This window comes from Algicella marina (assembly GCF_009931615.1).
Lineage (GTDB): Bacteria > Pseudomonadota > Alphaproteobacteria > Rhodobacterales > Rhodobacteraceae > Algicella > Algicella marina.
In genome coordinates, this window is the sequence record NZ_CP046620.1 from 3,902,627 (window position 1) to 3,958,587 (window position 55,961).

General features: G+C 62.6%; 57 protein-coding genes (1 of these 57 cut by a window edge). 28 read left to right on the top strand and 29 right to left on the bottom strand.

Annotated elements, in window-relative coordinates; translation table 11 throughout:
• The 3 genes in view from GO499_RS19145 to GO499_RS19155 are tightly spaced (at most 15 nt apart) and all read right to left on the bottom strand, a layout consistent with a single transcriptional unit that may run on beyond the window.
• Window positions 1–300, bottom strand: the 5' portion of a protein-coding gene (locus GO499_RS19145; RefSeq protein ID WP_284154822.1) for an alpha-D-ribose 1-methylphosphonate 5-triphosphate diphosphatase. It extends 849 nt beyond the left edge of the window; the window shows 300 of its 1,149 coding nt (coding positions 1–300); it begins with the start codon at window positions 298–300; its stop codon lies off the left edge, out of view.
• Window positions 301–310: 10 nt separating this feature from the next.
• Window positions 311–607 (bottom strand): DUF1244 domain-containing protein, encoded by a 297-nt coding sequence (locus tag GO499_RS19150; RefSeq protein ID WP_161863692.1) that lies wholly within the window; start codon window positions 605–607, stop codon window positions 311–313.
• 15 nt (window positions 608–622) lie between these two features.
• The gene (locus GO499_RS19155; RefSeq protein ID WP_431309877.1) at window positions 623–1,414 is read right to left on the bottom strand and encodes an N-formylglutamate amidohydrolase; all 792 of its coding nucleotides are present in this window, start codon (window positions 1,412–1,414) and stop codon (window positions 623–625) included.
• Between the two features lie 144 nt (window positions 1,415–1,558).
• Here GO499_RS19155 and pyk point away from each other — a divergent pair, with 144 nt between their 5' ends.
• A complete protein-coding gene (gene pyk / locus GO499_RS19160; protein WP_161863693.1) occupies window positions 1,559–3,007 on the top strand; it encodes a pyruvate kinase in 1,449 nt (482 codons plus the stop codon).
• A 124-nt stretch (window positions 3,008–3,131) separates the two neighbouring features.
• Here pyk and GO499_RS19165 read toward each other — a convergent pair whose 3' ends face one another.
• Window positions 3,132–3,554 carry an Lrp/AsnC family transcriptional regulator gene (locus tag GO499_RS19165; RefSeq protein ID WP_284155004.1) on the bottom strand — a complete coding sequence of 141 codons (423 nt, stop codon included), beginning with the start codon at window positions 3,552–3,554 and terminating at the stop codon, window positions 3,132–3,134.
• A gap of 128 nt (window positions 3,555–3,682) precedes the next feature.
• Here GO499_RS19165 and GO499_RS19170 point away from each other — a divergent pair, with 128 nt between their 5' ends.
• The 7 genes from GO499_RS19170 (at window position 3,683) to GO499_RS19200 (ending at window position 10,290) form a co-directional block, all read left to right on the top strand.
• Window positions 3,683–4,657 (top strand): EamA family transporter, encoded by a 975-nt coding sequence (locus tag GO499_RS19170; protein ID WP_161863695.1) that lies wholly within the window; start codon window positions 3,683–3,685, stop codon window positions 4,655–4,657.
• 123 nt (window positions 4,658–4,780) lie between these two features.
• Window positions 4,781–4,981 (top strand): 50S ribosomal protein L35, encoded by a 201-nt coding sequence (rpmI, locus tag GO499_RS19175; protein ID WP_161863696.1) that lies wholly within the window; start codon window positions 4,781–4,783, stop codon window positions 4,979–4,981.
• Between the two features lie 12 nt (window positions 4,982–4,993).
• A complete protein-coding gene (rplT, locus tag GO499_RS19180) occupies window positions 4,994–5,356 on the top strand; it encodes a 50S ribosomal protein L20 (protein WP_161863697.1) in 363 nt (120 codons plus the stop codon).
• A gap of 213 nt (window positions 5,357–5,569) precedes the next feature.
• A complete protein-coding gene (locus tag GO499_RS19185) occupies window positions 5,570–6,190 on the top strand; it encodes a serine O-acetyltransferase (protein WP_284154823.1) in 621 nt (206 codons plus the stop codon).
• A gap of 122 nt (window positions 6,191–6,312) precedes the next feature.
• Entirely contained in the window at window positions 6,313–7,683 is a 1,371-nt protein-coding gene (locus GO499_RS19190) for a glutamate--cysteine ligase (RefSeq protein WP_161863699.1), read from the top strand.
• Between the two features lie 119 nt (window positions 7,684–7,802).
• Complete coding sequence (locus GO499_RS19195; protein ID WP_161863700.1) at window positions 7,803–9,260, top strand: MBOAT family O-acyltransferase; 1,458 nt, start codon at window positions 7,803–7,805, stop codon at window positions 9,258–9,260.
• A gap of 13 nt (window positions 9,261–9,273) precedes the next feature.
• Window positions 9,274–10,290, top strand: a complete 1,017-nt coding sequence (locus tag GO499_RS19200) for an SGNH/GDSL hydrolase family protein (RefSeq protein WP_161863701.1) — start codon at window positions 9,274–9,276, stop codon at window positions 10,288–10,290.
• Window positions 10,291–10,354: 64 nt separating this feature from the next.
• Here GO499_RS19200 and GO499_RS19205 read toward each other — a convergent pair whose 3' ends face one another.
• The 7 genes from GO499_RS19205 to pyrC form a co-directional block, all read right to left on the bottom strand.
• Window positions 10,355–10,750 (bottom strand): hypothetical protein, encoded by a 396-nt coding sequence (locus GO499_RS19205; protein WP_161863702.1) that lies wholly within the window; start codon window positions 10,748–10,750, stop codon window positions 10,355–10,357.
• On the bottom strand, window positions 10,747–11,205 hold the full coding sequence (locus tag GO499_RS19210; RefSeq protein WP_161863703.1) for a hypothetical protein: 459 nt from the start codon (window positions 11,203–11,205) through the stop codon (window positions 10,747–10,749). The genes GO499_RS19205 and GO499_RS19210 overlap by 4 nt, the downstream gene beginning before the upstream one ends.
• Before the next feature lie 26 nt (window positions 11,206–11,231).
• The gene (locus GO499_RS19215) at window positions 11,232–11,759 is read right to left on the bottom strand and encodes a GbsR/MarR family transcriptional regulator (protein ID WP_161863704.1); all 528 of its coding nucleotides are present in this window, start codon (window positions 11,757–11,759) and stop codon (window positions 11,232–11,234) included.
• Window positions 11,760–11,835: 76 nt separating this feature from the next.
• A complete protein-coding gene (locus GO499_RS19220) occupies window positions 11,836–12,336 on the bottom strand; it encodes a DUF805 domain-containing protein (RefSeq protein ID WP_161863705.1) in 501 nt (166 codons plus the stop codon).
• Between the two features lie 117 nt (window positions 12,337–12,453).
• Entirely contained in the window at window positions 12,454–12,966 is a 513-nt protein-coding gene (locus tag GO499_RS19225) for a DUF805 domain-containing protein (protein WP_161863706.1), read from the bottom strand.
• Window positions 12,967–13,125: 159 nt separating this feature from the next.
• Window positions 13,126–13,731: a glycerol-3-phosphate 1-O-acyltransferase PlsY gene (gene plsY, locus GO499_RS19230; protein ID WP_161863707.1), complete on the bottom strand. Its 606-nt coding sequence runs from the start codon at window positions 13,729–13,731 to the stop codon at window positions 13,126–13,128.
• Window positions 13,728–14,984: a dihydroorotase gene (gene pyrC / locus GO499_RS19235; RefSeq protein WP_161863708.1), complete on the bottom strand. Its 1,257-nt coding sequence runs from the start codon at window positions 14,982–14,984 to the stop codon at window positions 13,728–13,730. The genes plsY and pyrC overlap by 4 nt, the downstream gene beginning before the upstream one ends.
• A gap of 29 nt (window positions 14,985–15,013) precedes the next feature.
• Between pyrC and GO499_RS19240 the strand changes: the two genes are divergently transcribed.
• Window positions 15,014–15,526, top strand: coding sequence for a GNAT family N-acetyltransferase (locus GO499_RS19240; protein ID WP_161863709.1), 513 nt, complete (start codon window positions 15,014–15,016; stop codon window positions 15,524–15,526).
• A gap of 302 nt (window positions 15,527–15,828) precedes the next feature.
• On the opposite strand, the gene GO499_RS19245 is transcribed toward GO499_RS19240, so the two are convergent.
• Window positions 15,829–16,773 (bottom strand): aspartate carbamoyltransferase catalytic subunit, encoded by a 945-nt coding sequence (locus GO499_RS19245; protein ID WP_161863710.1) that lies wholly within the window; start codon window positions 16,771–16,773, stop codon window positions 15,829–15,831.
• 9 nt (window positions 16,774–16,782) lie between these two features.
• Window positions 16,783–17,244 carry a hypothetical protein gene (locus tag GO499_RS19250; protein ID WP_161863711.1) on the bottom strand — a complete coding sequence of 154 codons (462 nt, stop codon included), beginning with the start codon at window positions 17,242–17,244 and terminating at the stop codon, window positions 16,783–16,785.
• A gap of 156 nt (window positions 17,245–17,400) precedes the next feature.
• Between GO499_RS19250 and GO499_RS19255 the strand changes: the two genes are divergently transcribed.
• The 9 genes from GO499_RS19255 to GO499_RS19295 all read left to right on the top strand — a co-directional run bounded on the left by GO499_RS19255 (window position 17,401) and on the right by GO499_RS19295 (window position 27,617).
• Entirely contained in the window at window positions 17,401–18,228 is an 828-nt protein-coding gene (locus GO499_RS19255; protein ID WP_284154824.1) for a uracil-DNA glycosylase, read from the top strand.
• A 136-nt stretch (window positions 18,229–18,364) separates the two neighbouring features.
• Window positions 18,365–19,075, top strand: a complete 711-nt coding sequence (locus GO499_RS19260; RefSeq protein ID WP_161863712.1) for a peptidoglycan recognition protein family protein — start codon at window positions 18,365–18,367, stop codon at window positions 19,073–19,075.
• A gap of 31 nt (window positions 19,076–19,106) precedes the next feature.
• A complete protein-coding gene (locus tag GO499_RS19265) occupies window positions 19,107–19,769 on the top strand; it encodes a DUF2259 domain-containing protein (RefSeq protein WP_161863713.1) in 663 nt (220 codons plus the stop codon).
• Between the two features lie 64 nt (window positions 19,770–19,833).
• Window positions 19,834–20,868: an SGNH/GDSL hydrolase family protein gene (locus GO499_RS19270; RefSeq protein ID WP_161863714.1), complete on the top strand. Its 1,035-nt coding sequence runs from the start codon at window positions 19,834–19,836 to the stop codon at window positions 20,866–20,868.
• 9 nt (window positions 20,869–20,877) lie between these two features.
• Window positions 20,878–21,477 carry a metallophosphoesterase family protein gene (locus GO499_RS19275; RefSeq protein WP_161863715.1) on the top strand — a complete coding sequence of 200 codons (600 nt, stop codon included), beginning with the start codon at window positions 20,878–20,880 and terminating at the stop codon, window positions 21,475–21,477.
• 6 nt (window positions 21,478–21,483) lie between these two features.
• The gene (gene moaB / locus GO499_RS19280; RefSeq protein ID WP_161863716.1) at window positions 21,484–22,014 is read left to right on the top strand and encodes a molybdenum cofactor biosynthesis protein B; all 531 of its coding nucleotides are present in this window, start codon (window positions 21,484–21,486) and stop codon (window positions 22,012–22,014) included.
• Window positions 22,011–22,478, top strand: a complete 468-nt coding sequence (locus GO499_RS19285; RefSeq protein ID WP_161863717.1) for an NUDIX domain-containing protein — start codon at window positions 22,011–22,013, stop codon at window positions 22,476–22,478. Before moaB ends, GO499_RS19285 begins: the two co-directional genes overlap by 4 nt.
• 86 nt (window positions 22,479–22,564) lie before the next feature.
• Window positions 22,565–24,208: an efflux RND transporter periplasmic adaptor subunit gene (locus tag GO499_RS19290; protein ID WP_161863718.1), complete on the top strand. Its 1,644-nt coding sequence runs from the start codon at window positions 22,565–22,567 to the stop codon at window positions 24,206–24,208.
• Window positions 24,209–24,212: 4 nt separating this feature from the next.
• A complete protein-coding gene (locus tag GO499_RS19295) occupies window positions 24,213–27,617 on the top strand; it encodes an efflux RND transporter permease subunit (protein WP_161863719.1) in 3,405 nt (1,134 codons plus the stop codon).
• An 8-nt stretch (window positions 27,618–27,625) separates the two neighbouring features.
• Here the strand turns inward: GO499_RS19295 and GO499_RS19300 are convergent, their stop codons facing one another.
• On the bottom strand, window positions 27,626–28,252 hold the full coding sequence (locus GO499_RS19300; protein ID WP_161863720.1) for a 5-formyltetrahydrofolate cyclo-ligase: 627 nt from the start codon (window positions 28,250–28,252) through the stop codon (window positions 27,626–27,628).
• Between the two features lie 187 nt (window positions 28,253–28,439).
• A complete protein-coding gene (locus GO499_RS19305; protein WP_161863721.1) occupies window positions 28,440–29,225 on the bottom strand; it encodes a protein-disulfide reductase DsbD domain-containing protein in 786 nt (261 codons plus the stop codon).
• Window positions 29,226–29,286: 61 nt separating this feature from the next.
• Here GO499_RS19305 and GO499_RS19310 point away from each other — a divergent pair, with 61 nt between their 5' ends.
• Complete coding sequence (locus GO499_RS19310) at window positions 29,287–29,895, top strand: YqgE/AlgH family protein (RefSeq protein WP_348520793.1); 609 nt, start codon at window positions 29,287–29,289, stop codon at window positions 29,893–29,895.
• A 6-nt stretch (window positions 29,896–29,901) separates the two neighbouring features.
• Here GO499_RS19310 and GO499_RS19315 read toward each other — a convergent pair whose 3' ends face one another.
• The 3 genes from GO499_RS19315 to GO499_RS19325 are packed head-to-tail and all read right to left on the bottom strand — an operon-like array spanning window position 29,902 to window position 34,841.
• Window positions 29,902–30,588, bottom strand: a complete 687-nt coding sequence (locus GO499_RS19315) for a Crp/Fnr family transcriptional regulator (RefSeq protein ID WP_161863722.1) — start codon at window positions 30,586–30,588, stop codon at window positions 29,902–29,904.
• Between the two features lie 22 nt (window positions 30,589–30,610).
• The gene (locus GO499_RS19320) at window positions 30,611–33,526 is read right to left on the bottom strand and encodes an AAA family ATPase (RefSeq protein ID WP_161863723.1); all 2,916 of its coding nucleotides are present in this window, start codon (window positions 33,524–33,526) and stop codon (window positions 30,611–30,613) included.
• Window positions 33,527–33,545: 19 nt separating this feature from the next.
• Window positions 33,546–34,841, bottom strand: a complete 1,296-nt coding sequence (locus GO499_RS19325; RefSeq protein ID WP_161863724.1) for a hypothetical protein — start codon at window positions 34,839–34,841, stop codon at window positions 33,546–33,548.
• A 266-nt stretch (window positions 34,842–35,107) separates the two neighbouring features.
• Between GO499_RS19325 and GO499_RS19330 the strand changes: the two genes are divergently transcribed.
• Window positions 35,108–35,641: a Hint domain-containing protein gene (locus GO499_RS19330; protein WP_161863725.1), complete on the top strand. Its 534-nt coding sequence runs from the start codon at window positions 35,108–35,110 to the stop codon at window positions 35,639–35,641.
• Window positions 35,642–35,645: 4 nt separating this feature from the next.
• Here GO499_RS19330 and GO499_RS19335 read toward each other — a convergent pair whose 3' ends face one another.
• Both GO499_RS19335 and GO499_RS19340 read right to left on the bottom strand, forming a co-directional pair.
• Window positions 35,646–36,347 (bottom strand): orotate phosphoribosyltransferase, encoded by a 702-nt coding sequence (locus GO499_RS19335; RefSeq protein ID WP_161863726.1) that lies wholly within the window; start codon window positions 36,345–36,347, stop codon window positions 35,646–35,648.
• 43 nt (window positions 36,348–36,390) lie between these two features.
• Window positions 36,391–37,182 carry a hydroxypyruvate isomerase family protein gene (locus GO499_RS19340; RefSeq protein WP_161863727.1) on the bottom strand — a complete coding sequence of 264 codons (792 nt, stop codon included), beginning with the start codon at window positions 37,180–37,182 and terminating at the stop codon, window positions 36,391–36,393.
• Between the two features lie 196 nt (window positions 37,183–37,378).
• On the opposite strand from GO499_RS19340, the gene GO499_RS19345 reads away from it, so the two are divergent.
• The gene (locus GO499_RS19345; RefSeq protein WP_161863728.1) at window positions 37,379–38,362 is read left to right on the top strand and encodes a Gfo/Idh/MocA family protein; all 984 of its coding nucleotides are present in this window, start codon (window positions 37,379–37,381) and stop codon (window positions 38,360–38,362) included.
• A 107-nt stretch (window positions 38,363–38,469) separates the two neighbouring features.
• On the opposite strand, the gene GO499_RS19350 is transcribed toward GO499_RS19345, so the two are convergent.
• From GO499_RS19350 to GO499_RS19385, 8 genes are all read right to left on the bottom strand, one after another.
• Window positions 38,470–39,312: a universal stress protein gene (locus GO499_RS19350; protein WP_161863729.1), complete on the bottom strand. Its 843-nt coding sequence runs from the start codon at window positions 39,310–39,312 to the stop codon at window positions 38,470–38,472.
• A 95-nt stretch (window positions 39,313–39,407) separates the two neighbouring features.
• A complete protein-coding gene (locus GO499_RS19355; protein ID WP_161863730.1) occupies window positions 39,408–40,364 on the bottom strand; it encodes a 2-hydroxyacid dehydrogenase in 957 nt (318 codons plus the stop codon).
• Entirely contained in the window at window positions 40,361–40,558 is a 198-nt protein-coding gene (locus GO499_RS19360; protein ID WP_161863731.1) for a hypothetical protein, read from the bottom strand. The genes GO499_RS19355 and GO499_RS19360 overlap by 4 nt, the downstream gene beginning before the upstream one ends.
• Before the next feature lie 3 nt (window positions 40,559–40,561).
• The gene (locus GO499_RS19365) at window positions 40,562–41,899 is read right to left on the bottom strand and encodes an amidase (protein WP_161863732.1); all 1,338 of its coding nucleotides are present in this window, start codon (window positions 41,897–41,899) and stop codon (window positions 40,562–40,564) included.
• On the bottom strand, window positions 41,896–43,257 hold the full coding sequence (locus GO499_RS19370; RefSeq protein ID WP_161863733.1) for a TRAP transporter large permease: 1,362 nt from the start codon (window positions 43,255–43,257) through the stop codon (window positions 41,896–41,898). Before GO499_RS19370 ends, GO499_RS19365 begins: the two co-directional genes overlap by 4 nt.
• 27 nt (window positions 43,258–43,284) lie before the next feature.
• A complete protein-coding gene (locus GO499_RS19375) occupies window positions 43,285–43,866 on the bottom strand; it encodes a TRAP transporter small permease subunit (RefSeq protein ID WP_161863734.1) in 582 nt (193 codons plus the stop codon).
• Between the two features lie 91 nt (window positions 43,867–43,957).
• On the bottom strand, window positions 43,958–45,052 hold the full coding sequence (locus GO499_RS19380) for a TRAP transporter substrate-binding protein (protein WP_161863735.1): 1,095 nt from the start codon (window positions 45,050–45,052) through the stop codon (window positions 43,958–43,960).
• Between the two features lie 220 nt (window positions 45,053–45,272).
• The gene (locus GO499_RS19385) at window positions 45,273–45,509 is read right to left on the bottom strand and encodes an Lrp/AsnC ligand binding domain-containing protein (protein WP_161863736.1); all 237 of its coding nucleotides are present in this window, start codon (window positions 45,507–45,509) and stop codon (window positions 45,273–45,275) included.
• A gap of 249 nt (window positions 45,510–45,758) precedes the next feature.
• Between GO499_RS19385 and GO499_RS19390 the strand changes: the two genes are divergently transcribed.
• From GO499_RS19390 to rpsD, 4 genes are all read left to right on the top strand, one after another.
• Window positions 45,759–46,706, top strand: coding sequence for a lipid A-modifier LpxR family protein (locus GO499_RS19390; protein WP_161863737.1), 948 nt, complete (start codon window positions 45,759–45,761; stop codon window positions 46,704–46,706).
• Between the two features lie 133 nt (window positions 46,707–46,839).
• Window positions 46,840–47,811 (top strand): lipid A-modifier LpxR family protein, encoded by a 972-nt coding sequence (locus GO499_RS19395; protein WP_161863738.1) that lies wholly within the window; start codon window positions 46,840–46,842, stop codon window positions 47,809–47,811.
• A gap of 166 nt (window positions 47,812–47,977) precedes the next feature.
• A complete protein-coding gene (locus GO499_RS19400) occupies window positions 47,978–49,177 on the top strand; it encodes a GAF domain-containing sensor histidine kinase (RefSeq protein ID WP_161863739.1) in 1,200 nt (399 codons plus the stop codon).
• A 180-nt stretch (window positions 49,178–49,357) separates the two neighbouring features.
• Window positions 49,358–49,978: a 30S ribosomal protein S4 gene (gene rpsD, locus GO499_RS19405; protein ID WP_161863740.1), complete on the top strand. Its 621-nt coding sequence runs from the start codon at window positions 49,358–49,360 to the stop codon at window positions 49,976–49,978.
• Window positions 49,979–50,049: 71 nt separating this feature from the next.
• Here rpsD and GO499_RS19410 read toward each other — a convergent pair whose 3' ends face one another.
• Window positions 50,050–52,431, bottom strand: a complete 2,382-nt coding sequence (locus tag GO499_RS19410) for an EAL domain-containing protein (RefSeq protein WP_161863741.1) — start codon at window positions 52,429–52,431, stop codon at window positions 50,050–50,052.
• A gap of 228 nt (window positions 52,432–52,659) precedes the next feature.
• Between GO499_RS19410 and GO499_RS19415 the strand changes: the two genes are divergently transcribed.
• Genes GO499_RS19415 through msrA form a run of 3 tightly spaced genes read left to right on the top strand, consistent with a single transcriptional unit; the run spans window position 52,660 to window position 55,929 of the window.
• Window positions 52,660–53,904 (top strand): MFS transporter, encoded by a 1,245-nt coding sequence (locus GO499_RS19415; protein WP_161863742.1) that lies wholly within the window; start codon window positions 52,660–52,662, stop codon window positions 53,902–53,904.
• The gene (locus GO499_RS19420) at window positions 53,901–55,256 is read left to right on the top strand and encodes an MATE family efflux transporter (protein ID WP_161863743.1); all 1,356 of its coding nucleotides are present in this window, start codon (window positions 53,901–53,903) and stop codon (window positions 55,254–55,256) included. Before GO499_RS19415 ends, GO499_RS19420 begins: the two co-directional genes overlap by 4 nt.
• 10 nt (window positions 55,257–55,266) lie before the next feature.
• Complete coding sequence (gene msrA, locus GO499_RS19425; RefSeq protein ID WP_161863744.1) at window positions 55,267–55,929, top strand: peptide-methionine (S)-S-oxide reductase MsrA; 663 nt, start codon at window positions 55,267–55,269, stop codon at window positions 55,927–55,929.
• The last annotated feature ends 32 nt before the right edge of the window (window positions 55,930–55,961 follow it).

Sequence of the window (55,961 nt, forward strand, 5' to 3'; positions counted from 1 at the left end):
CGACCAGAACTGCGCCAGCCACGAGGTGGTGATGCCGCAGGCCGCGATTTCGGCCTCGACCCAGCGCAGCGCGCGGCGAAAGTCGGTGACGACACCGCGACGGGGGGCTAGGTGGCGTTCAAAGCCGTCGCCGTGCAGGTCGACGATGCCGGGCAGGATCATCAGGCCGGTGGCGTCGATCACCCTGTCGCCGGAATGCACCCTGTCGCACAGGCGACCGTCGCGAAAGGCGATGTCACCCGTGGCAAAGCCATCAGGGGCGAGAATTTCGGCGCCGGCGAGGCGCAAGTCGGCGGGCACGGGCGGTGGCTCAGCTATCCTTGTGGGAGACTTCGAAGGCAGCCTTCTGCGCGTCGGTGGCATCGGATTGGTACTTCTCCTTCCACTCGGCGAAGGGCATGCCGTAGAAGGCTTCGCGGCCCTCTTCCTTCGACATGTCGATGCCACGCTCATTCGCGGCCTCCTGGTACCAGCGGCTGAGGCAGTTGCGGCAGAAGCCGGCGAGATTCATCATGTCGATGTTCTGCACATCCGTGCGCTCCTGAAGGTGCTGCCGGAGGCGGCGGAAAGCTGCGGCTTCGAGTTCCAGCTGTGTCTGGGCGTCCATGGGATGTCCTTTTCTTCAGGTAGGCAGCAGGGGTGCCAGCAGGCGGGTGAGGCGGGCCGCCCATTCCTGCTGGCCGGTTTCCCCTGATATGAGGTCGTTTCGGATTTCGATCAAGACATGGGGCAGGCCGCGCATCGTGCCGTGGCGGTGCATGCAGTCGCCCTCCAACCGGCCGGTATAGGGCTCGTTGTCGCCGGTGACGATGTCGGGCTCGTCACGCAGTGCTTCCAGCAGGGGGGTGACGAGGCGGGTGTCGCTGTCCCAGAGGATGCCGACATGCCACGGACGCGGCGGGCGGGCGCGGAGTTGCGGGGTGAAGGAATGGATGGAGAGGATGTGTGGCGTCTGGCCCCGGGCCTCCATCGCATCGAGACGTGCGGTGATGGCATCGTGGTAGGGGGTGTGGCAGAGCGCCTTGCGCCGCTCCAACTCCGCAGCGTCGGCGTGGCGGTTGGCGGGGATAATGGAGCCATCGTAGAGTTTCATCAGGAGTGTGGGATCATCCGGGCCGCGGTTCGGGTCGATAACCAGCCGAGAAAAATTCGAGAGGATGGCGGCGGCGCCCAGTTGCGCGGAAAGAAGGCGGGTGAGAGCGGCTGCGCCGACATCCCAGGCGATGTGGCGGGCCATATCCTCCGCCGAGAGGCCGAGATCGCCGCCCGAGACTGTGGGTGGCACGAAGTTGCTGGCGTGATCGCAGAGCAGCAGCACGGGTGAGGACGACAATTCGTTCACTACCTCGAATGCCCGATACTCTGCCATGACGCCGCCCTTCATGTTCAATCCGGCGGCATTGTTAGTGGTCATATCCGCCGTTCACCACCGGAAAGCAGTGGTTGGGCGCTTTTCGAGGCCAAAAAGAAAGGAAATAACCGTCTTTTTGCCGGACAATAGCGATTCGCTCGTCTATAGACGGGCGCGAGGCCCAAATTCGAGCAGGTGAGACGTATTATGGCGAAGCGCAATCGGAACGTGAAAGTCGTGGCAACCCTAGGTCCGGCTTCCAGTACATACGAGCAGATCAAGGCGCTGTACCTCGCCGGGGCGGATGTCTTCCGGCTGAATATGAGCCACGGCACCCACGACGACATCCGGCAACGGCACGCGATTATCCGCGACCTGGAAATGGAACTGGAGCGGCCGATCTGCATTCTGGCTGACCTGCAGGGACCGAAGCTGCGGGTGGCGACGTTCAAGAACGGCTCCGAGATGCTGGAAGAGGGTGCAAGCTTCACCTTTGATCTGAAGGATGAAGAAGGCGATGCGACGCGGGTGCGGCTGCCGCACACTGAAATTCTGGAGGCGCTTGAAGTCGGCTCCACCCTTCTGGTCAATGACGGCAAGATCCGGATGCGGGTTCAGGAACGCTCCGATGAGCATGCGACCTGCCTCGTCGAGGTCGGCGGCGAAATTTCCAACCGCAAGGGCGTGAACGTGCCGGACGTGATCCTGCCACTGGCGGCGCTGACGGAGAAGGACAGGATCGACCTCGAATTTGCCTGCGACCTCGGCGTCGACTGGTTGGCGCTGAGCTTCGTTCAGCGGCCGGCGGACGTGGAAGAGGCGCGCGAACTGGTGAAGGGCCGGGCCTCGGTGATGGTCAAGGTGGAGAAGCCGGCGGCGGTGAAGGCCTTCGACAGCATCCTTGCGGCCTGTGACGGGATCATGGTCGCGCGTGGCGATCTCGGCGTGGAACTGCCGATCCACCAGTTGCCGCCGTTGCAGAAGCGGATGGTGCGCGGTTGCCGGGCCGTCGGCAAGCCGGTGATCGTGGCAACGCAGATGATGGAAAGCATGATTTCCAGCCCTGTGCCGACACGGGCCGAGGTTTCCGACGTGGCGCAGGCGATCTACGAAGGGGCGGACGCGGTGATGCTGTCAGCGGAATCGGCGGCGGGCGACTATCCGGTTGAGGCCGTGGCGATGATGAACAGCGTTGCCGAAAGCGTGGAAGCGGATTCGATCTACGGCCAGGTAATCGAGGCATCGCGGACCCCGTCCAAGGCCAGCGTCTCGGACGCAATCACGGCGGCGGCGCGCGAAGTGGCGGAAACGACGGACGTGAAGGCGATCTGCTGCTTCACGCACTCCGGCACGACGGCGCAACTGATGAGCCGCGAGAAACCGCGGGTGCCGATCATCGCCCTGACGCCGAAACCGGCGACGGCACGACGGCTGACGCTGACATGGGGCCTGCACTGCGTGGTGACCGCTGAAGTGGAACGCTTCAAGATGGCAGTCGTATCGGCGGCGAGAACGGCTCGGGCGGACGGGTTCGGCAATGAGAACGATTTCATCATCGTGACCGCCGGCGTGCCCTTCAACACGCCCGGCACGACGAACATTCTGCGCGTTGCCCCGCTTGACGAGAAGAAGATCTTCGAGGGCGGGCCGGAATAGGCCCGCGCCGCGACCTTTCCTGACACAGCGCCCATCCAACGGGCGATCCTGCACTTTCGTCAGCGCACGCGGCTTCGGTTGCGTGTGCAGCGCGAGCGCCTTCGCGCGGCAGCACAATGCTCTTTCAGAGCGGAACCAGCCGGTCCGGCACGGGTGACGACTGGACGATGGAGGAGTTCGTCGCGCCGAAGGGGATGATCCTGTCGATCACGGCTTCCATTTCCGCGACATCGCGAACATGCGCGCGGGCGACGAAACAATCTTCACCGGAAACACGCTCGCAGGTCACGATCTGAGGGGTCGCGCGGATCGCCTCGACCATGTTCGCCATCTCGCCGGGAAGCGGCCGGGCGCGGATCAGAACGGTGAGAGCGTAGCCGAGCCGGGCCGGGTCTATGTGCGCGCCGTAACCGGCGATGATGCCGACATCTTCAAGACGACGTACCCGATCGGCCACGCTGGGTGCGGACAGCCCGACGCGGCGGGCAAGCTCGGCGCGTGGAAGCCGGGCATCCGACGCCAGTTCGCGCAGGATGGCGGCATCCATTGCGTCCAAGAGGCTTTTCTCAGATCGAAAGCTGCGGCGCTGATTTGCCTTCGATACCACATGAGATTCAGGTGTTTTGATCATGAATGGCCATATCGGTTTGCGTTTACACCTTGCATCTTTGCACCATGACAGATCAAGCCCCCCTCTCCCCCGCGCCCGGCCCGGCCCAAGGCTCCATGTCGCGCATGTCGGAGGCCGTGCCGCCGCACGCCTGGTTCGGCGTCTCCGCCATCTTTCACTATCTCGGGCCGGCCTTCGCGGTGTTGCTCTTTCCGGCTGTCGGCGTGCTCGGGGTCGCGTGGTTTCGTATCGCGACGGCGGCATTGGTGTTCGCACCCGTCACGCGGCCCTGGCGCACCTTCGTGGCTGCCAGCGGGCACGAGCGAGTGCTTCTGCTGATGCTCGGGGCCTGCCTGGCGGTAATGAACACTTCGTTCTATCTCGCGCTCGACCGGTTGCCGATCGCGCTGGTGGCGGCGATCGAATTTGTCGGGACTATCGGCATCGCGGTCTGGGGGCTGGGTACCGGGCGCAACTATGCGGCGCTGCTTCTGGCCATCATCGGGGTGGCGCTTCTGATCGATGTGCCGTCGCTGGTAGCGGCGGAGAGCGGGGCTTTGACATCCGATCTGCTGGGGCTGGTCTGGGCCGTGGTGAATGGCGCGCTCTTTGTTGTGTATATCGTTCTGGGGCACCGGTTTTCGCAGGGTGGGGCATCGGGCGGCGTGGAGCGGCTGGGGGCGGCGATGGCGGTGGCCTTCGTGTGCGTGATTCCAATCGGATTCGTGCAGGCGATGGAGGCGTTCGGTGCGCCGATACTGGTGCTTGCGGGTGTCGGCGTCGGACTTTGCTCGTCAGTCATCCCGTATGTGTGCGATCAGCTTGCCATGGCGCGACTGCCGCGCGCGAGTTTCGCGCTGCTGCTTGCGTTGCTGCCGGCCACGGCCGCGATCATCGGTGTGATCGTGCTACGGCAGGTTCCCGGACGGTTGGAGAGCATCGGTGTGATGCTCGTGATGGTCGGTGTGGCGATTCACAGGCCCGCACAGGCCGAAATGGGCGCGGCCCGGTCACGACGCCGGGCCGCGACGGCGGAGTGAGCGCCGCTACAAAACACCGTTGCAAATCTCGCCCGGTTCTGTAGAAGGGCGGCTCGATTGATGCGTCCGGCCGGTAGGGCTGCCGAGTCGTGTCTGACTGCAACGTTCTTCGAGGAGACGAAAATGCCCAAGATGAAGACCAAGTCGAGCGCCAAGAAGCGCTTCAAGGTGACGGCCACGGGCCGTGTGCTGGCGGCCCAGGCGGGCAAGCGGCACGGAATGATCAAACGTTCGAACAAGTTCATCCGCAGCGCGCGCGGCACGACTACCCTTTCCGCCGCTGATGAAAAGATCGTCAAGGGCTACATGCCCTACGACCGCTGAGGAGGATCCGACATGTCTCGAGTTAAGGGCGGCGCCGCCGCACACGCAAAACACCGCAAGGTCGTCAAGGCAGCCAAAGGCTACTACGGCGCGCGCAAATCCAACTTCCGCACCGCGACGCAGGCCGTCGACAAGGCGATGCAGTATGCCACGCGCGACCGCGCGGCCAAAAAGCGCAACTTCCGCGCCCTTTGGATCCAGCGCATCAACGCCGGTGTCCGGGCACATGACGAGAGCCTGAACTATTCCAAGTTCATCAACGGCCTCAGCCTTGCCGGTATCGAAGTGGACCGCAAGGTTCTCGCCGATCTGGCCGTGCATGAGCCGGAAGCTTTCGCCGCTATCGTGGATCAGGCAAAGCAGGCGCTCGCCTGACCTGACGCGTTCAGCAAACACGAGGCCAGCCCGTCTTGCGCGGCTGGCCTTTTCTTTGCCAATTTTCACGAGTAGATGACCAAAACGTAAGCGTAATGATGCACTGCGGCGTGTTTTTGCTGCGCTGCGAATTTTGTGGTGTTGCCGGGCGATGGATCTGCATTACGTTGGCGTAAGAGGACCAGTCAGGTTTGGTCAGTGTGGGTTTCAGATTTGGATACGACTATTAACGACGCGGCGGTCGTCAACATCGGTGCCGAGAACGGCAATCCGTCTTCCATCAGTTTTTGGAAGCTGGTGGCCGAGGACTTCCGGACGAATGACAGCGACTTCTTCAGCCAGGGTTTCTGGGCCCTGTTCTGGCACCGGTATGGCAACTGGCGCATGAGCGTGCGACCGAAGCTGCTACGGGCGCCTTTCTCCCTGATCTACAAGATCATGTTCAAGGTGACCGAGTGGATGTGCGGTATTCACCTTCCCTATACGGTCGCCGTGGGCCGGAGGGTGCGGCTTGATCATTTTGGCGGCATGATACTTATGGCGCGGTCGATCGGTGATGACGTGCTGATCCGCCAGAACACGACAATGGGCATTCGTGACATGGATGACCTGCTGGCCAACCCGGTGATCGGCAATGGCGTGGAGATTGGCGCCGGTGCGGCCATCCTTGGCCGGGTTGTGGTGGGTGACAGGGCGCGGATCGGCGCCAATGCCGTCGTCGTGCGGGATGTCATGCCTGGCCGGACTGTGGGCGGCGTGCCGGCGCGGGTGATCGGCCGTGCCGAAGGCGCGTTCGGACCTGACGAAGACCATCGACCGGTTCAGCGGCACTGAGCCCGCGTGGCCGGTACGCAAACATCATCCGAAAGTGTTGATCGGGTGCCGCGTCTTGCTCTTGCCACACACATCCCCCTCCAGTACGGCTTGAAGCCCAGACGGGCCTCAGGAGTGTTACGATGTCTATTCCTCAATCGGGTGGCGGGCCCATCGAATCATTTTCCGACCTCGCGGGAATGCTGGAACGCGGTTGCAAGCCGGTGGCGGATTTTCGCATCGGAACCGAACACGAGAAATTCGGCTACTGTCTAGAGACGCATGGGCCGCTGCCTTATGAGGGCGACTGCTCCATCCTCGCGGTACTGGAGGGCCTGCGCGACAGGTTCGGATGGGCAGCGCTGGAGGAAGCCGGCAAGCTGATCGGGCTGAAGAAGGCTGGCGCGAACATCTCTCTGGAACCGGGCGGGCAGCTGGAGCTGTCGGGCGCGCCTTTGGAGACGATCCATGAAACTTGCGACGAGGTGAACCAGCATCTGCGCGAAGTGCAGGAGATAGCCGACCAGATCGGCGCGGGGTTCATCGGCCTGGGAGCGGCACCGGAGTGGCTGCACGAAGATATGCCGCTGATGCCGAAGGGCCGCTACAAGCTCATGGATGCCTACATGGAGAAGGTCGGCACCATGGGGCGGGTGATGATGCGGCGGACCTGCACGGTGCAGGTGAACCTCGATTTCGGCTCCGAGGCCGATATGGTCAGGAAATTCCGCGTGGCGCTGGCCCTGCAGCCGGTGGCGGTGGCGCTGTTTGCCAATTCGCCGTTCTTCGAGGGCAAGGTGAATGGCCACAAGAGCTGGCGCAGCCGCGTGTGGCGGGCGCTGGACGACAGCCGGACGGGCATGTTGCCCTTCGTGTTCGAAGACGGGATGGGCTTCGAGCGTTACGTGGACTACGCTCTCGACGTGCCGATGTACTTTGTCTATCGCGATGGGAAATACATCGACGCGCTGGGCCAGAGTTTCCGTGATTTCCTGAACGGAGAATTGCCGGCACTGCCGGGCGAGAAGCCGCTGATGAGCGACTGGGCCGACCATCTGACGACGATCTTTCCCGAAGCGCGGATCAAGCAGTTCATGGAGATGCGCGGTGCTGACGGCGGACCCTGGCGTCGCCTGTGCGCGTTGCCGGCCTTCTGGGTGGGCCTGATGTACGACGACACGGCGCTCGATGCGGCGTGGCAGGTCTGCAAGGACTGGGATGCCGAGGCGCGGGACAAGCTGCGCGTCGATGCCTCCGTGCTGGGGTTGCAGGCAGAGATCGCCGGACGCAGCCTGCTGGACGTGGCGCGGGACGTGGTGGCGATATCGGCAGCTGGCCTGAAAGCGCGGGCGCGGCCGGGCGCGGGAGGGCTGATCCCCGACGAGACGCATTTCCTGAACGCGTTGCAGGAGAGTGTTGAGACGGGCATGGTGCCGGCGGACGAGTTGCTGGCGCGGTACAACGGGGCGTGGGGCGGCGATCTTTCACAGATATATGGTGAGTTCTCTTATTGAGGTCGTCGGTTCGGGCCCGGGGAACGATCATGTGTTTCCTTGTGGTCGCTGCCGTGTGGAAACGCGAAAAACTCTCTCAATTGCCCAAAAGAAAACTCAAACTGCAGTAGAGTAGCGCGATGCTGTTTTTCGAGCTTCAGTTCTATCTGCTGTTTGCGATCTTCTACCCGGTCTATTTCCGTTGCCCAGTCCGGTACCAGCGGCACGTTATACTGGTGGCGAGCTATGTTTTCTACGCCGCGTGGGATGCGCGATTCCTGAGCCTGCTGGTCGCGTCGACGTTGGTGGATTTCGTGGCAGGGCGGAAGATTCATGCCGGGCAGAGGCGACGGTTCTGGCTCGGCGTGAGCCTGTGCTTCAACCTCGGGATGCTCGGGGTTTTCAAGTATTTCGATTTCTTTTCGGTGACTTTCGCCGATGCGTTCGGCGTGTCGCCCGACAACCGCATCCTGCTCGACGTGGTGCTGCCGGCGGGGATTTCGTTCTACACGTTCCAGACGCTGAGCTACACGCTGGACATTTATCGCGGCGAACAAAAACCGACCGACAGTTTCGTCGATTTCGCTGCTTTCGTGGCATTCTTTCCGCAACTGATCGCCGGGCCGATCGAGAGGGCGGGACATCTGCTGCCGCAGATCGCGGCGGAGCACCGGGAGAGCCTCGCCAACCTGCGGGCCGGGGCGCGGCTGTTCCTTTTCGGGCTGTTCAAGAAGCTGGTGATTGCTGACAACATGGGCCGTTTCGTGGACCCGGTGTTTGCCGACCCGGGGGCGTTTCCGCCACAAACGCTGCTGCTTGCGGCCTATTTCTTCGCCTTCCAAATCTACTGCGACTTTTCCGGCTATACCGACATGGCGCGGGGGATCGCACGGAGCCTTGGCATCGAGCTGTCGCTCAATTTCCGGCGGCCTTACCTGGCGACGAGCCTGAGGGATTTCTGGCAGCGTTGGCATATCACGTTGTATAGCTGGCTGCGCGACTACGTTTACAAGCCGCTCGGCGGTAGCCGCCATGGCGATGTGCGCACGGCGCGGAACATCCTTGTGGTGTTCACGCTGTCCGGGCTGTGGCACGGGGCAGGGTGGAATTTTATCCTGTGGGGTGCGTTCCACGGCGTGTGGCTATGCCTTGAGCGCTGGGTGGGCTCGACTGGTCTTGGCCGGACCCTGGGGCGCTTGCCGGCGGCGGTGAAGGCGGTGCTGATCTTTCACCTTGTGACTGCGGCATGGATCCTGTTCCGGGCGCCGGACATGGCGACCGTCTCGGCCTATTTCCGGGGGCTGGCGCAATTGCGCCCTGCCGATCTGCTGCCGGGCGTGGAGCGTTTCGCAGCGGAGTATGGCAGCTTTGATCTGCCGGTGCTGGGCGGTAGCCCGGAGGCATTCGGAATGGCTGTGTTCGGGCTGGCACTGTGCGGACCGCTGATGCTGCTGCAGGTGTATCGGACGCGGAAGGGCGAGATCTTCGAAGCGCACTGGTCGCGGAGCCAACAGGTGGTTTTCTATGGACTGCTGTGTTTGACGGTGTTCTGGCTGGCGCCCGACGTTCAGAAACAGTTCATCTATTTCCAGTTCTGAAGGAGGAGAGGCGATGCGATATCTGATCGGCTTGTGCGTCCTTCTCGGGGTGCTGGTCACCGTCAACGCCATCAGCGTCTTCGTTTTTGAGCCGATCGATACAAATACAGAGATCGGGCGGTCAATTTCCTCGCGGATGGACCGGCTGGGCATGGAAAACGATGTGGTGTTCTTCGGCGACAGCCGTTCGCACCAGGGACTCGACCCGCGGGTGATACGGCGGGAGTATCAGGACCTGACGGGCGAGAGCATGATGTCCCTGAACCTCGCGCGCCCCGGCCAGCAGGTGCCTGTCAGCTATTACGCGCTGGAGAACTATATGGCGCGGGCGGATGTAGCGCCGAAGCATATCGTCGTGAACTTTTCACATCACATCATGTACGGGCGGGAGTGGTTCCAGGCCTATTACCTGCACGGCTTCCGCCCGACGGCGGCGCAGGCTGTCGATGCGGAGCGGAGCGGGTTAGTCTCATTGCCCGGAGCGGTGGAATGGTATCTGCGGACGCGCCTGCCGGCCTGGCATGGCAAGAAGACGTTCCACAACAACCTGATTCCGGCGCTGACGGAAGGCGATGGTGGGCTCGTGGCAGCGCTCGACAACCAGCGAAAGCTGGAGGCCACACTGTATGATCCGGAAATCCGGGGTTTCTACCCGCGTGGCTTGGCGTATATTGCCGCCGATGAGCGCAACGTGACTGTGCCATATGAGCCCGCACGCGATGATGCTGTGCTGTTGTCCTATGTTCCGCGGATGGCCCGATTGGCCGCGGATCATGGTGCCGAGCTTGTCATCTTCGAGTTTCCGTGGCCGGAAATCTATCGTGACAGCGCAGTGGACAAGTATAGCCGTGACCGGTTGACGACGGTTCTGAAGACAGTGCTGGCGGATGAGGAGAATGTTCGCTTCATCAGTTACGATCCGTTCATGCCGCCGGAAAATTTCGCTGACCCGCTGCATCTGAACTCGCGCGGGGCGGAGGCGCTTTCCCGGCTGATGGCCGGGTGGCTGGCCCGGCCCGAAGGCCGGTGAGAGCTATGACTGCCAACCCGGCGAAGAGGGCCCCTCGCGGAGCCTTCGCCACCTTCGGCGGGCGTCAGACTGGCGCCTGTTCTGTCCCGGTGATGCCCGTGGAATGTGACATCGTATCAGCGGGCTGTGTGGCCCTGTTTGCCGCTTCCAACACCACTGCTTGAAGACGGCCGGCAGCGAATGTGAAGCCGATGCCGAGGGCGATGCCGGTGAAGCCCAGAGCGGTGTAGAGCGGGCTGAGGCCGCCTGCCGTCAGGATCGGGAAGAGGGCCGCGACCAGGGCGACGATGCCAGCGCCGATGGCGGCGAAGCCGGTCAGAATTGTGAGCGCCCCGGCCTTGGCGGCGCGTCCGGTGGCCGGACAGTCGGCCATCGCAGCGCCCATTTGCCAGACGATTGTGCACAGCACGGCAAGGCCGGTGAGGCTGAGGGCGAAATAGGTGATTTCGAAGCTGGTCATGTTACGCTCCTTGCGGTGTTGAAGAGGTAGATATCGCCAAATCCCCATCCGTAGATTGGGGCACAGGCGAGGCCGAAAGCGGTAAAGAAGATCAGCACCTCCTCCATGTCGCTCAAACCCGTGGCTGCGCCGAAGAGGATGCAGGCCAGTGGGGTCAGCAGGTTTCCGACGAAGGCGGCGAGCGCGAAATGTCCGGGGTGGAAAGCGCCCGCACGGATGGCGAGCCAGAATGCGACAGTGCCGATTGTCAGATAGAACGGGAAGCCGAACAGGACGCCGAGGTAGGGAATGGCGAGTATGGTTATAGCGCCGGCATTGAAGATGAAGGATACGATTACAAGCGGCAGAGCGAAATACAGGGCCGTCAGGGTCGCGCCCCAGAACGGGCCGCCGATGAGTGCATAGATGAAGGTGCCGGTTCGGACCCGAGGCTGAATTTCTGCTATTTCTGTCATGACTGAAATTTCTCCTCAAAAAAATGTCAGGACTTGCCTGGCAGGAGCTTTGTGATGCCTGCACCGAGCTTCAGCAGGCTTTTCTGCACGGGTCGGGGCAGACGCTGTACGTCGCGATACCATTGGTCGAAAAGCGCCATCGTCTCGTAGGTTTCGGCAATGCGCTTGCGGAAAGCCTCGGGTGTGCCATCAGTCCTTGCGCGTTCCAGGGTATCGGCCACAGCTTCGAGCGTGGGCACATACTCCCGCTCCCGCCGACCGGAAACGACGATGTGGACGAGATCGAACATGTCCCGGACCGAGGTGAAATGGTCGCGGCGGTCGCCAAGGCGACGCTCCGTCTGGACAAGTTTCCAACCCTGCAGTTCCTTCAGGCCGGTAGAGACGTTGGAGCGGGCGAGGCCGAGCAACTCGGCGATCGTCTCCGCTGGAAGTGGTTCGGGAGAAAGATGCAGGAGGGCGTGAATCTGGGCAACGGAGCGGTTGACGCCCCATTTGGAACCCATCTCGCCCCAGTGAAGAATGAAGGATTCCATAGACGGCGTCAGTTCCATCAGTCTCTCCATTAATTTCTGTATTAACAGAAATATCAGAACTTACTGGATTATCAATCAATGAATGGCGATTAGGTCAGGAGAAAACGGAGACGTCGTCGAAGCGGGGATCTTCGCCATACGCATTGGGGCCGCGTCGGCCGGGAATCATCATCACGACCAGTCCGGCGAAGGAAATGGCGAGATTGGCTATGGCCAGTTGATAGACAATCTGCGGGTTGGTGATGAGGCCGTCGGTGACGTTGCCGAGAACCGTGGTGACGAACAGGTATCCCAGCAGCCACCAACCGGAGAATCCGAGATCGTGGAGACGGCGTACAGTCACGGCAAGGGACGCGACCCAGACAAGGAGCGTTGGCAGAGCCAATGTCAGTACGAAAATGATGCCGGAAGCGCTGCCGAAGATGTCGCCGATGGAAAAATCGGAGAGCAGCGTGGCGACAAAGGCGATGGCGAAGGCCAGAGCCATGAAAAGGACACTGGCGAGGAAAAACCACCAGTATTCACTGCGCGTGGACCGCCCCGAGAAGGTGCGCCACTTGTAGAGACAGGTTTTGGTTGCGGTAGCGAAATCCATGCCCGCGTTTTCTCAACAGACTATGGCAAACGAAGGGCGCATTGCGCCGAAACCGTGGAGATATTTAAAGTTTCTCCGGCACCAAAGGTAGCAGTGGAGCGATGGAAAACGGGGCTGTCAGGCGAAGACGTTCAGGTCTATCGGACGGCGGGGGTCGTTGCCGAAATTGTTGACGCCGTCGGTGCCGCGCAGACACATCAGCAGGAAGCCGACGAGGGAGGCGAACAGGACAGTGGCGGCCAGCCCGGCTCCGATCATGATGCCGGTATGCGTCATCGGTGCCAGTTCGGACCAGAGGCTCTGCACGAGGCTGAGCACGGCATAGGCGAGATACCAGCGACCGCTGAGGTTGCGGTCGTGCAGCCGGCGGATGGTGACGGAGACCGAAGCGGTCAGCAGGAAGACGAGAAGCGTCACGGCGAGCGCCATATAGGCCGCCATCACCGGTTCCTGGAAGGTGTTGCCGACGCCAATGCCGAGCGCCGAGAGCATTGTGAAGTAGCCGATGAAGAGGCTGATGATCACCACCGCCAGCATGGCATGGAAACTCCAGAATTCACCGCGCGTCGCACGCCCGCTAAATGTGCGCCAATCCGTCAGGGCTTTCTGGCAATGGGTAATGATTTCCATGGTGACCTCGCTACTTACAAGTAAAGATCACTCCCAAACCGTGGCGCAAATTTGGCTGCTCTGTGGTTTCAGAAGGGTTTCTTACCCTTACGTCAAACCATCGAAATGCTTGAGTATAAGGGGTTTTGAAAGTGTGGCTGAGGTTTCGAGCCGGCCGGACTAGAGGCTTTTCGAGCCCGTTTTGGCGCCTTGGCCAATGCGCGGCTCCGTGCCATTGCGGAGGCGGGCGATATTGGTGCGGTGTTTCCAGATCACCAGCGCAGTGATTGGCACCGCGATGATCAGGGCATCGGTACGGCCCAGCAGTGGCAGAGAGACGAGGCTGGAGGCTGTCGCGCTCATCCCTGCCAGCGAGGAGATGCGGAAGGCGGCGGCGACGGCGGCCCAGACAGCGCAGGCGATGAGCCCGGCCCAGAAATTCAGCGCCAGCAGCAGGCCCAGGCAGGTAGCGACACCCTTGCCACCGATAAAACCGAGCCAGACGGGAAAAAGGTGGCCGAGTATCGCGGCAAGGCCGGCGGCGAGGGCGGCGGGTTCGCCCAGCAATGCCCGCGCGAGCAACAGCGCGATGGCGCCCTTGCCGACATCGAGAATCAGCGTGGCGAGGGCGGCAGGCTTGTGGCCGGTGCGCAGCACGTTGGTCGCCCCGATATTGCCCGAGCCGATCTTGCGCAGATCGCCGAGGCCGAGGGCGCGGGTTATGACGAGGCCGAAGGGGACGGAGCCGAAGAGGTAGCCAAGGATGGCGGCGAGGATCAGGCTCATGGCGTTACGTCCTCTCCCGAAACGAAGGTGCGGCGGACGCGCCCCTGCATGCGCGCAGTGTCGAAGGGTGTGTTCTTGGACTTCGAATGCAGTTTGAACCGGTCGAGCACGAAGGGGGCGTCCGGGTCAAAGACAATCAGGTCGGCCGGTGCACCCGGGGAGAGACGGCCGGCGGGCAGGCCGAGCAGCCGTGCCGGATTCAGGGCCAACGCCCTGAACAGTTGCGGCAGCGTGAGGTGCCCGGAATGGACGAGGCGGAGCGCGGCGGGCAGGAGCGTTTCGAGCGCAACGGCGCCGGAGGCTGCTTCCTCAAACGGCAGACGCTTGGATTCCTCGTCCTGCGGGGTGTGCATGGAGGAGATGATGTCGATCAGACCGGAGGCCAGCGCCTCGACGGTCGCAAGCCGGTCATCCTCGCTGCGGAGCGGGGGCTTCAGCTTGAAGAAGGTGCGGTAGTCGTCCACGTCGAAGGCGTTGAGCGTGAGATGGTGAATGGAGGTGCCGGCGGTCACTGGCAGACCTGCCTCCTTTGCGCGGGCAAGCGCGGGCAGGGCGACGGCGGTAGTAATCTGGTCCGCATGATAGCGGCAACCGGTCATTTCCACGAGGGTCAGGTCCCGCTCCAGCTGCAACCGTTCCGCCTGCGGCGAGACGGCGGGCAGGCCGAGCTTGGTGGCGAAGGCGCCCGATGTCATCGCCGCGCCGGATGAGAGCACCGGCTCCTGCGGGTGGCTGATGATGAGGGCGCCAAGACCCTTCGCGTAGGACATCGCACGGAGGAGGACCTTGGCATCGCGTATCGGGTTGTCGGTGTCGGTAAAGGCGACGGCACCGGCGTCCTGCAGGAAACCGATTTCCGTCATCTCCCGCCCTTCGCGACCCTTGGTGAGGGCGGCCATGGGCAGAACATGCACCGGTGCTGCCTCCCGCGCGCGGCGGACAGCGAATTCCAGCATCTCGGGCGTGTCCGTCACCGGTGTCGTATCCGGGCGTGTGACCATGGTGGTCACGCCCCCCGCCGCCGCGGCGCGACCCGCGGTGCGGTAGCTTTCCTTGTGGCGCTCGCCCGGCTCGCAGATCTTCACTCCGATGTCGATTATGCCAGGGGCAATGCAGAGCCCGCCGCAGTCCTCCGCCCCGTCCGGGCCTTCGCCCTTGCCGATTTCCTCGACGTGATCGGAAAAGCGGATCCACCCGATGGACTCGGTGCCCTCTTCAGGGTCTATCAGGCGGAGATTGGCGAGGGTTTTCATGGCTGCTTGCTTGCAGAAAGGGGGGCGAGGTGTCAATCGCGGATAGAGGGACCGAGGTTTTGGCGATGCGCGCGGCTACGGAGGCGGATGTACCGGCGCTGGCGGCGCTCTGGCATGCGGGATGGCAAGACGGGCACGCGGCGGTCGTGCCGGAGGGGCTGCTACCGCACCGCGATGCGGCGAGTTTTGCCGTGCGGACACGGCGGCATCTGGGGCGGATCATGTTGGCGGAGCGGAAGGGCAGGCTTCTGGGCTTCTACATGCTGCACGACGACGAGTTGGAGCAATTCTACGTCGCTCCGCAGGCGCGGGGGACAGGTGTGGCGGCGGAGCTGATGAAGGATGCAGAGAGGGCGATGGCGAAGGTCGGCGCGGTGCGCGCATGGCTCGCCTGCTCGGTTGGCAACTTGCGGGCGGCGCGGTTCTACGAGAAGTGCGGGTGGCAGCGGATGGGCGTGGAGCCGATGGAACTGGAGGTGCTGGAGGGCAGTTTCACGCTGGATATCTGGCGGTATGAGAAGGATCTGGGTGGGGGCGGCTGATCTGATATTCCGGCAGTTTCCGTGTTTCGGGAGACCCGATGATGTGAATACTTCGCCCGGCCCGGAAAAAGACGCGAAACGCCGCTGGGCCAGCGCCGGTCCGTGTCGTGTCGGAGGGACGCTTTCAGCGTGACCGGGCTGGCGCTCGGCTGACGTCGGCGCGGACAGGTGACGTCAGAGACATGTGGCTCTCTTAAACTGTGTGGTGTCGAAGTCGGGCGCGCCATTTCACGGGCCGTCGATGGCCCTATGATTTTCCTTGAGGATAAGGGACGGGGCAGGACATTGCTGCCTGAAAACCCTCAGACCTCCACGCTCGCCTTTTCCCGCAGATTCCGCGCCAGCAGGTCCATCGCGGCCATGCGCACGGCGACGCCCATTTCCACCTGTTCCTGGATGACGGAGACGTTGATGTCGTCGGCGATGGTGCCATCGATTTCCACGCCGCGATTCATCGGGCCGGGGTGCATGACGATGGCATCGGGGTTGGCGCAGGCGAGTTTCTCCGCATCCAGCCCGAAGCGGTGATAATATTCGCGGGTGGAGGGGATGAAGCCGCCGTCCATCCGTTCCTTCTGGAGGCGGAGCATCATCACCACGTCAACGCCCTTCAGCCCTTCGCGCATGTTGTCCGTTACCTCGACGCCAAGCTCGGACATGCCGGTGGGGATGAGTGTCGGCGGGCCGATGAGGCGGACGCGGTTCTCCATCCGGCCGAGGAGGAGGATGTTGGAGCGGGCGACGCGGCTGTGGGCGATGTCTCCGCAGATCGCGACCGTCAGCCGGTGGAGCCGGCCCTTTCGGCGGCGGATGGTAAGGGCGTCGAGCAGCGCCTGCGTCGGGTGCTCGTGGCGGCCGTCGCCGGCGTTCAGGACTGCGCAGTTGACCTTGGAGGCGAGCAGGTTCACCGCGCCGGAATGGGGGTGGCGGACGACCAGCAAGTCGGGGTGCATGGCGTTCAGCGTCATCGCCGTGTCGATCAGCGTCTCGCCCTTCTTGATGGAGCTGGCCTGCATGGACATGTTCATCACGTCCGCGCCAAGGCGCATGCCTGCGATCTCGAAACTTGCCTGCGTGCGGGTGGAGTTCTCGAAGAACATGTTCACCTGCGTCAGCCCGGCCAGCGCCTGCCCGTGCTTGTTCGGCCCACGGTTCTGCGCGGCGTATTGATCCGCGAGGTCGAGAAGGGTGGTGATGTCGGCCTGCGAAAGGCCCTCGATCCCGAGGAGATGGCGATGCTTGAACATGGGCCTTGCTTAGCCTGAGGCGGGCGGCGGCGACAAGGGGTCTGCGAAGCTGCAGGGGGCGAAGAGGGAGATGGCGCAGGCCTCGGCTTGCCGCCAGCGTTCCGGCGCGCTGGCCTTCCGCCACACCGAGAGGAGCACACCAACTGCGGCGATGGTGGCGATTGCGAATGCGACCCAGCCGAGAGCGGCGCCAAGGGCATGATCGCTGAGCTTCTTTGTGAATTCGACAAATAGGAATGGTGCCAGTGTGATGCCGGTTCCGGTTACGAGAATCGCATTTATGTCTCTGTCGAATGCCATAAGCCGTGCTGTGCTGCTTGTGAGGATCACGACTGTCAGGGTCCGAAGTGCACGATACCTGCCAATGAGGACCAAGCTGAGAAAGACCTCTGGTGGCAGGTTCGAGTACTTTAACTCGGAGGGATCGAGAGCATCGGGCCAGACGGTATGGAAGGGATGGGTTGCGATCATGAGGGCGCACAAGATGCGCAGGCCAAAGCGCGCAGGCAGGACGATTGAAAGAGCGAGGAGGACTACTGAATCCGCGTTGGTGACAAATTCCCAATTGCAAACAACCTTTGGGACGGGCTTACCAATACGGCCCTTTTGGCGTAGTAGCAGAGTATGATGGGCAACACGAATGACATGAGCCCCGAGGACGCGCTGGCGGCCCTGATCTGGCAGATCGAGCTCGGCGCGGACGAGGCGCTGGACGAGCGGCCGGTGGACAGGTTCGGTGCTGCCGCCGCGGCTTCCGCGGAGGCCAAGCCTCCACCCGGGGCCGTTCCGGCCACGGCTGCGGGCAAGCCCGCAGGGACGCCTGATGCCCCACCCCCTGGATCCGCGAGTGTTGCGATCGCCGCTGAGTGTGCTGATCTCGACGCGTTGCGCGCGGCCATGGCGGCGTTTGAGGGCTGCGCGTTGAAGAAGGGAGCGAAATCGCTTGTGTTCGCTGATGGTGTGCCGGGCGCACATATCATGATTGTCGGTGAGGCGCCGGGGCGTGAGGAGGACCAGCAGGGGCTGCCGTTCGTGGGTGCTTCCGGTCAACTGCTCGACAATATGTTCGCCGCCATTGGTCTGAGTCGGACGGCGGATAACCCGGCTGATGCTCTTTATATCACCAATACCATCCCCTGGCGGCCGCCGCAGAACCGGGATCCGTCCGGCGACGAGATCGCGATGATGTTGCCGTTCCTTCGCCGCCATATCGAGCTTGCCGCGCCGCGACTGTTGGTGACCATGGGCAATTCGGCGACGCGGACGCTGCTCGACACCACCAGCGGCATCACCCGGATGCGTGGACGCTGGGCCGAGTTCGCCGGAGTTCCGGTGATGCCGATGTTCCACCCCGCCGCTCTGCTGCGCGACCCGCTGCGCAAGGGCGATGCCTGGACGGACCTGAAGGCCATTCGCGCCCAATTATCGTCTTTGCAAGTATCAGGTCGCCAATAAAGCAATATAAAGGTGACAAGAGTCATTGGCGACTTTAATTAGTGAATTCGAGTTATTGACTTGAATCGCCGACTGACCGGAAGCTTGTGCTCAGACTACAAGTAAATTGAGATTTCTTGTTTCTGGGGAGCTTTCCATGTTTACCAAACCGAACCGGTTCGTGGACCGGGTATTCCTGCATTGTTCCGCATCTGACCACGCATCGCACGACAATATCGCGACCATTCACCGCTGGCACACCGATCCGAAGCCGCGCGGAAACGGCTGGTCGGACACCGGCTATCATTACTTCATTCGCAAGGATGGAACGCTGGAAAACGGGCGGCCGCTGGAGCGAACGCCGTCTGCTCAGGGCGGGCACAACACCGGAACCATCGCCATCTGTCTGCACGGGCTGGACAAGCCGAAATTCACCACCGCGCAATTCGACCAGGTGCGGGGGCTGTGTCTGGAGATCAACAACGCCTATCACGGCACTGTCACCTTTCACGGCCACAAGGAAGTAGCGGCCAAGGCCTGCCCGGTGTTCGATTACAGGGATGTGCTGAAGCTGGACCGGTTCGGACGGCTCGGCCTTTCCGGGGCTGAGGCGCAGGGCCTGGCGAACGAGACGCATCGTGATGCCGATACCATGCCTCAGTTGCGCCGTGGCGACCGGGGCGAGGCGGTGGCGCTTGCGCAGAGCCTGCTGATGCTCAAGGATGACGGTATTTTCGGGCCGAAAACCGATGGTGTCGTGCGTGATTTCCAGACCGCGCATGGCCTGGAGCGGGACGGTGTGATCGGTAAGGATACATGGAAGGCGTTGTTTGCCAATGAGAGGATCGAGCATTCGGGCGCGAGTTGAGGCGACTCTCGCGATCGCTCTTGTATCGGCTATGCCAGCTTTTGCCGGCGACGCCGCGCATCCGCAGGCCATCGGGTTTTCCGACGGGGGAGAGCGCTTCGCGTTTCTGGAGTGGGGGCAGCAGGATGGTTCCGGATTTGGCTATGCTTCGGTCTTCATCGTCGATCTGGAACGGGACGCCTGGGTTGTCCCACCGGTACGCAGCCTGATCGAGGATGAGGCTGTCGCGCCGATGGTGGCGCGGCAGCAGGCCTGGTCTGCGGCGGCGGATGCGCTGGGCGATGCGGGTATCCATCAGCCTGCGCGGCTGGTCCATTCCCGGCCTTTCCTGCCGGCGGAAAAAGGGGGCGAGCGGGTGGAAGTGGCATGGAGGCCGATCACCATCCCGGGGGCCATGCCTGACACGTCCGTGCTGTACCTAGAGACTTTTGCCCTGCCGGCCGAGGGCTGCGAGGGGGAGACCGCCATGGGGTTTGCGCTGATGTGGAAGGGCGAGGAAATCGCCCGTGATGTCGACCTACCGGAAAGCCGCGGTTGCCCGACCGCCTACAGTATCGAGCGAATCTATGCATCGGAGGTCTGGCCGCCGGCACCGTATGCGGTGGCCCTGATCGGCGTATTCCGGCGGGGTTTCGAGGGACCGGACCTGCGCCATATCGCGTTGCCTATTCCGCTGAAGCCGGCGGGGCGGTGAAAGGCTGCGCTTGCCTATGGCCCTTTCCGCCGTTTAAGCAGAAGCCGAAGGACAGGGTCGGCACATGCGCATTGTTATCACCGGTGGTTCCAACACGTTGCTTGGCGGTGGCTGGCGGCCACACTTCGAGGCGCTGGTGCCGGACGGCACGCAGATCACCAACCTCGCTATCGGCGGTACCACTTCGGCCATGGGCATTTTCCGGCTGCTGACGCAGGGTCGGGTTCAGCCCGGCGATGTGGTGCTGTGGGAATACGCGCTGAACGAGCACGGGCACTACCGCCACGGCCACGGGCTGGGTGTGCTGATGCACCATGTCGAGGCGCTGATCAGGCTGGTGGCGGAGGCGGGCGGGCATTTGTTGCCGATCATCTTTACCACGCAGGCGCAGGAGACGCGGACGGAGTTCGACGACTACCGCGCCCGGCTGCATTTCACCTTCGCGACCCACGACGTGCCCTTTTTCGATGTCAGTCAGGAATTTCGCCGCCAGTTCGGCGTGGCGCGGCTGGCGAAGGAGATGTTTCAGGACAACTTCCATTACATGCCGAACGGCGAGATCGTGAAGGGTATCGCCGAGAGCGTCCTGGCGCGACTCGGCAGTATTCCCATGACGCGATTTCACCCCGACAGGGCGATGCTGGCGGACCCGCGGCGGACCTTTGCAGCCATAGACACCTTCACCGGTGCGGAAGTAAGCGAGTTCCGCACGGGTATCATCCGCACGCCAATATTTTCCTTCGATCAGGAACTGCAGACGAAGATCAGGGGGCGGCTGATGGCCGCGGCGGTAATCGGAGCGCCGGAGGGCGGCGGTTTCACGATCCGGGCCGGGGACGAGGTGCTGGGGTCCTACTCGACAAGGCGGGCGTACGAGGAACGGGGGCCGCGGCGTATCGTCAAGCAAATCTCGTTCCATGCGCTGGCGGGCAAGCCGCTTGTCTGCTTCAACAAACCGGTGGTGATCAGCCGGGCTGCGGCCGACGAGACGCTGATCGCGGATCACACATATGAGACAGACCGGGTGCCGGCAGAGGGTGAGGCTGAGGATGCGCTGCTGGGCCTGCTGGTCGACCGGATGCGGGACCGCGATGGGTGAGGCGCTCGTATGGTGACCCGGGTGATGGCCTTCTCCGACCTGCATCTTTCCCGGGCGAAGGCGGAAGTGCTGGTGGCGGCCAGCGGCGAAGCGGACCTGGTGATCGGCGCGGGCGATTTCTGCAACATGCGCGAAGGGCTTGATGGTGCGATGTCCCTGCTGAAGGACATGGCGCGGCCTTTCGTGCTGGTGCCGGGGAATGCCGAGAGTGCCGAGGAATTGCGCGATGCGGCGCATGCGGGGATGACCGTGTTGCACGGGGAAGCTTGCGAGGCGGCTGGGCTGGCGTTGTTCGGGTTGGGATATGCGGTGCCGGAAACACCGTTCGGCGCGTGGTCCTGTGACCTGTCGGAAGCGGCGGCAGGGAAGATGCTGGCCGGATGCGTGCAGGCGGATATCCTGATCACGCATTCGCCTCCGAAGGGCGTGGCGGATGTCACCTCCGCCGGTCAATCCGTCGGCTCCGTGGCGGTGCGCGAGGCTATCGAGCGTATCCAGCCGCGGCTTGCGGTCTGCGGCCATATTCACGACAGTTGGGGCAGCGAAGGGATGATCGGGGCGACACAGGTCGTCAATCTTGGCCCTGAGCCCCGTTTTTTCGAGATGTGAGGCAGCATGGCGGAACGTGATTTCATAGCGGTGCGGATCGCGGTCCTGACAGTTTCCGACACGCGGTCGCTGGAAGAGGACCGTTCCGGCGATGTGCTGGAAGGGCGGATCGCCGATGCAGGGCACCGGCTGGCGGACAGGCAGATCGTGCGTGATGAAAGGGCGGCGATAGCGGCGCAGTTGCGAACGTGGATCGCGGACCCGGAGGTGGATGTGGTGATCTCCACCGGAGGCACCGGGCTGACGGGGCGGGACGTGACGGTGGAGGCCCATCGGGACGTCTACGAAAAGGAGATCGACGCGTTCGGCACGGTGTTCACGCATGTGTCGATGGCGAAAATCGGAACGTCAGCCGTCCAGAGCAGGGCCTGCGGCGGTGTGGCTGGCGGCACTTATCTGTTCGCGCTCCCCGGTTCTCCCGGGGCGTGCCGGGACGCGTGGGACGAGATTTTGGTCAAACAGTTGGATTATCGGCACAAGCCATGCAACTTCGTTGAGATCATGCCGCGGCTGGATGAGCATCTGAGGCGCAAGTGAGAGACAAGTTCCGCGCCATTGGCGATGTGAGCGATGCCGGGAAAGCCGAGGCCGTGGGAGTGATCCTGGAGGATGCTTCGGGCCGACTGCTGCTGCAACTGCGCGACTTGCGGGACGAGGTGATCTTCGGCGGCTACTGGAGCTTCTTTGGTGGTGGCGTCGAGGGCGGCGAGACGCTGATCGAGGCTGCACAGCGGGAGACGGAGGAGGAGATCGGCGTGGCACTTGCGGCAACAGAGCTCGCCCCGTTCGGCTGGACCCGCTCTCTCAGCGTCCGACGGACGCGAATATATGTTTTCACGGCCACGCGGACGGTTGAGCCGGTGGATGTGACCCTCGACGAGGGCGCGGGGTTTGCTTTCTGGGACGAAAGACAACTGCCAAAGGTGCCGATTGTGCCGTTTTTGCAGCCAGTTTTGCAGGAATATCTTGAACTGCGACGGAAGCGACGGACCCTGCCGTAACAGATCTGTGGATAAAGTGATGTCCGGCTATATTCTATTTGCACCCCGACTGTGGGACGTTGAGTGATCTTTGAGGCAAGGATGATATGCGGTTTCTGACGCGCGGTTTGCTGGGAATTATGCTGCTGACCCTGACAGTTGGCCTGTTGGGGATGGCCGGACGGACGGTTTACCTCGCCGCCAGTGCGGAGCAAGGCGGCTTTGGCGGGCGCGGCGAGAACGAGGAGCGCATCTTTGCCGTGAATGTCGGAACGCTGACGTCCGAAACGGTGCGGCCCATAATTTCCAGCTACGGCGTGATCGAAAGCTGGCGTACGCTGGAATTGCGGACCGCGGTGGGCGGCACGGTGACGGAAATGGCCGACGCGTTTCGCGATGGCGGCCGGGTGCAGGCCGGTGATATCCTAGTGCAGGTGGACCGGGCGAATGCGGAAACTGCGCTGAGCCTGGCCAAGACCGAACGCGCAGAAGCGAAAGCGGAGGTGACGGAGGCTGACGCTGCGCTGGAACTGGCGCAGGACGAACTCGCTACGTCAGAGGCGCAGCGCGACCTGCGTCGCCGGGCGCTGGCCCGGCAGGAAGATCTGCGGAGCCGCGGTGCGGGGACGGAAGCGGCCGTAGAGACGGCGGAACTGGCGCTTTCCTCGGCGGAACAGACGCTGGTTGGGCGGCGGCAGGCTTTGGCGCAGGCGCAGGCACGGATCAACCGCGCGGCGATTGCGCTGGAGCGGACGGCGATCCAGTTGTCGGAAGCGGAGCGTGACCTCTCCGATACCGTGATCCTTGCCCCTTTCACCGGACTTCTGAGCGACGTGACGGCGGTGCCTGGCGGCCTGCTGACGACGAACGAACAGATCGCAACGCTGATCGACCCGGAGGCTCTGGAAGTGGCTTTCCGCATTTCCAATGCACAGTTTGCGCGGCTGGTGGCGACCGGGCAGCCGCTGGAAGGAACCGAGGTAACGGCAACGCTGTTGCTGGAGGACATACCGCTGGTGGTGGCGGGTGTCGTCGATCGCGTGGATGCGGAAGTCGGCGAAGGGCAGACGGGGCGCCTGTTGTTCGCACGGCTGGATCCGGAGGGTAGCCGCGCGTTGCGGCCGGGTGATTTCACCGAAGTGCGGATACTGGAACCGGAACTGGCGGCGGTGTCCGTCATTCCGGCGACCGCGGCCAACACCGACGGGGAAATCCTGCTGATCGGCGAGGGCGACCGGTTGGAGATGGCGACGGTTCGCATCTTGCGGCGGCAGGGCAACGACCTGATCGTGGGCGATGTGCCGTTTGGCCGCGAATACGTGGCGGAACGCGTGCCGCAATTGGGTGCGGGTGTGAAGGTCCGCCCGGTGCGTCCGGATGACGGTTTCGAGGAAAGTGCCGTTATCGAGCTGACACCTGAACGGCGCGCACTGCTGGTGGCGGCGGTGGAAGGCAATTCGCAGATGCCGGAAGAGGTGCGTCAGCGGTTGATTGCGCGACTTTCCGAAGATCGCGTGCCTGCGGATATGGTCGCACGGATCGAGTCGCGGATGGCGGAGGCCGATGTAGCGGCGATGGATGGCGGCGAAACGCTGACGCTGGAGCCTGAGCGTCGGGAACGGCTGGCGGCGTTCGTCCGATCCAGCGCGGGCATGCCCGAGGATGTGAAGGCGCGTCTGCTGTCGCAACTGGAGGCGGAAGAAGTGCCGCGTGGTATGGTCGAGCGGCTGGAAAGCCGGATGGGGGGCTGAGGTAATGGCGCTGCGGGGCGAAGGCGTGGGCGGCATACTTTCCTATTTCACCCGCCACCGGACAGCGGCCAACCTGTTGCTGGTGATCATGGTGACGTTGGGACTGGTGGCGGCGACGCAGATTCGCAGCCAGTTCTTTCCCGATGTCGTGCTGTCTTCGGTGGATGTCGATGTTCGATGGGACGGCGCCGGGCCCGAAGATGTGGACGGGGCCATCATCGCCGTTCTGGAACCGGCGCTGCGCGGCGTGGAGGGCGTGACGGGGTCAACGGCGACCGCACGCGAGGGCTCAGCCCGCATTGACCTCGAATTCGAACCGGGCTGGGACATGAGCAGGGCGGTCGACGACGTGACGTCGGCGGTCGATGGCGTCAACAACCTGCCGGAAGGCGCAGAAACGCCGGAAGTCAGCCGCAATGCATGGCGCGACCGGGTCACGGACGTTGTGATCCACGGGCCGGTGGCGCGCGAGCAACTCGGGCGATTTGCCGATGAGTTCGTATCGCGCCTGTTTCAGCGCGGCGTTACGCGTACGACCATACGCGGAGTGACGGCGCCGACCATCCGGGTTGAGGCCCCGGAAGCGGAGCTGATACGCCACGACATCGCGCTGTCGGACATCGCCAACGCTATCGGGCAGGAGACGGAGGCCAGCCCGGCGGGTGACGTGGCCGGCGGCTCTGCCCGCGTGAGGACCGGGATCGAAAAGCGGACAGCGGAAGAGGTTGCTTCCATAGTGGTCCGTTCGGGCACCGACGGCTCCAAGCTGCTGGTTTCAGATCTGGCGCGGATCAGCGTCGATGGAGCCGAGCAGGGGCGGGCTTATTACAAGGATGACAACCCGGCGGTTTCGATCCGGGTGGACCGCTCCGATCAGGGCGATGCCATCGAGATGCAGCGGCTGGTGACAGAGGTTGCGGCGGAACTGGAATCTATCCTGCCGCCCGGCGTGAAGGTGGAGCTGATCCGCACACGGGCCGAAGCGATTACCGAACGCCTGGACATTCTGTTCGACAACGGGCTGCTGGGGCTGGCGCTGGTTGTCCTGCTGTTGTTTCTGTTTCTGTCGGCGCGCACCGCGCTCTGGGTGGCGGCCGGTATCCCGGTGGCGATGATCGCGACGATCGCGCTGATGTTCGCCTTCGGACTGACGATCAACATGATCTCGCTTTTTGCCCTGATTATCTGCCTCGGTATTGTCGTCGATGATGCCATTGTCGTCGGCGAACATGCGGATTTCCGGGTGCGGACGCTGGGCGAGACGCCGCTGGTGGCGGCGGAAAACGCGGCGCGGCGCATGTCGCTGCCGGTGTTCTCTTCCACGGTCACGACCGTGATCGCCTTTGTCGGGCTGACGGCCATCGGCGGGCGTTTCGGCAGCCTGATCAGTGATATTCCCTTTACTGTTGTCGTGGTGCTGCTTGCATCGCTCGTGGAATGTTTCCTGATTCTGCCGAACCACATGGCGCATGCGTTGGCCAGCGGCGACCGTCAGCATTGGTATGATTGGCCGAGCCGAACTTTCAACAAGGGCTTTGGCTGGTTTTGTCGCCGTATCTTCCGGCCCGCCATGCGCCTGGTGCTTGCTCTGCGCTATCCGGTGCTGGGCACCGCTGTGCTGGTGCTGGCGCTCACGGCATCGCTGTATCTGCGTGGTGACGTGACCTGGCGTTTCTTCAATTCTCCGGAGCGGGCGAGCATTTCCGGAAACATCGCAATGTTGCCGGGGGCGAAGCGGGCCGACACGCTTGAGATGGTGCGCGAGTTGCAACGTGCTGTGCGCGACACGGCGGCCCGGTACGAGGCGGAACACGGTGCCAACCCGGTTCTTTTCGCGCTGGCGGAGGTGGGTGGGACCACAGGGCGTGGACTGGCCGGATCGGACACGAAGGACGAGGACCAGCTCGGGTCCATCGCCATCGAACTGATCGATCCGGACCTGCGGCCCTATTCCAGCTTCGCCTTTCTGGGCGATCTGCAAGAGGAAGTGCGCCGCCACCCGCTGCTGGAGACGCTGAGTTTCCGAGGTTGGCGTTCCGGCCCCGGCGGCGATGCTCTGGACGTGAAATTCTACGGTGCGGATGCGACGACGCTGAAGGCTGCGGCGGAGGATCTGAAGGCGGCGGTTTCGGAGTTTCCCGAAGTCAGCGCCGTGGAGGATACGCTGGCCTACGACAAGACGGAACTGGTGCTGGAACTGACGCCGATAGGCTCCACGCTCGGGTTCACGATCGACGGCATCGGGCGGGAGTTGCGCCAGCGGCTGGCGGGGATTGAAGCAGCAAGCTTCCCGGTCGGTGTTCGGCAGGGTACGATCGAGGTGAGCCTCGCCGAAGAGGAGCTGACCGCCGATTTCCTCTCGACGACGCGGTTGCGGAGCCCGACGGGCGAATACGTGCCCCTGTCGGAGATCGTGACGGTCGATACCAAGCTGGGCTTCTCTTCGGTGCGCCGGGAAAACGGGTACCGGGTGATCACGGTTTCGGGCGATATTTCCGAGGATGACCCGGTGCGGGCTCAGGCGGTGATGACGAGCCTTCAAAACGAGATCCTGCCAAGGATCACCGAGGAACGCGGGGTCAATTACGTGCTGGGCGGATTGGCGGAGCAGGAGCGGGAGTTCCTCAGCGATGCCGCTCTGGGCTTCAGCCTGTGCATGTTGGGAATCTATCTGACGCTCTGCTGGATCTTCGCAAGCTGGACCCGGCCCTTCGTGGTGATGGCCGTGATTCCCTTCGGCCTGATCGGTGCCGTGTGGGGGCATTACCTTTGGGATGTGCCGCTGTCGATATTCACCGTCGTCGGGCTGATCGGGATGAGCGGGATCATCATCAACGACAGTATCGTGCTGATCACCACCATCGACGAATATGCCGAGAAGCGCGGGTTGGTGGCGGCAGTTGTCGATGCGACTGTGGACAGGCTGCGACCTGTGCTGCTGACGACCCTGACAACCGTGCTGGGGCTGGCGCCGTTGCTTTACGAATCTTCGCAGCAGGCGCAGTTCCTGAAGCCGACAGTGATCACGCTGGCCTATGGCTTGGGTGTTGGCATGGTGCTGGTGCTGTTGATCGTGCCTTCGCTGGTCATCATGCAGGCCGATCTGGCCCGCATCCGTGCCTCGACCCGGCGGGGGCTGCTCCGGTCCGATGCCGGAAGCCGGGCGCGGATTGTTCTGGGGCTGAGTGCCTTGGCGAGCCTGGCTGTCCTGGCGGCCACCGTCGGCGTGTTCATGGTAACAGGCGAGGTCTGGGCGCCTCTCGCATCCGTCACCGCATCGGTGGGACTGACGGGCGGGGTGGCTGCGCTGGCGCTGTTGCTGGCCGGACTGGTTGTCGTGTTCCTGATCGGCTGGGTGCTGGCAGCATTCAGTCAGCCGCGCAGGAGACAGGTTCTGCCCGCGGAATGAAACTGCGCTCAGGGGGCGGAGATGATGCTGCCGTCACCGAGGATGGCAGTATCCAGCCGGACGTCCCATGGCTGTGGCCGGATGCTGTCGATCCTGCAGAACCCCTGACCGACGCCGATCTTCAGCGGCGCAACAGGTAGGGATGCCAGAGTCATGTCGTAGTAGCCTCCACCGTTGCCCAGCCGGTAGCAGTCGGCGTCAATTCCGACCAAGGGCAGGATGACGATGTCGGGGCGTTGCGGCGCACCTTCGGCAGGCACGGGAATGTTCCATATGCCGCGGGTCATGGCACAACCGGGCGCCCATGTGCGAAACTCCACCGGCGCAGCACGAGTTACGACAACGGGCAGGCTGACTGTAGCGCCGGACCGGTGCAGGGCGTGCATGCAGGCGCGCAGGTCAAGCTCTCCTCGGATCGGCCAGTAGAAGGCGATGGTCTTGCCGGCGACGTCGCCGAGACGGTCGGTGAGTGCTGCAATTACCTGTTCGGTCTCCGCCGCGCGGTTTGATTGCGGCATGCCGCGCCGCAGAGCGTAGAGACGCTCGCGTTCGGCCTTACGGTGGGCGTCCACCTGCAGCTTCGTGGCGCGGTCGATAACATGGCCGCCAATGGTTGTCTGGTCTTCGCGGGCCATGGTCAGGTCACTTCACGATCTGGGGACGTCGTGCGCCGTGGTACCCTGTAGATGTCAATGCAGCGGTCATCGAAGATCCATGCGCCGAGCGGTTGCGCGTGAGGTGTCTGGACCCTGGCCCAAAATATATGTGGACTCGGTTCTGCCATGTCTCAGGTTGGCACGGGCACCGATGCCCCGCAAGGGTTCAGCCGGCCGGACAGCCCCGGATGTCGATGGCGCTGTCTGCGGTAAGAAGGGTGATGCGCAGATTGCCGAGATCGACGTCAGGTGCGCCCTTGCCGTAGTGATCGAGTGCGGCCGTGATGGTCAGTGCATAGCCATCGGCCTGGGTTGATACCGGGGTCAGGAAGGTTTCCTCCGACCCGGTTTCGAACACGCTGAATGGCGCGGCGGGTGCTTCGCCGGCAAAGCGGAAACTGGCTGTCACCGTCTCTGCACTCTGTTGGCAGGACGCGGATTGGATGCCGGCGCCGTCGGTAGTGAGCGGGCGGGCGGCGAGAGCGTTTTCAATGGCTTGCACGGTAGTGGAGTCGGCAGCGGATTCTGCCGGCATTTCAGCCGTTGCGTGGGCCGGAATACAGATATCCTCGCAAACGCCGTAAGACAGTGCCAGCGCTACGTCGATGGGCCCGCCCGGCGTTTGAGGTGTGAGTTCTACCGGGAAGACGACCCTGTCGCTGTAGCCCAGCGTCGTCATCCCATAGGACTCCTGCACCTCCGGCCTGGGCCAGTGGATGGTAGCGGCAGCGAGGTTTTGCGACCCTGTCCAGTCGAACATCGGGGGGATACCGCCCGCGCCGGGAGCGCGCCAGTAGGTTTTCCAGCCCGGATCGAGGTCGATTTCCACGCCGATCATGCGGTTGCCGTCCGGCATTTCCCAACCGGGCAGGAGACGCATGCGGGACATTTCCTGCGAAGTGGCAACGGTTGGGGCGACAAGTGCCGCCATGAGGGCAATGAGGCGTATCATGGCGCGGACCTTAGCCGGGGAGCGGGGGAGAGGGAACTCACGCTTCTGCGAGAGTTGTTGCTTGCCTTGCCCTGTGGCCTGCACCATCTTCCACTACATGAAAGCACCGGTTTCCGAGTTCCTCGATGGAAAGATGCTGATCGCGATGCCCGGAATGGGGGATCTGCGGTTCGAGCGTTCCGTAATCTTCATGTGCGCCCACTCTGACGACGGAGCCATGGGCCTGATGATCAACAAGCCTGCTCCGGACCTGCGTTTTGCCGATCTGCTGGAGCAACTGGAGATCGACAAGGGGCCGTTGATGCATGATACGGACGTATTCTTTGGCGGGCCGGTGGAGCATGGCCGTGGGTTCGTGCTGCACACCAACGACTACGAGGTTTCCGACAGTACGATGAAGGTCAACGCCTCGTTCGCGATGACGGCGACGATAGAGATTCTACGCGACATCGCCGATGGCACCGGGCCCCGAGAGGCACTGCTTTGCCTCGGCTATGCTGGCTGGGGGCCGGGGCAGCTGGAGGGTGAGTTGCAGCAGAATGGCTGGCTAACCTGCGATGCCGACGAAACGCTGATCTTCGGGACCAAGAGCGCCGATCGCTGGACTGGCGCGCTTGGGAGGCTGGGTATTGACCCGCGGTTGCTGTCGGCCGAGGGTGGCCGGGCCTGAAGCCTTTCAGAGTTCGTCCAGTTCCTGGGCGATGTCCTCCAGTTGTTCCATGTCCGAGAGAAGGATGATGCGGCCGTTCTTGGAGATGACTTCCTCCGCTTCCAGCGCCTTGAGAATCTGGTTCACGCGCGGGCGGGCGGCACCACACATAAGTGCCAGTTCCTGCTGCGTCAGACGCACCTGCGGCGGGCGCGGGCCGTCCGGCACGGCATTGCCCATCAGCACATGGGCGACGCGCGCGCGCAGCGGGCGCAGCGCGAGAAATTCCGCACGATCCGTTGAGCGGCGGAGCAGCATGCAGAGTGTGGTGATGATGCCGCGCGAAAGGGCCGGATCCTCCAGCAGGGCAACGAAATCCGCTCGTCGCAGTGCCAGTACACGCCCGACGTCGCGGATAGTGCAAGTGGCGGATCGGGGTTCGCCGTCGAGCAGGGCAATCTCGCCGATACTGTCGCCGGGTTTGGCGATATGGAAAATCATCTCGCGGCCGGTCTCGGAAAGAAGCGAGATGGTGGCTGCGCCTTCGACCATGATGTAGAGGCTGTCACTGTCGTCGCCCTGGCTGAAAAGCACCTCGCCCTTACGGGTGGTGCGAAGCGTGCAGCGTTTGGCTATGCTTCGGATCTGTTCTTCGCCAAGACTGGCGAACAGGGCGCATTGCGTCAGGATTTCAGCAGGTGCAGGCACGGACATCGCGATCTCCCGGCGTTGTGTTTCAGGCGAGAAAACCGGGCGAGATGGTCTTGGTTGCCGGTTCGCCGTGATCCTCGCCACCCCTGCCGTCGGCGTCAAGCCATTCGATCAGCCTGAAAAACTGGTTCTCGCCCCGGTCGGCGATCAGCTTGCGGGCCGAGGACAGGGCGGAACCGGCTGCTTCCGTATCACCTGCCCGATGCAGGGCCGCGACTTCCAGTGCGGCGAAAAGTGCCTCCCAGGACCGGAAGCCGGTGCGAGACCAACCTTCCCGGCCGGCGCGAATGCGGTTGAGACCGGCAGCCGGATCGTCAGATAGATCGGCCCAGCCGCTGCAGGCCTCGGCAAGGGCAATGAACTCGGGAAATGTGAACAGCGTGGAATGGGCGATACATTCTTCTGCGTTGGCGGCGGTGCGGGCTTTGTCGCCCGCGAACATTGCGGTGACGGCACGGGCGAGCATTGCGAAGCCGATGGGGTGCGGGCGCATCAGAGGCTTCGCTGCAGCCAGCGTTTCGTCTGTCAGACTCTTCGCCACGTCATGCTGGCCAAGGGCCGCGTGGCAGAGGGCAGAGTAAAAGCCGGAGAAAGTTTTGAAATCCATAAGGTATTCTGCATAGAGACCGTCGTCACGTTCGAGGTCGAAGGACTCGAGAACGGTCGTAAAGGCAGCAAGTGCGGTCTCGGTATTGCCCCGGTGCCAGTTGACGAGACCCAACAGAAGGCTGGCGGCGAAGCCCAGTCCCGGCTGCTCTGGCGTGGATGCGGACTGCAAACTGGCGATGATGGGGTCTGCCTGGTCGAATTCGGCGACGGCCCAGGAATGGAGACCTGCCGCGAACAAGACCTGCCCGGGCGCTTCGACGCCGGTTTCCTCGCAGAGTTGCAGGGCGCGTTTGGCCGAGGCCCCGAAATCCGGGCTTCCCGGTCCCTGCATGACCATGCGGGCCAGCCCTTCGAGCGCGCGGGCCTCGATCTCCAACGCCTTGGCATTGGCGGTGTCGCCGAGGCGGGCGATGCAGGCCAGTGCCCGTGTAGTCTGGGCGAGAGTCTGAACCGGATCGCCTAGATTGGACATTTCCGTCGCGGCGGCGAGGAAGACGCGGGCGGCCTCTTCCGGCTTTTCCGCTCTGTCGAGATGCGCGGCGATGACAGCCTTGCTGACGGCCTCCTCCGCCTCGGCGTAGCCTACGGCCACGGCATTGTGGATCAGAGCCCGACGTTTACGCGGAATGGAGGCGTAGATGGCGTCGGAGATCAGCGCGTGCTTGAAATCGACACTGCCACTGGCTGCATTGACGGCGCCACTGCGGATCAGGTCCAGTTCATGAAGATGGGCGAGGACGCCGGAGAGCTGGGTGATCGTCAACCCGGCGATGGCACCGGCGAGCGGCAGGGGAAAGCGCTGGCCTATCACTGCCCCGACCTCCACGAAACGCTGAGCCAGCACGCCTAGACGATCCAGCTTCGTCTGGACCAGCGCATTGACGGTGGCCGATACTTCCGTGCCCTGGGTAGGGCCGGGAGCCTCCGGGTCGACGGAGAATGCCTGAGCGTATTCTTCCAAAAGCAAGGGTAGGCCGCCGGCGCTGGCGCACGCACGGGCCAGTTGTTCCGGATCGAGCGCCGGATTGAGTGCGGCGATGATGTCGCGGCTCTCAACGTCGGTCAGCGGTGCAAGCGAAACGAGGTGGTCGCCACGAATGCCGTTGGCGACGAGGGGGCCTTCCGGTCGGGTGGTTGCCGCAAGCAAAACGGATTGAGAGTGTCGCTTTGCAAAGAGAATCTGCAGGAATTCGAGAGTGCCGCTGTCTGCCCAATGCAGGTCCTCCAGCAGCATGAGGCTGTGACACTCCTGCGCGACGAGCGTAAGCATCTGGTCTGCGAGGATATCGAGGGCGGCGGCGCGTGCGCCCGACATGTTAAGCCGGGCCCCGCCCTGCGCTGCCTCCAGCGCGCTGGGAAGAAGGCTCGCCAGCAAGGCTTCGTCGAGACCGGGTGGCATGGCGAAACGGTGCCGCAACAGGTATTCCAGCCGCGCGCGACGCGTCGGAAGATCCTTCGGCAGAAAGCGGATGGCAAGGGCGTTCAGGCAATCTGCCAGGGGCAGGAAGCTGGACCGTGCAGTGATGGGCGTGCAGTAGAGCAGCGCAGGTTCCTGCCCCGCCGGTAGCAGCCGGGCTGACAGGTTCTGGGAAAAATGGCTCTTGCCGATACCTGCCTCGCCGTGGATGACAATGAGTTTGCCTTCGCCTTCCCTCGCAGCGGCAAAGGCAGTCGCGACCTCCTCCAATTCCTGTCTGCGTCCCACGCTGAGGCGGGCGGTGGCCGGAGAACTTGCGCGGGTGTCGGCGCGGTGACCTGTAAGCCGGAAGAGATTTTCAGGTTGAGGAAAGCCCTTCAACTCATGCGCGCCGAGAGGCGAGAAGGTGAAGAGATCGCGCGTCAGAGTCGGAGTGGTTGCGCAGACAGCGATGCTGTCGATAGCCGCGATCGACTGAATGCGTGCGGCCTTTGTCAGACAGTCACCAACAGCGCGGCGGGCGCTGCCCGACGTTTCGCCACGGTCCAGGATGCTCTGGCCGGTCGCTATTCCGATGCGCAGGCCTTCGAAAGGCAGTTTTTCGGCCCGCGCGGCGGCCAGGATGGCCAATGCGCAGGAAAGGGCGTTGATCTGGTCTTCGTCCGACACCTTAGGATAGCCGAAGTAGAGGACGACGCCATCGCCGAGATACTCGGCCACATACCCGCTGTGGGAGACGGCTTCCCGTGCGACGAGACTTTGAAAATCACCGAGGAAGTCGGAGTAGTCGTCGAGGCCAAGGCTCTGCATCAGGCCGGAGCTGTCAGCAACATCCACGAAAACAGCAGTGATCTGGCGGAAGGCATTGTCCCTTCGCCAGATCTGATCCGCCACGCCATCACCTGAGGGAGTCATTGCCGCAGTGCTTGGGTTGTTAATGGACATCTATATGGCGTGTCACTTTTTCGGTCTGGCCGGTAGAGGCGTAGAATGTGTTGATCGCAAAGGTCAGGAGCATGTTGTAGTCGGTTCCGACGACGCCCTCAACCGACGAAAAAGGCAATGTTCCCTCGCGGTTACGATACCATTGCGCCCATTCCGGAGAGCCGGGTTTGTGCAGGAAAAAGGTCTGCCCGGCGGGCGGAAAACTCTTGTTCGGGCCAGGATAGAGATTGGCGATGAAGGGCGTCTGTCCGGTAGAGTGGCACGACAGACAGGCGGATACTTCCGTCATTGTTTCGGCCCGGGTGCCATCGGTGAAAAGGATGTTCTGACGCTCGGCCAGATCCATCGGGCCTGAGAGGCGCCCGCCCCAGCCCAGTGTTGCGGACGAATAGGCGGGTGCGTCGGGATTTACCCACGTCTCCATCAGTTTGCCGGTGCCGCCGTCTGCCTGCAGTGCCAGTTCCGGATCGTTGCCCCACATGGCGCCGAGCGGCACAAGCTTGTCCCATGTCGTCTCGCCGGCGGCGTCCTTGTCGTAAATGTAAGTGGAAAAGACCCAGCCGGTGCCGGGAGCGGCGATGCTGTCTTTCACGACGATGTCAAACTGGATGACGCGAGTGTCGACTACCTGCTCGGTGTTGGAGGAGCCGTCGAACGGTTTGGCAAAGACGTTCCAAATCTGGCTGCCTTCGACCGGCGGAAAATTCTCCGGTGTGACTTCGGCGCCTAGCGCCTTGATGACGATGGATCCTTCGGGAAAGTCGATGGCGCGGAAATCGGGCGAAAAGGGATTGGCCCAGATGCGGCCGAGCATGCCGGCGGCGACATCATTGTAATATATCACGGCGTGGTTGGTGAACGCGGCTTTCTGGCCGAATTCGGCGAAGGCATCAGCAAGAATCGTCTGGCCCGAGAAGGCGCCGAGCAACGGCTCCCTGTCTCCGGCTGTCCAGGGCATGTCGTACCAGCCTTCGGCGGCGTGATCCCATTCCAATGGCGCATCGATCATCGCCTTTACGGAAGGCTCCACGAATGTTCGCAGGGTTTCCATGTAGGCCTCGGCGTTGCCGGTGCTGATCTCACCCATGCCCTTGCCGTTAAGCCATCTGTCGTGCGGCTGATGCTTGGGGAAATCGAAATTGGCAATCCGGAACGGGCCTTGCCATTGCTCCGCAGTAGGGAAGGTGCCGTTATTGGAGCCATACGGATCGACGTCCGCGCCGACGGCTGCCAGGGGCAGCAGCCCTGTTGCCATCGCCAAGGCCAGTGTCTGCACAGAGCGCATTAGTGAATCCCCCATCTTCAAATTCTTTTGTGTGAGCGAGTATCCCCCGATCCAAGCTCAACTTTCAATTTAACAACAATTGCGCGAATAGTATGGCCGCGAAAATTGGAATACATAGAAATGCAACGGACCGCGCGTCGCCCGATATGTCGCCGGTTGCACACTGCGGCAAATACTTTCACGTCCGGCAGGTCCAAAAAGTTCCCGACGTAACAGTTTGCGCCAGCGATCGGATTAAGTTGGAAGGCTGTGTTCGGGAGTTGGCAATGGTGATTCATATGGAGTGTCGTTCGGGTCTTCGTGATGCGACGGCGATGTTCGTGGGGCAGGGAACGGTTGTCCTGGGCGAAAGCGGCCCGATGCCTATCTCCATGATGGGCCCGGGCGAAACCATCTTTGGTGCGCGCCGGGAGCGCCTTCATGCACTATGGGTAGAGCATGTGCGCTTTGACGAGACGGACCTGTGGCGAGAGCCTTTGCTGGCGCCACTGCGCATTTCTGCCGGTGCGCTGGGCCCCGGATTTCCGGACAACGATGTCGTGCTGGCGCTGGGCCAGTGGCTGCGTTTGCCGGGCAGTGAAAAAAGTGTTCCTGCGGAACATCTGGTGGGCCGGGAAGGCGTGGCGCTGGCGCGGGACATGGAGAACGTGGCCTACACGCGGGCAATCTTCACTCGCCCGGGTGCTTTCTGGGCCAACGGCTTGTATTGTGAAGGTTTTCGCCCGGATTCTGCGCGGCTGGCGGAAACGGAACCCAAGCTGTGGGCCGAACTTGTGCCGGTTCTCATGGAAATTGGCTGATGTCTCAGTCGGAACTTGTCTTCTCGTAGGCGCCGCCGTTTTCGGCTGACCATTCGAGCGGGGAGTTCAGGAACGCCTCTACCTGCGTCAGGGTGCGGGCGTCGAAATGTCCGCTTTCATGGGCCGCTTTGAGAACGTCCCACCAGGTGGCCAGATAGTGGAGCGAGAGCCCGCCTTTCCGAAGCTCCTCCAACCCTTCCTTGAAAATGTCGTAGTAGAACACGACGGATGTGTGATCGCAGGTTGCGCCGGCTTTTCGAATTGCCTCTGCAAACCGGATCTTTGAACCGCCATCGGTTGCAAGATCCTCTACCAGCAGCACCCTCTGGCCTTCGCGGATCTCGCCCTCGATCTGGGCGTCGCGCCCGTAACCCTTTGGCTTCTTGCGAACATACTGCATCGGCAGCCCCATCCGTTCGGCCATGAAGGCGGCGAAGGGGATGCCTGCCGTCTCTCCGCCCGCTACTGCATCGAAGGCTTCGAAACCGGCATTGCGAAAGACCTTGGCGACGGCGAAATCCATGAGGGCGGAACGGATGCGGGGATAGGAGATAAGCTTCCGGCAGTCGATGTAGACGGGACTGGCGAGGCCGGAGGCAAAAGTGAAAGGTTCGTCGGCGCGGAAGTGGACGGCCTTGATTTCCAGCAGCATGGCAGCGGTGAGGGCTGCCATCTCGGTGTCGGACGGATAGGTGTTGGAGAACATGTGCGCGGGCCTTTCGGTGAGTTGGGTTCCGTTTAGGCGAAATTCACGGGCCTGCCAAGGTGGCCGACCGAAGGCTCTGGAGCCAGCCCAAACCCTGCTCCACCGTGGTTTTCGGTCGGTATTCCGAACCGAAAAAACCTTCGTAACCAGCGGCTTGCAGGGCCGGTAACAGCCAGTGATAGTTTACTTCGCCTGTGCCGGGTTCGGTGCGGTCGGGGACGGAGGCGAATTGGATGTGGCCTATGCGTCCGGCATGGTTGCGGTAGCGGGTCAGGAGATCGCCGCCGGTGATCTGGAGATGGTAGCAATCGAACATCACTTTCAGGCCGGGATGATTGTCCAGCGTCTGGCAGATGCCGGCGGCGGCTTCCAGGCTGCGGAGGAGATAGCCGGGGGCGTCGCGGGGGTTCAGCGGCTCTATCAGGATATCGACGCCAGCGGCCCCGGCAAGGCGCAGCGCGTGGGCGAGGTTGTTGAGAAATGTGTCGGCCTCCGCGGGGTCGCCGGCGCTGCGACCGGCCATGACATGGACGGAGTTTGCGCCAATTGTTTCTGCGTATTCAATGGCTTCGGCGATAGCTTCCTGTGCTTCCGTTACGCGCGATGGTAAGGATGCGAGGCCGAAATCACCCGCGGCCATGTCGCCGGGGCGGGTATTGATAGACACCATCCGAAGGCCGGTTTCGGCCAGCGCGGCGCGGGTTTCGGCGGCAGGCGTATCATAGGGAAAGTGGTCCTCGACGGCATCGAAACCGGCGGCACCGGCGGCGTGAATCCGCTCCACCAACGGCAGATCGGACCAGAGGAAACCAAGATTGGCGGAGAATTTCAACATGATGACGCCCTGACTTGACCGGGGCATTCAAGGCCGACGGGACGGCGAATGTCCAGCCCTGGCGGAATATGGGTTTGGTATGGTTTTGGTATGGGTTCGGTATGGCAGTGTGCAGAGCCGGAAACCGATGTTTCGGGGGTGGCGTTCGGCGGAATTTGTGCCAGTTTGTGGCCGAAACGGAAATGGGAGGCGAACGATGTTTCGATGGGGTGTACTTTCGACGGCGAAGATCGGGCGGGAACATCTGATCCCCGCATTCGTGGATGCGGAAAACGGTGTGCTGAGCGCGATTGCCAGCCGAGATGAATCACGGGCGGCGAAATTGGCGGCCCGGTTTGGCGCACCGCATGTCTTCGGCTCCTACGAGGCGATGCTGGCATCGGACGTGATCGACGGCGTCTACATTCCACTGCCAACCTCGCAGCACGCGGAGTGGACGATCAAGGCGGCGGATGCGGGCAAGCATGTGCTTTGCGAAAAACCGATTGTCTTGAAGGCGAGCGAAATCGACGCGCTGATCGAGGCGCGGGACCGCAACGGCGTGACCGTGTCGGAAGCGTTCATGGTGACGTACCACCCGCAGTGGAAGAAGGTGAAACAACTGCTGCATGACGGCGCGATCGGGCGCCTGCGGCACGTGCAGGGTGCGTTCAGCTACTACAACGTCGACGAGACGAACATGCGCAATGTGCCCGAACTGGGCGGCGGTGCGCTGCCGGACATCGGCGTCTACCCGACAGTGACGACGCGTTTCGCCACCGGGCTGGAGCCGAAGCGGGTAAGCGCCGAAGTGGAGCGCGATCCGAAGTTCGGTACCGACATCTATGCCCGTGTTGCTGCCGATTTTGGCGAATTCCGGATGGATTTCTATGTGGCTACACAGATGGCGGCCCGCCAGGAGATGGTGTTCCACGGTGAGAAGGGCTGGATCCGTGTACGGACGCCTTTCAACGCCGGGCTTTACGGGGCGGATGTCGTCGAACTGCACGATCAAAATCGTGGCCATGACGAGGTGTTCCGGTTCACCGGCACGCGACAATACGTGCTGGAGGTGGAAGCCTTTGCGCGGGCTGTGGCTGGCGACGGTGAGGTATTCAGCCTCGAGGACAGCCGGCGGAACCAGAAGTTCATCGACGCTGTCTATGCGGCGGGCGAGGCGGGCGGCTGGGTGGACGTCTGAGACCTACCGGGAGAAGCAGGCCGGTACTGTCCGGCGCGTCGCGGTAACCGTTGCGCGTCAAGGGTGGCCCGGCCCGTGCTTAAGCGGACAGGGCCGGCATGGCTCGTTCAGCCGGAGAATAGCACTGGCAGCTTGGTGTTGCGGATCACCTCCCGTGTGGCGTCGGTAAAGAAAATGTCGTGCAGGCGGTTGTGGCCGAAAGCGCCCATGACGATGAGGTCTGTGCCGCTGATCCGGGCCTCTTTGAGGATCTGGGCGCCGATTGTCGGCTCTTGCCGGGTGATGTGGCGGATTTCCGTCTTGCAGTCATGCCGGGCGAGCATGTTGGCAAGGTCATGGCCCTCGGTTTCGGCTTCCATCGAGTAGCTGCTGCTGTCGGCGATCGTGAGAATGGTGGTGAGGTCGGCTGTCTTCAGCCACGGCAGGGCGTTGTGGGCAGCGGCGGAAGCTTCGCGCGTTGGTTGCCAGCAGAGCAGGATGTTGCGGCCTATGGCGGCCGGCTGTGCATCTTCGGGCAGCATCAGCACCGGCCGGCCGGTGCCGAGGATGACATCATGCAGGGTGGAGGTGCTGAGGTCGTCGCCTGACCAGCCGTCGCGGGCCGACATGACAATCAGGTCGGAGCGAAGGGCGGACTGGGTGAGCTTGCGCGGAATACCGGCGAGAAACGCCTTTTCCTCGCGCCACTCCAGCGTGGCGGCGGTTTTGGCAGAGGCTTCATCGAAGACAGCGCGCGTTTCCTCGGCAAGCCGTTTCGTATCCTGTGTCAGTTGATCGTAGACGCGGAGACTGATGGCGCCGTGGGCACCCGGATACATCTCGTAGAGCTGGCGGATGTGGATGGCGGTGAGGTGAGCGCCGAACTGCTCCGCCACGGCAATGGCGGCGGGGAGGAGGGTGCGGGCGGTTTCCGGGTTGGGCAGAACGGTGAGAATGGTCTTGTAGGACATGTTTCGCTCCTTTCGCGGTTAACAGGAGCGTGACGCAGGAATGGCTGGATTTCCCTGACTTCGATCAAGTTCCTGATGCTTTTCGGAGCGGTGCTCTAGAGCAAGTCACCCGGCGTTTCGCCGGCGAAGAAGGCGTCGAGGTTGTCGAGGGCGCGAAAACCCATCGCGTCGCGGGTGCGGACGGTGGCGCTGCCGATATGGGGCAGCATGAAGACGTTTTGGTAGGCGGCCAGCGCAGGGTTACCGCCTGGTTCGGTGACGAAACAATCGAGCCCGGCGCCGGCGAGGTGGCCGCTGTCGAGTGCTGCCATCAGCGCCGCCTCGTCGACCAGCGCGCCGCGGGCGGTGTTGACGAGGATGGCGCCCTTGGGGAGTTGCGCGAAGGTTTCGGCGTTCATGAGGCCAGTCGTCTGTGGTGTGGCGGGGCAGTGGAGCGACAGGAAGTCGGACACTGGCAGCAGGGTGTCGAGGCTTTCGTGGAAGGTAGCGCCGTGTTCGAGATCGGGGGCGAGGCGGGTGCGGTTGTGGTAGTGCACCTCCATGTCGAAGCCGCGGGCGCGGCGGGCCATGACCTGGCCGACGCGGCCCATGCCGACGATGCCGAGCCGCGCGCCGGTGACCTGCGTGCCGACCATGAAGGCGGGCGACCAGAAATCCCACGAACCGTCGCGCATCATCGTATCGCCCTCGACCGCGCGGCGGGCGGCGCCGAGCATGAGCAGGAAGGCGATTTCGGCGGTTGCGTCCGACAGCACATCGGGCGTGTTGGTGACGGCGATGCCGCGGGCCTTCAGCGCGGGCAGGTTGCAATGATCGACGCCGACGGAGTGGTTGGCGATGATCTTCAGGCGCGGATCGAGCCGGGCGGCTACTTCGGCCGTGAAATGCTCGGAATGGCAGGGGACGATGGCGTCGACCTCTGCGCTCATCGCGACGATCTGGTCGGCGGTGCTGGGCTGGTCGGCCTCGTTGACGATGGTGTCATAGTCGCGGGCGGCGCGGGCCAGCGTGGCGTCGGAGAGTTTGCGGGCGATCCAGACCTTCTTCTTCATTTTTTCTTCCGGATGCATTCGTCCCAGAAATCGTAGACCGCCATGCCCATGACGATGAGCGCGATGACGAGGAAGGGAAAGCCGCCCCAGAAGCCGGCGAAGCCGTTGGAGATGGAGCGGGAGAGGCCGAAGACGAAGGTCATCACGAGGGCGGTGCCAATGGCGCCGACGATAATTTTTGTGAGGTAGGACATGTATCAGGCCTCCGGTGAAGTGAGGGTTTTCAGGAGCCAGTTGGCGGTGCGGAGCAGGCGGTCATCGTGTTGCTGCCGTCCGATGAGCTGGACACCGATGGGCAGGCCGGCGTCGCCGGTGAGCAGTGGTAGGGACAGGCAGGGAAGGCCCATGACCGTCCAGTAGGTGCAGCAGATCGGATCGCCGGTGGCGGGGCCGAAGAGCGGGGCTTCGCCGAGGGCGGAGGGGGCGAGGATGGCGTCGAAATCCTTGAAGAAGGCTTCGGCCCATCTTTCGGCCTCGCCCATGCGTTCGAGCGCTTCGGCGTGCTGGTCGGCGGTGATCTTCCGCCCCGTTTCGACAAGTGGGCGGAGGCTGTCGCTGATGGCATCCCAGTTTTCGTCGAAGACGTCGGCGAGGTGATGGGTGATTTCATACAGGTGGATCGTCGACTGAACCTGCGGCAGGGAGGCGAAGGCAGGCGGGCTGGCGTGATGTTCGACACGGGCACCGAGTGCATCGGAGAGTTCGGCGAGGCCGTGGGTGGTGTCGGAGGCGAGCTGGCTGGAATAGGGCAGGTCGAACACCGCCAGGGCTGGTTCCACCGGTGGTTCCGCTGCCGCGCCGGCGGCGAGATGGGGCTTGTGGTGCGGCAGGCTCTTCGGGTCGGCAGGGTCGGCGCTCATCAGCGCCTCGGTGACGAGGGCGATGTCCTCTACGCTGCGGGCAAAGGTGCCGAGTTGATCGAGGCTGACGGAGGTTTGCAGGACGCCGGTGCGCGGAATGAGGCCGCGCGTGGGTTTGAAGCCGAAGGTGCCGCAGAAGCTGGCGGGGCGGATGACGGAGCCGTTGGTCTGGGTGCCGACGGCCAGCGGTACCTGAAAAGCTCCGACGGCGGCGGCGGAACCGGAGGAGGAACCGCCGGGCGTGTGCGCCGGATTATGGGGATTGCGGGTTTCGGCGGCGTGCACGAAGGCGAGTTCGGTGGTGACGGTCTTGCCGAGGATGATTGCCCCGGCCTCCCTCAAGGTGGTGACGATGCGGGCATCCGCAACCGGCTGGCGGCCGGCGAAGATCGGAGTGCCGCGGGTTGTTGGCTGGCCCGCGGTATCGATGATGTCCTTGAGACCGACCGGAACGCCATGAAGCGGGCCGAGAGGCAGGCCGTGCATCTTGCGGCTGTCCGCTTCCTCTGCCGCCGCCATCGCGCCTTCGGCATCGACATGCGCCCAGGCGTGAAGGGTGCCGTCCGTCTCCTCGATGCGGGCGAGGCAATCGGACACCAGCTTCGTGGCCGTGAGGCGACCGGAACGGATCGCCTCTGCCGCGTCGCTGGCCGTGAGGGCGTGGGGTCTGCTCATGGAACGTATTCACCGAACAGGTAATCAGGCAGCCACAGCGCTATGCCGGGGAACTGGTACATCAGCACCATCGACAGCAACACGATGCCGAGGTAGGGCATCAGGCCCTTGAAGATCTCGACCAGTTCGATCTGCTTCTTCAGCACACCCTTGAGGTAGTAGGCAGACATGGCCATCGGCGGCGTGAGGAACGAGGTCTGCAGGTTGAGTGCGACCAGCATGGCGAAGAAGTAGGGGTTCACGCCGAACGTATCGAGCATGGGCAGGAAGATCGGCACGAAGATGATCAGGATCTCGGACCATTCCAGCGGCCAGCCCAGCACGAAGATGATGAGCTGGGCCATGACGAGGAACTGCCACGGCTCGAGGTTCATCGACACCACCCAGTGCTCGATCACGTCATGCCCGCCGAGGTAGGAGAACACGGAGGCGAAGGTCCACGAGCCGACGAAGAGCCAGCAGACCATCGCCGTGGCCTTGGCGGTGAGAAAGACGCTTTCCTTGACCTTCTGCCATGTGAGCGAGCGGTAGAGCACCGCCAGCACGAGGCCGCCGAGCGCGCCCATCGCCGCCGCCTCTGCCGGGGTAGCGAGGCCGCCGAGGATGGAGCCGAGCACCAGCATGATGAGAACGGTGAGTGGTACGAAGGAGATCAGCAGTTCGAAGTAGATCTGGCGGACGGGGGGAATATCCTCCTGCCGCGGTTTGGGTGCGATGGACGGGTTCAGCATCACCCGGACCATCACGTAGACGATGTAGAGCCCGGCGAGCATGAGGCCGGGGAAGACGGCGGCCGCGTAGAGGCGCAGCGGCGACAATTCGGCGATGGCGGCGTAGACGATCAGCATGATCGACGGCGGGATCAGGATGCCGAGCGTGCCGCCGGCGCAGATGACACCGGCCGCGAAGCTCTTGTTGTAGTCGGCGCGCTGCATCGCGGGGAAGGCCAGGAGGCCCATCAGCGTGACCACGGCGCCGACGATGCCGGAGGCGGTGGAGAAGACCGCACAGGTGAGAAGCGCGGCGATGGCCAGAGAACCAGGCAGATTCCGCGCGGCCATGTAGAGTGAGTAGAACAGCTTGTCGATGATGTTCGCACGCTCGACCACGTAGCCCATGAACAGGAACAGCGGAATGGCGACAAGCGTGTCGTTTTCCATCACCGAATAGGTGTTCTGATTGAGCAGGTAGAAGATGTTGTTGTTGAACACATCGGCGACGCTGTCGACGCCGCTGTAATAGGCGTAGTAGCCGAAACCCACACCCATGGCGAGCAGGGTGAAGGCGATCGGGAAGCCGAGTAGCACGAGCCCGATGAACAGGCACAGCATCAGGATGGCGACTTGGGGGTCTGTCATTTTTGTTCTCTTTGTCCGGTGATGTGCTTACTTGTTGCGCAGGGCATCGGCGATCTCGCTGTCGACCAGCATGTCTTCGGTCTCGCGCACGTCGTCGATGCGTTCAGGCCAGACGCCGGTGCGCATCGCGATCCAGCAGCGCATGAGTTCGGCGACACCTTGTATCATCAGCAGAACGCCGGCGAGCGGGATCAACGTCTTGAAGAAATAGACCTGGATACGGGCGGGGGAGTTCCAGCTGACTTCCTTGTAGCGCCAGCTGTCCTGGGCAATTTCCCATCCAAACCAGAACAGGGCCATCATGCCGGGGAAGAAGAACAGCAGGTAGAGCAGGAAATCGAGCCGCGCCTGCCAGCGCACGGGAAACAGGCGATAGAGGACATCGCCGCGAACGTGGCTGTCCTGTGCCAGCGCGTAGGGGCCAGCCATGAGGAACAGGGCGCCGTACATCTGGACCATCATGTCAAAGGCCCAGACCGTCGGGGCGTTGAGGACGTAGCGCACGAAAACCTCGTAGGACACCGAGAAGGTGAGCACGAGAATGCACCAGCCAAAGGCGCGGCCAACCCATGTGCTGAGGCCTTCGATTGCGTGAATTGTATTGATCAAGGCTTGCACTCCACCCCTTGTCGCCGCGCACGGCGTTGTGCTGGGCGGGGTGCTGTTGCACCCCGCCCGGTTTCACGGGCCCGGCCGGACCTCAGGCGAAGTAGTGGTTGTATGCCAGCTTGTAATCGGGCTGGTTGAGGTTGAGATAACCCATGACTTCCTTGGCGTAGGCTTTCTGGCTCTCGATCACCTTGGCAAAGAATGGATCGCCTTCCGAAATGCGGTCTACCACGACGTCCCACGCGTCGAGCTGGGCGGCCATCACGTCGTCCGGTGTACGGAAGACACTTACGCCCTGCTCTTCCTGAAGCGTCGTGAGGTCTTCGGCATAGCGCTTGGTATTGTGCCAGTAGAAGTTGGAGTTTTCAGCCTCGGACGCATATCTCAGGATGGCCTTCTGCTCGTCGGCCAGACCTTCGAATGTGTCCTTGTTGAACGTTACCTCGAAGAATTCCTGGCTCTGGTGGAACGAAGCGAGGTGGTAGAACTTGGAGACATCCTGCATGCCGAAATCGCGGTCGGAGGTCGGGTTGTTGAATTCGGCCGCGTCAATCAGGCCCGATTTCATGGCGGGCTGGATCTCACCGCCCGGAAGCTGGACAACCGACATGCCCATTTCGAGCAGCACATCGGCAGCAAGGCCGACAGTACGATACTTCAGGCCATTGATCTGAGAGGCATCCTTCAGTTCTTCCTTGAACCAGCCGAGCGGCTGGGCGGGCATCGGCGAGTTGAAGAAGGACACGATGTTGAGGCCGAGCGAGGCCATCAGTTCATCGAAGAGTTCCTGGCCGCCGCCATAGTACACCCAGCCGAGGACTTCCTGGCTGGACCAGCCGTAGCAGGGGCCGGTGCCGAACAGCGACGCGGTGGGCGTCTTGGAATACCAGTAGGCTGGCACATAGTGGGCGGCATCGAGAACGCCACGGTGGACGGCATCCTGCATCTGGCTGGTCTTGACGACCGCGTCGACAGCAAGCAGTTCGATCTGCAGTTCCTTCGACAGCGCGTTCACGCGGTCGACGTAGGATTGCGCGTTCTCAAGGAAGATTCCGCCACCCCATGCGGCCTGCATCTTCAGCGTGGTGACATTGTTCTGGGCAATTGCGGGCGCGGCGAGGCCGCTGGCGGCGGCGGCCATGGCCGAGCCACGCAGGAATCGACGGCGATTCACGGTATCTGACATTTCTAACTCCCTACATCGCGGGCAGCAGCGCACCCGCGTTTTTTTGAATGCGCCGGATTTTTCCGGTCGCTTTTTGGTTGCCGTGGCTGGCAGGTCTCGGGCCCGCCGTCAGGCTTCGGCACATCGAGTATAAACGGGGATCGCTCGCGGCATAGTAATTTTTTTGTAGGAATGTCGGCAGTTGCGCCCCCGCCGACACAGCGGGGGACGGCGCATGCCTTCAGAATGCCTTGAAAGTCATAGTCGTGAGGCTGCGCTGGATGCCCTCTATCGTCAGCAGGTTGCCGTCGATGAACTTGCCGACGTCCTCACCCTCCGGGATGTAGAGTTTGAGCAGCAGATCGTAATTGCCGGACGTCGAATAGAGTTCGGAGTGGATCTCCCGGTCCATGATCGCATCTGCCACTTTGTAGGTTGTGCCGGGGGCGCACTGAAGCTGTACGAATACGCAGTTCATGGGGCTGGTCTCCTCCTTTGTCGTGGCGACTATGCAGGGAGGTGGCTGGGTGCGCCAGTCCTTTCGGGGAGGGCAGCGGCCGGGGCGTTTGGAGGCGTGCCGGTGCGCGGACTGCGGTGGCGGTTGCCGGGATACGGAGGTTTCGAGTTGAAGTTGTCTGGCAATTGATGCGTTTTTTCAGGCTGCTGCGGGCTTTCTTCGCGCATGGTTAAGGCCGTCGGAACCCCGGTTGTCTAGAAGGCGGTCCAGTTGACGGAAACTGGATCGGAGGCCGGGATGCGGGTGCTGGTTGTGATTGTTCTGGTGTTGCTGGCCGGGCCATCCTGGGCGAAGGACCGTGGCATTCTCGGTTGGGGCGCTATCCTGAACAACGACATCTTCGGCGATGGCGAGGACAGGTGGAGGACGGGCTCCTACACCTCATCCTATGTGCGCGGCGAACCCTGGACGGGGGCGCTGCCGGGGCGGGCGGGGGCTGTCATGGAGTATCGCTTTCATGGCGAATTGATTGCGCCGGAACGGATCTCCCGCGCGGAGGAGGGCGACAGGCCGCTGGTGGGCGTGCTGTCCTTCGGAGCGCATACGCATTTCCAGACCGGCGGGTTCGAGATCGATGCCGGCGCGGATATCGTTCTGACGGGGCCGCAAACGGGTATCGGCGACATCCAGCAGGGCCTGCACCGGGCGACAGGGGCGCCGCGCAACCGCATCCTCGGCACGCAACTGCCCAATCGTCTGCATCCGACCGCGAGTGTCGAAGTGGGGCGGAAGTTCCGCTTGGGCGATACGGGGACCTTCGTACGGCCTTTCGGGCAAATGCAGATGGGGGTTGAGACCTTCGCTCGGTTGGGTGCGGACATGGTGATCGGTCCGGCGTTGGATGAGGCGCTGCATGTTCGGGACGGCGTCAGCGGGCAGCACTATCCGGTGGTGGTGCCGCGCGACCGGACCGGTTTGTCGCTGATGCTGGGTGGCGATCTGGCCTATGTGCAGCAGTCGGCGTTTCTGCCTGAAGATCGCGGCTATCGGCCGGAGCGCGCGCGCAGCAGGGCGCGCGTGGGGGTGCTTTACGAGGCGGCGGGCACCGGGCCGGACGGCGTTTGGCTGTTTTACGGACTGACATATCTGGGGCCGGAATTTGAAGGGCAGTCCGAAGGGCAGACGGTGGCGTCGATTTCGCTCAACATGCGCTTCTGATGACTTCGAAGGCAATGCCGCAGGCGGCATATTATAACGCCGGATTTTTCGTGAATATGTTTGAATGATCGACGTTTTTGGCTTTTTAGGGTCTGGAGTTCGTTAAATTTGATTCACTTGCCTGGATATCTGCATGTGCCATTTTGCCCGCGCCGTTGCGTGCCTGTTTGTTCTCTTGTTTGTCGGCGCCGGTACTCCTCGCGCTCAAGGTCTGCCGGAGGGGAGCGATATCCTGAAGCCGTTCCTGCCGATCGGTATCGGGGCGCTGACGACAAACGACTGGGTTATCGACGGCTCGGATCGGTGGCGCACCGGCGGTCTCTCCGTTTCGACATTGTGGGGACCAGCCTGGACAGGCGAATTGCCGACGCGGCCCTTTGCATTGGCGGAATTCCGGCTGCGCGCTGATGCGATTTCGCCCGAGGAAGTGACGGCGCCAATGCCTGCCGGCACCACGGACAGACGCTATGCCGGTGTGCTGTCGGCGGGGGCGCACACGCATTTCCGGATGCAGGCCTGGGAGATCGCCGCCGGAGCCGACATGATCTGGACCGGACAACAGACGAATATCGGAGCCATTCATTCTTTCCTGCACGATACGTTCGGCGGAGCGGAACTGGTGACTCGAGCGTCCGAAATACCTGACGGGTTCCATCCGACAGCGGTGCTGGAGGTGGGGCGGACGCTGGCCTTCAGCGACCGGCGGGTGCGGCTGCGGCCGTTCGTCGAGGCACAGGCGGGGCTGGAAACCTTCACCCGACTGGGCGCGGACCTGACACTGGCGACGAAGGGCATGGAGCCGATGCTTGTGCGCGACAACGGCACGGGCCACCGTTATGCGGCGGTGCCGGGCGATCCGGGGGTTTCCCTGACGATGGGTTTTGACGTGGCAAAGGTGACGGAATCGGACCTGCTTCCTGCCAGCCTCGGATACACTTTGACGCCGCTCCGCTCTCGCGCGCGGGTGGGGCTGCTGTTTCAGGAAAACCTGCCGCTGATCCGCAACGGTTCTCTTTTTCTCGGGCTGACGTGGCATTCAAAGGAATTCGAAACACAGCGGGAAAGCCAGATGACCACGACGATGGCCTTCGGATACTCCTTCTAGTGACGACATTTTACCATCGACGCTTATGCGGAATGGTGGTTTGCAGCCAATTCACATGACTATGAGCGTTGAATGGTTTAAAAGGAGTGCCGGGACGCGCGGCGATCGACTGCGCCATGGGGGCTGCCGCCGGAGCGGGTGGCGATGAAAGACGTGGATTGTTGAAATGGAAGGTGCGGTAGATACCGGCGCGGCCGATTTTCAGGACGACATTGACGCCATAGGACGCAGCACTCAGGTTCCGACCCTGCTGGACACGGTGCTTCTGGCGACGGGTATGGGCTTTGCCGCCGTGGCGCGGGTAACCGAATCCCGCTGGATCACTTGCCGAACGGCCGATTACATTTCCTTCGGCCTGGAGCCGGGAAGCGAGTTGGACGTTGAAACGACGCTGTGTAACGAGGTTCGGGAATCCAGCCAAGAGATCGTCATCAACGACGTGATGAACGACGAGATATACTGCAATCATCACACGCCGGCGCAGTACGGATTTCGCAGTTACATTTCCGTACCGATCACGCTGGAGGATGGGCGTTTCTTCGGCACGTTGTGTGCCATCGACCCGGAGCCGCGGAACCTGAAGGACGAGCGGGTGCTTTCGATGTTCCGGCTGTTTGCCCGGTTGATCGGCGAGGGACTGGATGCGGACGTCAAGCTGCGAAAATCCGAACAGGCGGTGGCGCGCGAGCGACACCTTTCGGAGGTACAGGAACGGTTCATCGCCATCCTGGCGCATGATCTGCGCAGCCCGGTCAACGTCATATCGTCCGGTTTGCGGATGCTGGAGCGCTTTGGCGTGGACGGTCAGGCGAAACAGGTCGTGACGCTGCTGAAAGGCTCCGTCGGGCGGATGTCCAACCTGATCGAGGACCTGCTGACCCAGGCGCGGGAGCGGCAGGGTACGGCGATTATCGTGCGGCCGGAACTCAACGATGAGTTGCCGCCGATTTTGCACACGTTAGTCGAAGAGTTGAATGCCGTGCTTCCGGACCGGGAGATCGCGGCGGACATCAGCCTTCCGGAAATGATCCGCTGCGACAGTGCCCGGCTTGCGCAACTGGTATCGAACCTGCTGGCAAACGCTGTGACCCACGGCACGTCTGGCGATGCCATTGATTTCAAGGCGACGGTCGAGGATGGGACACTCGTCGTGGCGGTGGCGAATGGCGGCGATCCCATTCCGCCAGAGCAACAGGCCAACCTGTTTCTTCCGTTCGAGCAGGGCGGGGAACGGTCCAGCAAGGAAGGGCTGGGGCTGGGGCTGTACATTGCGGCGGAGATCGCGAAGGGTCATGGCGGCACACTGGAGGTGGGCCATGCGGACGGCAGGACGATCTTCACCTTCACGATGCCGGACGCTGTCTGACGGATTTTGCCGGCGGGACTTGACTCCGCGACCGTGCCGTTTAAAAAGCGGGCTTCGGTCGGGGCCAGCCCCGGCTGTTTTGGTGTTTGTGGCCCCCGCGAGGGGATGCCTGTCGGCCGGAACCAAGGGTGGTGACGGCAAAGGAAAGCACCTTTCATACATTGATGAAAGGATCCAGCCGTGACCAAACGCACGTCTGCCAAGTACAAACTCGATCGCCGCATGGGCGAAAACATCTGGGGCCGCCCCAAATCGCCCGTCAACCGCCGTGAGTATGGCCCGGGCCAGCACGGCCAGCGCCGCAAGGGCAAGCTCTCCGATTTCGGTCTGCAGCTTCGCGCAAAGCAGAAGCTGAAAGGCTACTACGGCGACCTGACCGAAAAGCAGTTCCGCCGCATCTATGCCGAAGCGACCCGTCTGAAGGGCGATACGGGTGAGAACCTCATCGGTCTGCTGGAGCGCCGCCTCGACGCCATCGTTTATCGCGCCAAGTTCGTGCCGACGATCTTTGCCGCACGGCAGTTCGTGAACCACGGCCATGTCACCGTGAACGGCCAGCGGGTAAACATCCCCTCCTACACCGTCAAGGAAGGCGATGTGATCGCTGTTCGTGACCGGTCCAAGCAGTTGGCAGTCGTGCTGGAAGCCGTACAGCTGGCAGAGCGTGATGTGCCGGATTACGTGGCGGCTGATCACTCCAAGATGACTGCGGAATTCGTGCGTACCCCGTCGCTCTCCGACGTGCCTTACGCGGCGATGATGGAACCGCATCTGGTGGTCGAATATTACGCCAAGAACTGATTTTTCCGACTTTCCGGAATTTGCGAGGCCGCCCCTTATCGGGCGGCCTTTCTCGTATCATGGGCGGTGGTTCAGGCCGTTGCATTCGTTTCCGTGCGCAGGCTGCGGATTTCATTGATGAAGGTCTCGTAGGCGGCGGGGCGGCCATAGAGGAAGCCCTGAGCCGCATCGACACCGATTTCGCCGAGAACGGCGAGTTGCCTGTCCGTCTCCACGCCTTCGGCGGTGACCTGCATGCCGAGCGCATGGCAAAGTTCGGTTATCGCCGTTGCGACGGCGCGGGTTTGGGCGGAACTGTCCACAGTGCGAATGAGCGACCGGTCGATCTTGACGCTGTCTACGGGCAGATCCTGCAAGAGTCCGAGCGGGGCGTGGCCCAAACCGAAATCATCCAGCGTCATCCGGATTCCGAGATTGCGAAGAGCGATCATGGTTTCGCGGCAGCGGTCATCACGGTTGAGGAATGCGGTTTCTGTGAATTCCAGTTCAAGCGCCGAAGCGGGGCATCGCGTCAGCATCAGAACATCCTGCACCGTCTCGACCAGTGGGCCGACGAGGAGGCTGGTCGATATGTTGACTGCGACACGGCCATGAAAACCGTGTTCCCGCCAGCCTGCCGCCGCGTTGCAGGCATGAGACAACATCTGGTGGGTGAGTTCGCGGATTTGCTGGGTGTCTTCGGCCACACGGATGAACTCCATCGGGCTGATCATGCCGTGATCCGGATCCGTCCAGCGGGCGAGGGCCTCGAAACCGATCAGCCTGTCACTGGCTATTGCGATCTGGCGATGGAAGGCCGGTTTGATGACGCGGTCCTTCAGTGCTGAGCGCAAAGCGCTCTCGATGCCGATCTTGCGGCGTCTGTCGTCTTCCAGTGCTGCGCGGAATTCGACGAAGCGACCGCGCCCATCGCGCTTGGCCTCGTAGAGAGCAAGGTCGGCCCTGCGGAGGGCATCGGCGAGGCTGAGGCGGCCGGGTTCGAGCACCGTGAGGCCGATGCTGGCACCCGTCTGGACCGTGTTCTCGCCGAAATCCACGGGCTCCGAGAGACGGGCAACGAGGTTTTCCGCCGTGCGGCGGGCAATGTCCGGGGCGTCCGATCCATGGAACAGCATCGCAAACTCGTCGCCACCGAGGCGGGCCGCGAAGCCACTGCCGGCTGCATGGGCCGAAAGTATCTCGCCAACATGCGTCAGCAGGGCGTCACCGACCGGATGGCCGAGGGTATCGTTGATCGTCTTGAACCGGTCGAGATCGATAAGAAGAAGAGCATGCGGCCTCGAGCTTGCCAGCGCGTCGGCGAGACGTTCTTCCAGCATCCGGCGATTTGCCAGCCCCGTGAGGCTGTCGTGATTGGCGACGTGGCGGATCCGGGCGGCCGCCCGCACCTGCACGGTGATGTCGGTGGCCAGAACGACAACACCGAGATACGTTCCTTCCGTATCGTAGATCGGGTTGATCCGAAGGCGGTAAGGGACACCGCGCGTGCGGGGGCTTTCTTCGGTGCCGTGTGCCGGAATGATTGCGATTTCGCACTCCAGGCCCTTGCGCTCCAGTATGGCGCTGGCAATGCGCTGCCTGTCCTGAGGGTCCTCGATCTGTGTCATGCCGTTGCTGCCAATGCTGAATATATCGGCCAGCACGCGGCGGGCCGGTTCATTCTGGAAAACGATCTGGCCGTTTTCACGGATGATGAGGGCCGCGTCCTGGGTGGATTCGAGCGCTGCGCGGATGCGGCGCCGTTCGTCCCTGGCGACCTTGTCGGTGTGACGTCGAATGTCTGCCATCTCGATGGCGTCGCGGCGGAACACCTCAATGGCGCGGGCGACATCTCCGATCTCGTCAGTTCGGTCCAGACCGGCAGGTGAGTGGCCGTAGTTTCCGGCCTGAATATGGCCGATGGCCACCCGAAGGTGGCTGAGCGGCCGGGAAATGCGCCGGGCGATGTAGAACAGAACCGCTGACGTCAGGGCGAGCATCAGCAGCGACCGGGCAAGGGCAAGCGACACCAGTGCCTGGTTCTCGGTTGCAATTAGTCTGGTCGAGAAGACCAGTTCCAACTCGCCAAGGGGCGTGTTGGGGGCGACACCGGCGAGGACGACCGGCACGACCCGGCTGATCATGCCGCCTGCGGGCGGGCCGGACGTGGCCGTCAGGCGCGCCCGAAGTTTGCCAGTGGTGTCCGTAAGTGTCGCCTCAACAAAATCGGGGTCAAGCCGGAGGGCGGCGAATGTCGCCTCCACCTGCGCCATGTCTGCCTTTGCCAGCGGGACGGATACCGAGCGGGCGGTGATCGTTGCCAGCAATGTGGCCTGTTCCTCCATCTCACGAAAATGGCTGCGTGTCTCATCGCGAATTGCCCAAGCGTCGCCGAGCAATTGAATGGCCACGACGGCAAAGACGACGAGCAGGAAACTGCGCCGTTCGAGTTTGGATACATGGCGGCGTATCATGACCTGATCCACCTGGTCAAAGAGTGTGCCAGACCTTTCTGCATCGCCGACTGACGGCTACACAAATATGCAAGCGCAAGACGTATCATGCCCCTTTTCTCCCCCTATGGCGCAAGCTTGAGGCGAGAAAGAAAACAAACCCTTAACAGTTGATAAAAACGTTCAGGTTTCGATAACGCTTGTGTTTTTGATCTCGCCTTTGACGCCGGCAGCGGCTAGAGGCTCGATATGGCGTCCCGAAGATTGCAGATCGTGCCCCTTGCGGAGGCAGAGAAGGCCCCTTTCCTGCAAAGGCCTATCGCGCTGTTGATGATCATGGCGGCGGCGATGCCGCTGGCTTTCGCTGTATGGTCGGCGCTTCTGAACAACTTCGTCATCGAGGTGGCCGGGTTTGACGGGGCCGATATCGGCTGGCTGCATTCCGTGCGCGAAATACCTGGATTTCTTGCCATCGGCGTCATCGCGATCATCATCTTCGTGCGAGAGCAGGTTCTGGGCATCGTTTCGCTGGCGATGCTGGGTGCCGCAACGGCGGTGACAGCGTGGTTCCCGAGTTTCGAGGGCCTGCTGATCACCACGATGATCTCCTCCATCGGGTTTCATTACTACGAGACGGTAAACCAGTCTCTGCAACTGCAATGGATACCGAAGGCGGAGGCGCCGCAGGTGCTCGGCAAATTGCTTGCCGTGGCCAGTGGTGCGTCGTTGCTGGCCTACGGTGTGCTGGTGGTCGGCTGGAAGTCGCTGGGGTTGAGCTACAACCTTGTGTACATGGTCGGCGGAGGCGCGACGGTGGCGATCGCGGTGATGTGCTTCTTCCTCTATCCTCAATTCGAGGCGCCGGAGCCGCAGAACAAGAGTTTCGTGCTGCGGCGGCGCTATTGGTTGTATTACGCACTGCAGTTCATGTCTGGCGCGCGGCGGCAGATATTCATTGTGTTCGCGGCCTTCATGATGGTGGAGCGTTTCGGGATGGAGGTGCATCAGCTTACGGCGCTGTTTCTTATCAACTTCATCGCCAACATGGTTTTCGCGCCGTTGATGGGTCGCATGGTTCAGCGGTTTGGCGAACGGCGGGCGCTGATGTTCGAGTATGTCGGGCTGGCGCTGGTATTCCTTGCGTATGGTGGCATCTATTTTTTCGGATGGGGTGTGCTGTTGGCTGGGGCGCTGTACGTGATCGACCATATGCTGTTCGCGCTGGCCTTTGCGCTGAAGACCTACTTCCAGAAAATCGCCGACCCGCGGGACATCGCACCGACGGCGGCAGTTTCATTCACGATTAACCATATTGCGGCCGTGTTCCTGCCGGCACTGCTTGGCTACCTGTGGCTGGTCGATCCCGGCATGGTGTTCGGGTTGGCGGCGGCGATGGCTCTGGTCTCGCTCGGCTTGGCGATGCTGATTCCGCGGCATCCCTCCGCCGGGCATGAGACGATATTTCAGAAACGGCTGCTGGCACCGGCGGAATGAGCGGGGCCGGTGAGCCGCGGTTTGTCACCGGCTCCACCCTTCGGCATGTGGTGGTGATGACCGTTGCCGGATCTGCGGGCCTGCTGTTCATGTTCCTCGTCGACTTCATCGCCCTGTGGTGGATCGGGCAGTTGCGGGACGAGCAACTGGTGGCAGCGGTGGGGTTTGCCTGGACGATCCAGTTTGCCGCCGTGTCGGTCGGGATCGGGCTGATGATTGCGACGCTGGCATTGGTAAGCAGGGCCCTCGGGCGCAACGACAATGACGGCGCACGGCGGCTGGCGACGTCTGCCATGGTGCTGACGGTCGGGTTGCAGACAGCGGTGGCGGTGCTGGTGCTGATCTTCCGGCGGGAGATACTTGCCGTTTCCGGTGCCGAGGGCGAGACGCTGGAGATCGGGGCGAGGTACCTCGCCCTGTCCACGCCATCGCTGACGGTCATGGCGCTGTCGATGGTGGCTGCCGCCGTGCTGCGGGCCAAGGGCGAGGCTCTGCAATCCATGAGCGTCACACTTTCCGCCGGGGCGGTGTCGTTGGTTGCGGACCCCGCGCTGATCATCTGGGCAGGGCTGGGGGTGGATGGCGCGGCTTACGGGGTGGCGGTGTCGCGCTGCGTGTCGGCTGCCGTGGGGTTCTGGATGGTGGCGCGGTGGCATGGCCTGTTCGGGCGCCCGCGCTGGGAGGACATCCGTGCCACCTGGGTGCCATTCATGGCCATCGCGATGCCGGCTGTGGCCACGCAGATGTCGACGCCGTTCGGCAATTGGGTGCTGACCCTGGCGATTGCCGAGCATGGCGACAGCGCCGTGGCCGGTTGGGGTGTGGTGACGCGCCTGACGGTGCTGGCCTTCGGAGGTATCTTTGCACTGTCCGGTGCCATCGGTGGTATCTTCGGCCAGAATTACGGCGTCGGGCGGATGGATCGGGTGGCTGCGACCTATCTGGATGCTCTGAAGTTCTGCGTGGTTTATACGCTTGTGGTCTGGGCGGCGCTGGCGGCGGCGGATGGCTGGATGATCCGCTCCTTCGCCCTGTCGATCGAGGGAGCCGAGGTTGTGCGGGCGTTCACGCGCTATGCAGCCGGAGCATTCCTTTTCACCGGGGCGTTGTTTGTGGCCAATTCTGCTTTCAACAATCTGGACCGGCCGTTGTGGAGCACCGGTTTCAACTGGTTGCGCGACGGGCTGTTGATGTACCCCACGGCCTTGCTGATGGGCGGCTGGCTGGGCGCGGCGGGGGTAATCTATGCGCAGGCTGTGGCAGGTGTCATCGTCGGGGTGGTGGCAGCGGCCGCCGGGTGGCACTATGTAAAGAGCCTGAGAGGGCGTGTGCCTGTCGCCGCGCCCGGATGAGGAGGAACAGATGATTTTTGGGCTGGGCAAGAAACCGGAAATGCCGGATGCCGGTGCCGCGATGCCGGGCCGCAGCGAGCCGATTCCGACGGCGGAAACGCATTTCGTCAACGGGCGCAAGTTGCACGGGCCGTTCCCAGAGGGAATGGAACAGGTACAGATCGGTATGGGCTGTTTCTGGGGTGTGGAGCGGATCTTCTGGAAACTGGAGGGTGTGTGGGTGACCGCCGTAGGGTATGCCGGCGGTGCGACGCCGAACCCGACCTACCGTGAGGTCTGCACGGGGCAGACCGGACAGAACGAGGTTGTGTTGGTGGTCTTCGACCCGACGGTGATTTCTTTCGAACAGGTTCTGAAGGTGTTCTGGGAGGGACATGACCCTACGCAGGGCATGCGTCAGGGTAACGATGTCGGCACGCAGTACCGCTCCGCCATCTATTACACCAGCGAGGCGCAGAAGGCGGCGGCAGAGGCGAGCAAGGCACTGTATCAGGAACGGTTGAATGCGGCGGGCCGCGAGGCAATCACCACCGAAATCCGGGCTGCGGGACCATTCTATTACGCCGAGGACTATCATCAGCAGTACCTCGCCAAGAATCCGGCTGGTTATTGTGGCATCGGCGGCACCGGCGTGGCTTGCCCGATCGGCACGGGTGTTGCAACCGAGGCCTGAGCCTGTGGGCGGAGCGCCGATCTGCGACCCGC

Coding starts and splice junctions, on each gene's coding strand:
- GO499_RS19360 (WP_161863731.1), bottom strand. CDS start 40,558: ATGTCCTACCTCACAAAAATTATCGTCGGCGCCATTGGCACCGCCCTC.
- GO499_RS19225 (WP_161863706.1), bottom strand. CDS start 12,966: ATGGAAATCATTACCCATTGCCAGAAAGCCCTGACGGATTGGCGCACA.
- GO499_RS19215 (WP_161863704.1), bottom strand. CDS start 11,759: ATGGAACTGACGCCGTCTATGGAATCCTTCATTCTTCACTGGGGCGAG.
- GO499_RS19395 (WP_161863738.1), top strand. CDS start 46,840: ATGTGCCATTTTGCCCGCGCCGTTGCGTGCCTGTTTGTTCTCTTGTTT.
- GO499_RS19300 (WP_161863720.1), bottom strand. CDS start 28,252: ATGGCCCGCGAAGACCAGACAACCATTGGCGGCCATGTTATCGACCGC.
- GO499_RS19165 (WP_284155004.1), bottom strand. CDS start 3,554: ATGGATGCCGCCATCCTGCGCGAACTGGCGTCGGATGCCCGGCTTCCA.
- GO499_RS19290 (WP_161863718.1), top strand. CDS start 22,565: ATGCGGTTTCTGACGCGCGGTTTGCTGGGAATTATGCTGCTGACCCTG.
- GO499_RS19380 (WP_161863735.1), bottom strand. CDS start 45,052: ATGTCAGATACCGTGAATCGCCGTCGATTCCTGCGTGGCTCGGCCATG.
- GO499_RS19270 (WP_161863714.1), top strand. CDS start 19,834: ATGCGCATTGTTATCACCGGTGGTTCCAACACGTTGCTTGGCGGTGGC.
- GO499_RS19350 (WP_161863729.1), bottom strand. CDS start 39,312: ATGTCCTACAAGACCATTCTCACCGTTCTGCCCAACCCGGAAACCGCC.
- GO499_RS19195 (WP_161863700.1), top strand. CDS start 7,803: ATGCTGTTTTTCGAGCTTCAGTTCTATCTGCTGTTTGCGATCTTCTAC.
- GO499_RS19410 (WP_161863741.1), bottom strand. CDS start 52,431: ATGATACGCCGCCATGTATCCAAACTCGAACGGCGCAGTTTCCTGCTC.
- GO499_RS19155 (WP_431309877.1), bottom strand. CDS start 1,414: ATGACCACTAACAATGCCGCCGGATTGAACATGAAGGGCGGCGTCATG.
- rpmI (WP_161863696.1), top strand. CDS start 4,781: ATGCCCAAGATGAAGACCAAGTCGAGCGCCAAGAAGCGCTTCAAGGTG.
- GO499_RS19210 (WP_161863703.1), bottom strand. CDS start 11,205: ATGACAGAAATAGCAGAAATTCAGCCTCGGGTCCGAACCGGCACCTTC.
- GO499_RS19345 (WP_161863728.1), top strand. CDS start 37,379: ATGTTTCGATGGGGTGTACTTTCGACGGCGAAGATCGGGCGGGAACAT.
- GO499_RS19260 (WP_161863712.1), top strand. CDS start 18,365: ATGTTTACCAAACCGAACCGGTTCGTGGACCGGGTATTCCTGCATTGT.
- GO499_RS19190 (WP_161863699.1), top strand. CDS start 6,313: ATGTCTATTCCTCAATCGGGTGGCGGGCCCATCGAATCATTTTCCGAC.
- GO499_RS19385 (WP_161863736.1), bottom strand. CDS start 45,509: ATGAACTGCGTATTCGTACAGCTTCAGTGCGCCCCCGGCACAACCTAC.
- GO499_RS19200 (WP_161863701.1), top strand. CDS start 9,274: ATGCGATATCTGATCGGCTTGTGCGTCCTTCTCGGGGTGCTGGTCACC.
- GO499_RS19150 (WP_161863692.1), bottom strand. CDS start 607: ATGGACGCCCAGACACAGCTGGAACTCGAAGCCGCAGCTTTCCGCCGC.
- GO499_RS19170 (WP_161863695.1), top strand. CDS start 3,683: ATGACAGATCAAGCCCCCCTCTCCCCCGCGCCCGGCCCGGCCCAAGGC.
- GO499_RS19220 (WP_161863705.1), bottom strand. CDS start 12,336: ATGGATTTCGCTACCGCAACCAAAACCTGTCTCTACAAGTGGCGCACC.
- GO499_RS19415 (WP_161863742.1), top strand. CDS start 52,660: ATGGCGTCCCGAAGATTGCAGATCGTGCCCCTTGCGGAGGCAGAGAAG.
- GO499_RS19255 (WP_284154824.1), top strand. CDS start 17,401: ATGGGCAACACGAATGACATGAGCCCCGAGGACGCGCTGGCGGCCCTG.
- GO499_RS19245 (WP_161863710.1), bottom strand. CDS start 16,773: ATGTTCAAGCATCGCCATCTCCTCGGGATCGAGGGCCTTTCGCAGGCC.
- GO499_RS19365 (WP_161863732.1), bottom strand. CDS start 41,899: ATGAGCAGACCCCACGCCCTCACGGCCAGCGACGCGGCAGAGGCGATC.
- GO499_RS19340 (WP_161863727.1), bottom strand. CDS start 37,182: ATGTTGAAATTCTCCGCCAATCTTGGTTTCCTCTGGTCCGATCTGCCG.
- GO499_RS19305 (WP_161863721.1), bottom strand. CDS start 29,225: ATGATACGCCTCATTGCCCTCATGGCGGCACTTGTCGCCCCAACCGTT.
- GO499_RS19320 (WP_161863723.1), bottom strand. CDS start 33,526: ATGACTCCCTCAGGTGATGGCGTGGCGGATCAGATCTGGCGAAGGGAC.
- plsY (WP_161863707.1), bottom strand. CDS start 13,731: ATGAGCCTGATCCTCGCCGCCATCCTTGGCTACCTCTTCGGCTCCGTC.
- GO499_RS19250 (WP_161863711.1), bottom strand. CDS start 17,244: ATGATCGCAACCCATCCCTTCCATACCGTCTGGCCCGATGCTCTCGAT.
- GO499_RS19295 (WP_161863719.1), top strand. CDS start 24,213: ATGGCGCTGCGGGGCGAAGGCGTGGGCGGCATACTTTCCTATTTCACC.
- GO499_RS19275 (WP_161863715.1), top strand. CDS start 20,878: ATGGTGACCCGGGTGATGGCCTTCTCCGACCTGCATCTTTCCCGGGCG.
- GO499_RS19420 (WP_161863743.1), top strand. CDS start 53,901: ATGAGCGGGGCCGGTGAGCCGCGGTTTGTCACCGGCTCCACCCTTCGG.
- pyk (WP_161863693.1), top strand. CDS start 1,559: ATGGCGAAGCGCAATCGGAACGTGAAAGTCGTGGCAACCCTAGGTCCG.
- pyrC (WP_161863708.1), bottom strand. CDS start 14,984: ATGAAAACCCTCGCCAATCTCCGCCTGATAGACCCTGAAGAGGGCACC.
- rplT (WP_161863697.1), top strand. CDS start 4,994: ATGTCTCGAGTTAAGGGCGGCGCCGCCGCACACGCAAAACACCGCAAG.
- GO499_RS19335 (WP_161863726.1), bottom strand. CDS start 36,347: ATGTTCTCCAACACCTATCCGTCCGACACCGAGATGGCAGCCCTCACC.
- GO499_RS19400 (WP_161863739.1), top strand. CDS start 47,978: ATGGAAGGTGCGGTAGATACCGGCGCGGCCGATTTTCAGGACGACATT.
- GO499_RS19325 (WP_161863724.1), bottom strand. CDS start 34,841: ATGCGCTCTGTGCAGACACTGGCCTTGGCGATGGCAACAGGGCTGCTG.
- moaB (WP_161863716.1), top strand. CDS start 21,484: ATGGCGGAACGTGATTTCATAGCGGTGCGGATCGCGGTCCTGACAGTT.
- GO499_RS19370 (WP_161863733.1), bottom strand. CDS start 43,257: ATGACAGACCCCCAAGTCGCCATCCTGATGCTGTGCCTGTTCATCGGG.
- GO499_RS19205 (WP_161863702.1), bottom strand. CDS start 10,750: ATGACCAGCTTCGAAATCACCTATTTCGCCCTCAGCCTCACCGGCCTT.
- msrA (WP_161863744.1), top strand. CDS start 55,267: ATGATTTTTGGGCTGGGCAAGAAACCGGAAATGCCGGATGCCGGTGCC.
- GO499_RS19315 (WP_161863722.1), bottom strand. CDS start 30,588: ATGTCCGTGCCTGCACCTGCTGAAATCCTGACGCAATGCGCCCTGTTC.
- GO499_RS19355 (WP_161863730.1), bottom strand. CDS start 40,364: ATGAAGAAGAAGGTCTGGATCGCCCGCAAACTCTCCGACGCCACGCTG.
- GO499_RS19265 (WP_161863713.1), top strand. CDS start 19,107: ATGCCAGCTTTTGCCGGCGACGCCGCGCATCCGCAGGCCATCGGGTTT.
- GO499_RS19330 (WP_161863725.1), top strand. CDS start 35,108: ATGGTGATTCATATGGAGTGTCGTTCGGGTCTTCGTGATGCGACGGCG.